A 57,671-nucleotide genomic window follows, 5' to 3' on the forward strand; every position below is an offset into this window, starting at 1 on the left:
AATTAAGATTAGAATTTATAACAGTAATTTGATTTTTAGTGGTGATTAACAGGTTTATGGTGTTAATTAAGATTTTGAGGTGATGATTTAAGTATATGGTGGGACTTGTTTGAATATTAGCTTGAACTGGTTTCAATATGGTCTTAATCATTGGAATGTAGGTTTTACTGGTTTGAATATGGTCTTAATCATGGAATGTAGGTTTGCACGGATTGGAGTTATAGTTTTCATTGATTGGGGTAATTGTAGGGAGTTGGGGAGCTTTACAAATCATGAAGGTTAACTTAAAGAAAACAGGTGGGGTGATCAGTATGGAAGTTTTCCAGACCATAAGTCAAAGAAGAAGTATCAGACGATTTAAAAAGGAAGATATTGATGAATCTTTAGTTGAGAAAATTATTCAAGCTGGTGTTTGGGCACCTTCAGCAGGGAACCTGCAGAGCTGGGAATTGATCCTGGTTAAAAACCGTCGTACCAAAGAAAAACTTTCTGAAGCAGCATATATGCGTGACTTCATAGCTAAAGCGTCTTTAATAATGATTCCATGTATTAACCAGCGTGTTTCTGGCACTGTTTATGGTAACAGGGGAGTGGAACTTTACTCCATACAGGATGTTTCTTGTGCTATAGAAAATATGCTCCTCATGGCCCATGCACTCGGTATCGGAGCCTGCTGGGTTGGAGCCTTTGATGAACAGCAGGTAACAGATTTAATAGGCACACCATCTTATGTGCGGCCAGTAGCACTGGTCCCCATGGGTTATCCTGATGAAAAACCATATCCTCCTCCCCGGCGTGATGTAGCTGATTTTTTGCATTTTGAAGAATATTAAATTCTTCTTTTTTATTCTTCACTTCCATCTAAACTTCAATCTAAATCTAAACTTCATTTAAATGCATTCTTCTTTTTTAAAATTCAAGCAATATCATCGACTGGGTCTTAAATTATAAATAGGGTTAAGGAATATATTGGTAGCATCAAACAATATTGTCATTTGTTTTTAAGGATACTGGGGGTTAATCCCTACACATTCAATTACAAAGCTGATTCATTTCAGTTTACAAGTGATTAAACTTTTGTGGAGTAATAGAAGGGTTTTATAAATTAGGGGAGTTATTGGTGCTACTTTAATTGGTAAATTTCAAAAACGTAATATTTATAAACATAAATAATAGTATTCTGGTAATATTGGTAATGTGGGAGTAGTTATGTCACAACAGTCCAAGATTTTGGTGGTGGAGGATGAAGCCCTCACTGGAATGGAACTTCAGAAAAAACTGATTTTATGGGGTTACGATGTGGTAGATATTGTTTCTTCAGGGGAAGATGCAGTTAAAAAAGCATTAGAGCTGGAACCCGACCTTATTTTAATGGATATTCTACTCAAGGGTTGTATGAATGGAATAGATGCTGCTAGGATTATCCAAAAAAATAAGGAAATCCCAATTATTTATCTGACTGCTTACTGCAATTCTGAAACTTTCCAGGGTGCCAAGGTCACCCAACCCCAGGCCTACCTCATCAAACCCTTTGATGAAAACGAGCTGAAATTTGCCATTGAAATGGCTTTCTATGGTCATCAATCCAGGTTAAACCTTAAAAAAAGTGAAGCACACTACCGGATTTTAACCGAAAGTTCTCAAGACATGATTTTCATCATAAATAAGGAATTACTGGTGGATTATGTTAATGAAGCTTCACTGAAACATTTGAAACTCACCAAAGATCAAATTATTGGCAAACCAGTACAAAATATTTTTTCAAAACAGGTTTTTGACATGCAAATGAAGTCATTGCAGGATATATTCCGCACTGGAAATTCCATACGTACTAAAAACCATTTCATCTTTCCTGACTGTGAATTATACTTAGATACCCGTTTAAAACCCTTAAAAACTGACAATGGTGAAATATATGCGGTTATGGGAGTTTCAAGGGAGCTATAAAAAAATCAGTTCTAAGAACGTCAGATTAAGTTCTGATTAAGGGAAATAACTAATATTTGAGGTTAAAGTAGGGATAAATCCTGTTTGGTTCTTCAATCTCAGAATGATAAAACTTTGTTACCACTTAACTTGCAATGATTTTTAGGTTTCCATACCTAATTTGTTGTTTTTAGTAAATTTCACATAATTCAAATTACATAACTTGGAAATACTAATAATGGAGGCTCTTAATTGAATTTAGATGAATTAGATATTCTTTTGGTGGAAGATAATCCCACTGATGCCGAACTGACCATGCGAGCTTTGAAGCGGAAAAATTTAGCGAACAAGCTGGTCTGGGTTAAAAATGGGGAAGAAGCCCTTAATTTCATTCACGCTCAAGGCCAGTATCAAGATAGGGATCCTGAAGACTTACCCCATTTGATACTCCTGGATTTGCGCATGCCCAAAGTGGACGGTCTAGAAGTCTTAAAAGAATTAAAGGCCAGTGAACATACTAAAAGAATACCAGTGGTGGTTTTGACCTCTTCACAGCAAGATAGGGATGTGGTGGAAAGTTACAAGTTAGGGGTCAATAGTTACGTGAGTAAACCAGTAGAATTTGATGAATTCATAGATGCAGTTTCAACCCTTGGATTGTACTGGATGTTGATAAATAAACATCCCTGATGTGAATAAGTAGTGAATGAATAATCAAGGGTAAACAGCGGGGATAATTCACTGGATGATCCCCTTATTTTTGTAAGCAGGTAAACTTTGGATTTGTAAGCAAGTAGACTTTGGAAATATTGCAGATTAATATTACAAATTAGACTTTCCTACTTTTTCATGTACTTGGCTGCTTAAGAATTCTTTTGTGAGGTATTTAGGGTACACTGGCAGCCTTTCTTCCAATTGAAATCCCAGTTCTTGTGTTAATTTCTTTAGCTCATCTAGCTCTGGCCATGGTGCTTCTGGATTCACGTAGTCCTTGGTGATGGGTGAAACTCCTCCCCAGTCATCTGCTCCTGCCAAAAGAAACATCCCAGCAGTATCCCGGTTGAGGTTAGGTGGGACCTGCACCCCACAATCTGGGAAAAGCAGGCTGGTAACTGCCACCATTCGTATCATGTCCAAGAGTGAAGGTTCACTTTCAAATTCCATTTCAATCCCTGGTTTGGGTTTGAAATTCTGGATAATGATCTCCTGAATATGACCATATTTATCCTGAATTCTCCTGATCTCCAGGAGCGAATCTACTCTTTCTTCCACAGTCTCTCCAATACCAATTAAAAGTCCGGTTGTAAATGGTATCTTCAATTTTCCCGCATTTTCAATGGTTTCAATTCTTAACTTGGGATCTTTACCAGGGCTCTTCCTGTGGGCAGGGCTTTCCATTAATCTACTGCTCGTAGTTTCCAGCATCAGCCCCATGGATGCGTTTACTTCCCTTAACATCTTAAGCTCATCTTTTTGGAGTATACCCGAGTTACTGTGGGGTAAAAGACTGGTTTCATTAAGCGTCCGCTCACAGAGGTGATATAAGTATTCCAACATCCCATCAAATCCCAGTTTTTCCAGAGCATCGTGGACCTGGGGTGTGGCATCGGCCTGTTCTCCAAAGGTGAAAAGAGCTTCCCTGCAACTGTACTGGTCTGCTTCATGAATGGTCTGCATGACCTTGTGGGGTGGTAGGATTAGGGTGGCGTCTGGATCTCCTGGTTCTCGGCGAAAAGTACAGTATCCACAATCATTTCGACAGATATTGGTTAATGGTAAAAAAACGTTCTTAGAATAAGTTATTTTGTCGTTCTGCCGGATTGAATTAGCCTGCATCATCAACTGCAGAACACCATCACCCTGTACTTTTAGTAAAGAAATCAGCTGGTCTCGGGATAACATTTTCATCTTCTTTGTTATCTATTCTGGGATTTGTCCCTTTATTTTTTAAATTCAGTTCAATAAAAGATTCTCAAAAAGAAATGGGTTTTTCCTTCAGGGTTTTTCCTTCAGGGTTTTTATCCTGAAGGTTTTATCCTTTTAAAGGGGTTACCCTTCCAGGGCTGAAACCACCAGTTCCACAAATAAGGGGCCTATACCACTTTTGTCTTTCCAAAGGACTATGAAGATGGCAATATCATCTGCAAGGCCCATACCATAATCTGCGTGGCAGTTCATGTTTTCAAAGGATTCTTTAAGACGATATATTCCGTATATATCGGTTTCTCCCTGGATCTGAACCTGGGAACGGATCTGTTCATCTATTATGGAGATGATATTTGCGGTTTCATCAGAGAACATATCCAGCTCTCGAGCTTCCATATCCTTTAGTATCTGGGAGATGGTGGAACCCAGTTCTTCAGGTTTGATCTTTTGGCGCGATTTTCCTCTGACTATCAATAATTCGGAGCTGTCCATGGCTGCTTTGGAGCCTTCAAATGCTTCTAGTTGGCCCATGATCTGTCCGGCAATGTTACGTGTGTTCAATTAGTTTCCTCCACCATTTTTAATTTCTGCTTTAAGTTCACCCATAGTGGCTACTTTTTCTGCGAATGCATTGTGACGGTGAATACTCTCCTCGTTAACCTGTTGAACAGTGATAAGAGTGTCATCGGGTAGGTGGGAGAATTCTTTCACTATCTTATGTATCATATGCCGTACGCAGTCTTCAACGAACATGGGATGTTCATGTGCATTAACCACTACTGCATGCTCATCGGGTCTTTTCAAGAGTTCACAGACATAGGAGCTCATGGAGTCTTCAATTATCTTGATAATATCTTCACCCCTGATTGTCTGCTGGGCGGGTACTTCAATCATGATACTTCCCCTACCCCTTTGATTGTGGGATGCGAAGGTGACAGTTTCCAGAACTTTTTCGGTGGTTTCTTCATCTAAAAATTTCAGGAGCTTCTGTTTAGAGCTTTCCTTCACAGTTTCCTGGGCGCAGGGACATACAGTCATCCCCACTACTTCTGCTCCGATCATCTTCCGAATGACCACTCCTTCCTCGGTGCGGTAACCAATGGCATCCGCCATTATATTAACCATTTCCTGGGTTTTGTGTTGGGTCACCGGTGACTTCTTCATGATCATGAAGTCACTCTTCATACTGACCTCGGCCCGTTTGGCGTATTTGTGCTTTTCAAGCAGTAAACTCACTATCTCAGCACATAACGACTCTACTTCCATTGCATTGTCTTCTACAGCTTCCTCTAAGACATGGCTAATGGCTTCTGGGTTGCGTGACATGTGGATGCCTCTTTGAGTACTGGGCAGATCCACAAAGGCATCGAAAGTTGGTAAAAGAACAATAGGCCTTTTACCATCCCTTTCGATCTTTAAGAGTTTTTTAACCCCTTTCACCCCTACTCTGGTGAGGTGTACGGGGATGGTAGGTAACTTTTCCTGGGTATCCGGTAAACACGGTGGTTCCAATTTTTTCACCCCTTGAGTTCTCAATTACTCATAAATTAACTAAAAAACATAAAAAGCAACTAAGTTGTTTCTCATTTTTTTGATGAATTAATTACATTGCTAGGTTTCATAGCACTGGTTTTTTATCCATTTAATATGGGAATTATTTTTTTAAGGAATTGGCTGGTTATTGAATTTTTTTTATTTAATTTTGATTGAATTTTTGTTATATAACTGAAAATTTTATTACAAATTATACTCAGTCTATTTCTGTTATAAATTAGGGGATATAAAAAGAGTTATGTTTTCTTGATTGTTTCATAAATTTTCGCAGTGTTGAAATGATTTTAGTTTCCAATATTTTTCCCATTTTATTTTTTCCCATTTTATTTTATTCTCCTTCAGTTTTCTCCATATAATCATTTTTTTGTACTCAATTTTCATAATTTCTCATTTATTCCAAAAATAGGATTACATGTTGGGATTAGAGGGGTTGGGATTACTGAGATTAAGATTACTAAAAAAAAGAGGGAATAAAAAATTGTTAATCATAGTTCTAGAGTCTTTTTGAATTCAATGGCATCTATGTCTTTTAAACTATCCCTCATCATGACCTTGGCACCATAAATATCTTCAGCTCTTTTTGCCAGGATTTCTCCGGGTTTGTCATTTTCAACCACCACCAGGATTTCCTGCACATTAAACTGTTCCATTTTACGGTTAATATCATTTTTTACATGGGATATTTTCTTTTTAATGGGTTCAAGTGCCGTTTCAGGAATTTTAGGATTGAGAATGCGCATATCATCAGCTTCCAAGGGCACTCCTGCCACAACAATCCGTAATGGTTCAACTCCCCATCTGGTTAATATTTTTTTGAAGTTTCCCTTACTGGTGAGGAGGATGAATCTTTCTGAAAGTCTTTTAACTTCTTCTTCCACATTTTCTTTTTCCAAGACACCGAAATCTGCCAAAATATCGTCAATTCTATTCCTGATGTTTATTAATTGGTTGCAGAATTCTTCAGCATCTTCCTGAAGTAGCCTGTGGCTGGGTCTGCTGGAGTAAATGAATTCTTCGGTTTTTATAATGTTATCTAAAATCTCAGCATAGGTAACTGAATCAACAATGCCCTCTTGGGGAGTTTTTAGTTTTTCAGTACTTTTTTGGGATTGGCCCGCTTCTTTTAGAAGTGTTTGGGCCTGTTTGAACCTGATTTTATCCATTGGTATCTCCTCAAAATGTGATTACATGATACTTATAAATTACAAAGTTAAGTTTGTTTGATTTAAATTTCTTTGAGTTAACTTCTGAGTTAGCTTCTTTTTGAGTTATTTTGCAGTGTTTTGTTTTAAAATTACATTTTATTGGGGTAAATCTTAAATTTGCAGGTTATGAGGGTTATTTAATTCGTAACTACATGGGGATGATTAATTTTTGATTGATTTAATTTTATGGTGATTTTAGAATGTGAAAAATGGTGAAAATGTATCTTGAATTCGTTTAAAAATTTTTTTGGTTTCATCTTTCACCACCAGTTTTCCAGACGGTCGCCACTGGTCTTCATGGGTACTCTTGTCCTTCAACACTTTTATCATTTTCAGGTTTGAACGGGCCATGGCATCTTGACTGTAACCCCCTTCCAGGATCAGCACCATCTTTGGAGTTATCTCCTGCATATGAGATGTAATCCATGGATAAAAATCATCATCCAACTGGAGACTGGAGAGAGGGTCGTCCTGGTGCCCGTCAAAACCAACATCCAGAAAGTAGAAGTCTGCCTGGAATTTCCTGCAAGCTGGTTCTAAGATTTTTTCTAAAATGTAAATATAATCAGAAGTTCCAGAACCAGGAGGTAGGGGGATGTTAAGATTAAAACCTTCCCCCATTCTGCTACCAGTTTCTTCAATAAATCCTTTTCCTGGGAAAATAGTGCGAGGGTCCTGGTGTATGGATATGTAGAGGACTTGGGGATCATTGTAGAATATTTCAGCTGTTCCATTCCCGTAATGAGCGTCAAAATCCACTATCACGAATTTTCGCAAGCCATGGGTTTTGCGCATGTACTCCAGGGCCACTGCAAGATTGTTTATTAGACAGAAACCCAGGGCACTATCTGCTGTGGCGTGGTGGCCAGGGGGTCGTGCCATGGAGTAAGCAAAATCAGACTGGTCGAAAACAAGTTGCGAAGCTGTAATTGCACCACCTGCTGCTAGTTTTGCAATTTGATAGCTTTCAGGGGAAGCGAAGGTGTCAAAGTCCAGGTAACCCCCACCACTTTTTGTAAATTTTTGCAAATGATTTAAATAGTGTTTAGTGTGCACCCGCAGGAGGTCCTCATCACTGGCAGGGACGGGCAGGTGGATATCTAATTTTTCCGCTTCGCCCTGTTCTATGAGATATTTCATCATAACTTCCAGTCTTTCCTGATTCTCAGGATGGTGTCCAGTTTGATGCCGTGCGTATTCTGGGGAGTAAACCAGGGAAATCACACAAAACGCCTCTAAGGAATTTTCCGGGGATGATTTTTACTGAATAATCATTTTTTGTATTTAATAATTAATTTTAGTGAATATAGATTTATTTAGTGAATATTCAATTTTAGTTATTTAGTGAATATTCAATTTTAGTTAACTTTTATCAAGTAATCAAGTATGACGCGAATATTCATTAAATGAAGTGAATATTCACGTGATTAATATCATCCCCTCAATGATTAAATTCCTGCATTTGCATTAGATTTATAATAATTAAAGGGATTAAACCTTCTGAATTAACCTAAGTGAGTGGGGGTAGTTAATTCATAAATTAAGAATATAATGGTTACAAATATGTTTTTATCTTTTTACAACATTTTACTTGAACTTAGGTCTTCTTTTACAATGTTAAGCACAGTTTGGGTGTAGGTCCTCTGCACATCTGGTTCCTTGAGTAAACCTTTTATAAATTGGTCTAGTTCACTGGTGTCCTTGAATCTGGCAACCAGTATGGCATCAAACTCTCCGGTAACATCATACATGCAGAGAACGTTTTTATGGTATGCGGTTTTGTCCTCCCAGTTTTCAAGTACTCCTCCTTTTACTCGTACTCCAATGATGGTGGTGAGGTTGTAACCCAGTTTGCTGTGATCAATCACCGGTGTGAATTTCTGGATAACTCCATTTTTAGTGAGTTTTTCCATGCGATTGTGGACAGTCCCTATGGAAACATCAAGACGCTTTGCTATTTTCCTGTAAGACATTCTTCCGTCGCTATTGAATAAATTGATGATTTCTCGGTCTACATCATCTATTTCCACAAGTTCATTTATTTTTTCATCTTCTTTCATCGTATTCACCGTTCATATGAACATTGTTTATATTTTTTTAATTTAATAGGTAGTTAATTACACATTTTTCATATATCAATGCAAATAATTTAAATACAAGTTTGTACAATTTATTATTAGGTGATCAAATGTCTTTGTCGGAAGAAACCATAAAAATGAGGTATATTGCACTGGTGAAGAAGGGAATGATTGATGATGAGGAATGCAGGTCTTATGCCAAAAAGATGGATTTTGAGCCTTGTATGGTGAAGAAGGTTCAAAAATTTGAAGACTATTTCGTGCCGGGCACTGTGCTTTTAAGTGATAAGGCAAGTTACAAGTTGAGAATTGAGTATCCAATGGAATAAAAATCAAATCATCTTTTTTGGTTAAGGACATGTTAACTCCACAATCATCTTAAACTTCGCTTAAAAATTAACCTTCACTGTTAAAATTATATTCTTCATTATATTTATTTTATTTTTATATTATTTTTTGTTGTTTTCCACTTTATTTAAATCATTGTTCAACCGAGTGGCTGATCAGTGATTGAAAGTACTATTCTAAACTAAATAAGTCCAATAAACTTCAAATTTCTATAAACTTCAACTTTAATCCCTTTATCATTGGGGTATAATGAAAATTCAGATTTTATAGTTTAGATATTATTGTTTATAATATAATTGGTGATTACATGTGTTGATAATGATGGAAAATATGATTTTAAGTCATTGCCAGCACCCCTGCATCAGTTATACCGTATTTTTCCATTGAATGAGATCTTTTAACCATTCCTGCTTCTATAAGTCCGTTAAGGTGTTTGTAAACCATTGCTCGAGATATTCCCACTTCTTTACCAATTTCCACAGCAGTAAAGTCGTTAAGGGTGAGCATTTTCATTATTTTAAGACGGGTCTTGGATATCTTCAGCTCGAAAGGTGGAAGCTGAACCACCTTCTCTCCAAAACAGGTGAAAATTCCAGCCACTTCCTCCTTATTTGCTGCAAAATTCAAAAGAGGACCTATATCTCCTGAACCATAGGCAACATAAACATCCCCATGTATTTTGGCCCCTCTAATAATCTCCATAATCCTATTCAATGCATCCTGGGGGTCTTCTGTATCTATTCGAATTTCACCCCCCTTTAGAAAAGAGTCCAATTCTGTTTTGCGATGTTTACCATAATGTAATACAATTAATCCGTCCGGTTGGGTTTTCATAGACACATTAAAAAGACACTGCCCTCTTAAATTGGTAACTAGGGTTTTCATTTAAATCACCTTCACTAAAATACTCACTTCACTAAAACCATTGTCTCATTTTATTATATAACAGTATACCTTGAAAGTTATACGAAGGGTAAAGTTTATAGTTCATCGTGATTTAGTACCCTCAAAGAGATTACATGGGGGAATTTGAACGAGTACAATGGATACTATAAAATCAGAAAACTATACCACCCGTCAGTTGAACACGGAGATTAAAAAGGCGATATCTGAGGATAAAAATAATTTGGTACTGGAAAATCCCGGTAAACTGGACTCTATTGCAGTGGGTCTGGGTTCCGGGGTAGAAGTCACCCTGAAGGGAAATGCTGGAGATTTTGTAGCAGCACTGAATAACGGGGCATCTATAGAAATACAGGGCAATGTTGGTCGCTACGTAGGAGATAACATGACCTCCGGTGAGATCATTGTACACGGTTCTGCTGAAGATGGGGTTGGATTCGGAACCTACAATGGTACCATAGTTGTTTATGGGGATGCTGGTGATGCAGTGGGTCAGCTTAACAAAGGAGGAATTCTGGTAATAAATGGTAATATGGGCAAACTCGCTGGACTTTACATGCTCAGTGGGGATATAATTGTTACTGGAGATGCGGGGGAAGACACTGGGGACTGGATGATAGGTGGAAACATATACGTGGCTGGAAAGTACCAAACCGGTACAAATGCAGCTGTCACTGAAATAACTGCCTCTGATAAGGATAAATTATCATCAATCTTCCAAAAGTACAATATAGATGCCCAGGCACAGGATTTCGTTAAGATTGGGCCTGAAGAGTTAAGACCATTTTATGGTAAAGAGGAGGTATCCCAATGAAACAGATACTCCTAACTGATCCTGAAAAGTGCGATGGATGTAATGACTGTATTGAAGCCTGTGTATCAGTAAATGATGAAAGTGGTATCTTCCTGCATAAAATGACTGAAGGTTACCAGACCATTGTCTGCCAGCAGTGCATAAACCCCTCCTGCCTCAAGGGTTGCTTTAGAGATGCAATCTACCGTGAAGGGGACGTGGTTAAAATCAACCAGGACCTCTGCGTGGGCTGCCGCCTGTGTATGCTGATGTGCCCCATTGGAAGTATCACCCACACCGATGATGAGATGCTCAAATGCGAACAACAGTGCATGCAGTCACCAGATGACGTACCCGCCTGTGTGAAAGCATGTAAAGAAGGCTGCCTGAGTGTAGTGGATATTAAGGAATTCGCCACCGGTCTGCAGCAGAACTTTGAAATGAATAACACCATGGGATCAAAATCAAAACGGCCTTTATCTCCATCAGGGGAACTGGCAGTGTCCACTGAAGGATTATGTGTCTTCTGCGGTACCTGTGAAATTGTCTGCCCCACCGATGCCATTGAAATCGTGGACAGTCACGCGGAAATAGATAAAAGTCGCTGTATAATGTGTGGATCCTGTACAGCAGCATGTCCAGTGTTGATACCAACTGGGGCCGGGAGTATATGGGACCCTAGAACCATCGCGGACATACGTTACACCTCCAAGGCAGGTAAATACGTTCTCAGGGGTTTTGGTACAGAAAGACAATTACCTAGCCTGGATGATATTATAATATTGCCTGGTCAGGCTTCAGTATCTCCAGTGGACAAGTACAGGGAAGCATGTAACACCAAGGTTGTCCTGGGAGCTAGACACGCTGAAAATCCGCTGCAACTGGAAACACCAGTTCTCATTGCAGGAATGTCATTCGGGGCCCTTTCAGAGGAATGTAAACTGGCAATGGCCAAAGGTACCTCCCTGGTAGGATCATGCGCTAACACCGGTGAGGGGGGAATGTTACCCTTAGAAAGGGAGTACGCAGATAAACTGATGGTACAGTACTCTTCTGGTCGTTTCGGGGTTTCTGCGTACTATCTCAATGTGGGGGATGCAATCGAGGTTAAAATTGGTCAGGGAGCAAAACCTGGAATGGGGGGACACCTTTTAGCCGAGAAAGTGAGCCCTAAAGTGGCTGAAATTAGGGGAATACCCTTAGGAACGGATGCACTCAGTCCAGCCCGATTCCTGGATGCTACCCAGCCAGGAGACCTGGATAAACACATAGAACTCATCCGTGAGGTCACTGACTGGCAGGTACCAATAGTGGTTAAATTGGGACCCGGAAGGGTGAAGGATGATGTCCAACTGGTGGCAGAAGCCGGTGCTGATGTGATATCTGTGGATGGGATGGAAGGAGGTACCGGTGCTGCACCAGAAGTGGTTATCGAACACACGGGAATCCCCACCCTGGCAGCACTCATGGAAGCAGTTAAAGGGCTGGAAGAAATTGGAATGAAGGACACTGTGGATCTCATCATCACCGGAGGAATCAGAAGCGGGGCAGACGTGGCCAAATCCATGGCCCTGGGTGCTGATGCAGTGTACATTGGAACCGGTGCCATGATCGCAATGGGATGCAGAGCCTGCCGTATGTGTTACACTGGTAAATGTCCGGTGGGGGTTGCCACACAAGATCCCTTACTACGCGAACGGCTGGATGTGGATCTGGCTGCCATGCGAGTGGCTAACTACATTAAATCCATGACTGAGGAAACTAAGATGCTGGCCCAGCTTGCTGGGCACGATGATATTCGCAAATTCTCACCAGATGACCTGCGAGCATTAAACAGTGACACTGCAAAGATAACTGGGCTACGGCTCACTGGATTGTGACTAGTCAAAATGAGTTCCCTTAAGATATGAACTATCTTTAAGGGATTTTTTTTTAATAATTCTCTTTGTTTTAATTTTATATTTTAAAAATAGTATATTCTTGACTAAAATTGGTCATATACTAAAATTGGTCATATAAATCTGCTTAATTTTAAAAATAAAAAAAAGAAATAAGGGATTTTTATTTATTCTACAGTTTCGCCTTCTAAACTGGATGCGACCATCAGTGCAATTGCTCTGTACATGAACATCATGATGTAAGGCATTATTACCAGTGGTAATAGTATGAATCCAATCAGGATGAAGAGGGTCAACCATCCTATGGCGTATCCTATTCCAGCTATTATCCAGATTACTATGAGGGTGATGATGTATTTGCCCCAGCCAATTCTGGATATATGTTCTAATATTTCGCTGAATCTGAATGCTGCTCCTAGGTCTCCATCGTAGTATGCCATGTTGGCGATGGCCATTAGTTCAAACAGTGAAATGATAAATCCTACTATTGCGATTACTATCCACAGTATAGCCATCATCCCGTAAGCTGCGCTTGAAACAGCAGCGAAATCTGTGTAACTGGCAGTAGTAACCATGCCCAGGGTTATGAAATACATAATTCCATAAATTATCAATAGGGGAATGGAATAAATAATACCTACAACAAAGATTTTTAGACCATCAACGAACATTTCCCCAATTTCATCGAATTCCGGGAGCTCGTCAATACCGGCTAAGGTTGCTTTTATTATTCTGAACAAATAGCCCATGACTAAAAATATAGGAACAATCAAAATCGAAGCAATGCATATTACACCCAATATCAGTACTTTTCCCCAGTTAGAGGAAGGATACTTAATTGAGTCGGATACAATTTCTCCTATGTCCATTTTTTTAACCTCCAATTAACTTTTTAACATTTTAATTTATGGAAGTCATTTTATAAAAAAGTTCATTTTTAAGAGGTATTTTGCTTGATTAATGGGTTTTTAAAAAAGATCAGTTCATTAAGATTAATTTAGAAATCATTTTTTTTTAAAAAATAAAATTTATGAAAAAAAATAAAAGAGGTTTATATTTTCAGGTTGTTTATTCAACAGATTCCATTTGCACACTGGAGCCGAAGAGTAAAGCCAGAGATCTTGCTGAAAACATATACAAGTATGGGGAAACAACTAAAAGGGCAATGATGGTTCCTAAGATTGGGATCACGTTCAGGATACCGGCAATGACTCCACCGATCATACCGATGATTATCATCACAATGTACCATACTATGTATTTGCCCCATCCGATCATGGCTATTTCCTCGAGGATTTCACTGAATCGGAATGCTGCTCCAAATTCACCATTATTTAGAGCCATGTTAGCAATGGCAATGGATGCAATTAATCCTAAGATTATTGCTAAGATAATTCCAATAATGGCTGTTCCGCCCAGGAGTCCAAAGACTAAACCTGGATTGGCAAGGTTGCCTGCGTCAGTTACAGCTATAGATGCGATTGAAGCCCATACTCCAATTAATATTATTATCGCTGGGATCAAGAAATATACAAACTGTACAACAAATATTTTCAAACCGTCTATTAACATCTCTCCCCATTCATCAAAGTCAGGGAGTTCGTCAAAACCTGCTATGGAACCTTTTAAAATTCTGAAAAAGTATCCCATTACCAGGAAGGCTGGAATTATTAAGAAACTTATAAGGAATAGAATTCCTAATATTAGTACTTTTTTCCAGTCCTGAGACGGGTAACTAAGGGAATCAGATATAATTTCTCCAATATCCATGTTTAATACCTCCATTTTTAGGTATTTATTATTTATATCTGTTTTCTTATAAAAAGATGATACGTTATTTTCACCATATAAGTAATAAAAATCCTAAAAAGTGAATAAATTATGGTGCACTTAAAAAGTGGTTAAACTTTTTCAATAAGTTTTCAACCTCAAAACGAAAGAAAATCGCTTCATTGAGTTTCCAGCCCAGAAACAAATAAAAGCCCCAGTGCTCTGGAGTACAGGAGGTAAAGGTAAGGGTAGATGATTAATATAATCAAAACCCATCCTAAAATCGGTATAAATCCAAGAACTCCTGCTATTGCACTCATTATCATTCCCAGTATGATCATCATTATGTACCAGATTATGTAGTCTACCCATCCAATGGCATTGATGGTGTACAGTATTTCCCTGAATCGGAATGCAGCCCTTATTTCACTGTTATAATAAGCCATATTTGCTATTCCAATTGTGAAAAATATTCCAAAGATAACAGCCAAAATCAATCCTAACACCAGCAATCCGCCCATTAAACCGAAGGCACTGAAAGCAGTGGCGGGCATTAAGTCATTTCCAGAAGCTCCTAAAGTTACCAATGAACCGATAGAAGCCCATATGCTCAGGAATATAAAGAGGAAGGGGATGATAAAGTAGGCCAGTTCCACCACAAAGATTTTAAGACCATCGGTGAACATTTCTCCCCATTCATCGAATTCAGGAAGCTGGTCAACCCCTGCAACCGACCACTTCAAAGCTCTGAAAACATATCCCATAGCTAAAAAAGCAGGAATAATTAAAAAACTGGTTAAAATTAATATTCCCAGTATTATGACCTTCTGCCAGTTCTGTATGGGATATTTCATTGCATCTGAAGTTAAATATCCTATATCCATACAATTTCCCCCTTACCATAATTCTGGAAAAATTGATTAAATATTATATTAATCAAGCTTTTTTCCACCATTTCATTCCATTACCGAGAGTGATATTATAATTAATGTTTTCAGGGACTAAAAATAGTTTATTATCAATAGTTTATTATCCTCTCACAAAATATCCAGGATTAGGAAAAATAATTAATGGGATTTGAGGGTAATTATCCTTATCCCATTTAAATGGTCTCTTTTGTGCTTGGAAGACTATTTTTAGAATGGCAAACAACAAATCTTTAAAGCTAATAATGATTATAACGATTAGAAAAATAGGGTAAACTCCTTTAACTTTACATTACAATATCCTTAATAACATTAGTATAGTCTTATCTACTATAGTCTCCTTAACTTACCGTGATTATAGAATTCAAGATTTAAAAAAATCTAATTAAGCCTTATCTTTGAATGACATAGATAAATGGAAATGTTATAATCAATGATACAATATACTATCTCTTGATAATTTATTTACCTGTAATGACTCTAGCTCAACGACATTTTATGGTGACGCAATGAAATGGCAAGTTATTCTCTTAATTGTTCTGACAATATTTGGAGGTTATCTTGTTATTTCGTCTATGATGGGTCCTTATGAGCCGGTGGGAAGATTGGGTTTTGTTAAACTGGCTAACCCTGACATGTATCCTGGTCATCCTCATTCTAAACTTTTAGCAGAATATGCAACTGAAAGAGGCTCTAAATGTGCCTTGGTTGTTCATTTTGCAGGGGATTCCAACTATCGCCACTATATGGAGGGTGATGTGTTGATAATAGAAATGGCCTTTATTGACACCAATGGTACTGGTGCTGAGGGGCCAACCAATTATATGGATTCACTTAAACTGGCCATCTTCGGAGTTCCGGATGGCAGATATAAATTCAAGGCTGATGGATTAACATTTAACAACTGGAATGATGCTAATAAATATATTCTGAAGTTAGCGGCTCAAAATGGGCAGAAAGGACCTATCCCCATGGTCTGGCATGGAACTGCAAGATCTGGCAATCCAATATTTTCGCAGGGGTGTGGTTTACCACTTTATTTCTACATCACTTGGAAAGAGTACGGTCAGTTCGCAGCTTACTACTATGTCTTAAAGGGAATGTTAACCCCCTATTTGAGTTTACCTTATCGGGCCTATGAACTCCAACACGCCTCTGAACTGCAGTATTACTATACTCATGACATGTTGAACTATCAATGAAATTAAAGGTTGATAATTCTAACATTAGGATTTATATCCTTAAAGCAGGGTTTTTATCGTTAAAGCAGGGTTTTTATCCTTAAAGCAGGGTTTTTATTCTTTAAAATAGAAATAAATTATTAAAAGGGAGATTTATCCTTAAAAAAGGGATTTTTAAAATGAGATTTTTATATTTTTTTGTTAATTAGGGATGATTGTAACTTATATCATTACACAATAAACTTCCTACTTCTGATTAATTTTTTAGATTATTGTTCAAAAAAAGTAGTTTAAGTTACTCCTATCACTGATTATTTAAGTTATTAATTCGATTATTTAGGTTATTAATGGCATTTTCGATTATAGATAAAGGAGCATTAGTTTTTAAACCATTGGGGTTGAAATGGGTTCTGGTAACCATGTAACCTTCTTCTTTAATGAGATTCATAACTCCTTCCATTGAGGGGGCACTAATCTTTAACTTTCGGCAAATAGCATGAACATCGTAGAACGTGGGGGGAGCACCTGACTCTGCGAGACATTTTTCCAGGAGTTTGGTAACTTCATTTTTTCGATTAATTTCCATATCCGGTACCATATCTAGCATTCGGCTTAAAAAGTCTGAATTTTGTATCTCTCCGCACCAGAGTGGACCGGCAACATTCCAAACCTCTCCACAATCTGGACAGTTTAAGGATATTCGGGGGGATATGCCCTTAAATACTTGTCTATTAAGGCATTTGGGGCAGTATGCTATGTGTCCTAGGTTTTCAAGGGATTCATCTGTATTTTTAGCTCCTTTACCCACCAGGGCGTACAGGCGCATGTAATGTTCGGTGCTGTGGGAGAACTGGAACTCCAGATACTTTTTATATTTGGAGAATGTGCGGGAGAGGAAACCTGCCAGGATCCTGAGACCTGTTTCATGGCAGTATTCATTTCTAAGAGGTTTAGCTCCATATTTGCGTATGCATGGTTTCCGGTAGGTGCCACAAAGAGCGGAAGTGTCGGTGGCAGTGATGCAGATCATCCCATCTGCCCTGATACTGGCAGCAGCTGACTCAACATAGGGTGCAGGAGTTCCAAATGGATCGATATCCACAACATCAAATCTGCCTTTACATTTGCGAAGAATTAGATTAGCATCCTCCCGGCAGGCTTTTACATTATTCAACCCATTATTTTTAATATTTTCATTGGCAAGTTCAACCGCCAGGGGGTTTAAATCATTCACCACTGCCAGAGAAACACCTTCTATTTCCTTAGCGTAGCGTATCCCCCTTATCCCACTACCTCCAAAGGCATCACAGATGGTGATATCCTCCTCTTTCTGCTTACGGTAAGTGGTTAAAGCGGTCACCGAAAGGTCCCGGTTAAGTTCCATAACTGGATTGAAAAAAACAGGTGCTTTAGCGGTTACTTTCTCAAACTGTGGGATTTTAATCCTTACCTGACCTTCCTGTACCTGTAAATATTCCATTTTGTAACCTCAAAATTGTAATCAGTTGTATTCATGAAGTTCTTAATTATTTTAAAATCTTAAAATATTTTAAATCCTAATATATTTTTTTAATTTTAGGGGTTTATTTTTAATCCTTATTTGATTTTTTTAATTTTTGGAGTGTATTTTTAATCCATACTTACAGTTATAATCTTAAATGTAGTTTTAAATCTTAAATCATTTTATAAATCGAAATATATCAAATCTAAATTATTTTTATAATGTTATCTATTATATTATTCCAGAGTTTATAGATGTATTATGGATTCAAATCATATTTCAAATCGTATATTAATTCATTAACTTTTAATAAGTATATGGGACTAGGTAATAGAATGAGATCATCTTATATAAGGAGTGTACCATGTCGTCAATACCATTTTTAGATAATGCTAATGAAGGTCAGAATAACTGGTGGAAATATTTATTAACTGTCATTATATCTCTGCTTGCAGGCAGTCTGGTAGCAGGAGTGATAGTTGTATTATTCTTGGTGGTGTATGCTTTTGTTTTATCTGCCAGTGGTAACGTGACTAACATCCTCGAAATTATTCAGGGAACCCTTCAAAGCCCATTTGTTCTCATTGTTCTCATTGGAGTTAGCTATGCAGTTTCATTTTTCCTTTTCTACATTTGCCTGCGTTTTTTACACCATAAACGATTGTTATCAGTTATAAACACGGTTTCCAGTTTACGCTGGAAAATGTTACTCAAAGGACTGATATTATGGATTGCAGTGCTGGCGATTTTCAATTTACCTGATCTGATTTTCAATTCCCAGAATTACCAGAAAAACCTCGATCTTGGTAGTTTTGCCATTCTCCTGGTTTTATGTCTCCTTGTTTTCCCGATGCAGGCCTCATTCGAGGAAATTTTGTTCAGAGGATACCTTATGCAGGGGGTTAATCTATTACCAAATGCGTTATCTAAGAGATTTGGGAATTTGGCAAGAAGATTCAGCAGTTTATCTTCATTATTCAACACTTTATCCAGAATATTCGCTCGTTTAGCAAAGCCATGGTTCCCTATTCTAATCACGGCCATAATTTTTGGATCAGTACATGTTTTCAATGGAACTGACCTGTATATGGATCTGTCCATTGTAGCTTCCACATTCATAATGGGTATTATGCTGGGTGTAATAGCACTGGGGGATAATGGAATAGAGACAGCAATGGGGATCCATATAGCCAACAATCTTTATATTGCCCTGTTTTTCAACTCCGCAGATTCTGGACTTGGTGAACTTCCTTCCCTGGTCACAGCCCCTGCATCTGACCCATTTTCAGGCATACCCTTCATGATACTGGCTGCCTTAATAGTGCTTACAATTCTGTTCTGGAATCGTAAGGAAGATTTAGTGAAAATATTCCGTTAAAAGAAATTTCCAGACCTTAAAATTTGGAATTTCAGATATACATATATTTTTTAATGGGATTTTTTTTTAATGGAATTTCTCCCCTTATTTTTTACAAGAGGATATATTATTTAAGAGATTAAAACCAATGAAAAATTGTTAACAAAAGTACATAAAATGTTTTTGATTATAAAATAAAGTAATTTGATGTACGTATTTGTCCTACTTTATTTATTTAAATATTGAAGTGACAATTTAAGTACTTAGGTGAATTCATGATACCAGTTGCCAAACCCCTCATCGGTGAAGAAGAAATAGAAGAAGTGGAAAAAGTATTAAGGTCCGGGTTCATAGCCCAGGGCCCACGAGTGGCAGAATTTGAGGAAAAATTTGCCAGCTACGTTGGAACAAAACACGCAGTTGCTGTAAGTTCAGGAACCACAGCATTACACCTATCCCTACTAGCTCTTGGTGTTGGTAATGGTGACGAGGTTATAACCACTCCCTTTAGCTTTGCAGCCACTGGTAACTGCGCACTATATGTTGGGGCCAGACCAGTCTTTGTTGATATTGATCCCAAGACCTTTAACCTGGACCCTAACCAGATTGAAGCAGCCATAACCGAAAAAACCAGGGCCATACTCCCGGTACACCTCTACGGTCAACCAGCCAAGATGGACCAGATTAAAAAAATAGCTGAAAAACATGACATTCCAGTTGTGGAGGATGCTGCCCAGGCACATGGGGCAATGTTCCAGGATGAGATGGTAGGATCCATTGGTGACATGGCCTGTTTCAGTTTTTATCCCACCAAGAACATGACCACCAGTGAAGGTGGGATGGTAACCACCAATAACACTGAACTTTCGGATATGGTCAGGATACTACGGGCTCACGGGGAAAAGGAAAGATATCATCATTCTGTTCTGGGATACAATTTCAGGATGACTGACATAGCTGCTGCCATTGGTTTGGTTCAACTGAAGAAACTGGATGGCTTTAATCAGAAGAGAATAGAAAATGCAGAATACCTTACCGAGCATTTAAAGGGAATTTCGTGCATTGAACCTCCATTTGTTTCCCCACAGGTGAAACACGTATTCCACCAGTACACGGTGAGGGTTAAAGATGGAAAAAGGAACGATGTGATGAACTTCCTCAACCAGGAAGGAATTGGAACCGGAATACACTATCCAGTCCCTATTTACAAACAGGAACTCTACCAGAACATGGGATACAATGATAAATGTCTTGAAACTGAAAAAGCAACCTCTGAGGTATTATCCCTACCAGTGCATCCTTCTTTATCAGTAGAAGAATTGGAAACAGTAGTGATTTCACTAGAAGCAGCTTCAGACAAGTTTTTCTAGGGTTCAAAACAATTATTTTTCAATTCTTTTTTAATCCTTTTTCAATTTAAGTCAATTAATTCCAGTAATTTATTTAATTTTCAATTATTTAATTCAATTTCCACTTATTTTAAACCAAATTTTCTCTAGTTTCGATTAAATTAGGAATTTTTCCATAGTTACAACTATCTAATCATAAACCGTAAGCAAGTTAAATTATTCATTTATCCCAGTTTTTTCTCTACTGAGTGTACTTTGTCTGCCATTGTTCGTTGCCGATCCCTGCGGTCATCGATCTTAACACTGGTTACCACACGTTGGGAACCTGCCTTAAAAACTGCTTCATGGGCAATTTTAATTGCACAAAAAAGTTCATCTGGATTTTCAGCTTCCAAAAGGGTTCCCATGCCACTTAACTGATATTTTATCTCAGCTTCATCCAGTGCAGCCAGAGCAGCGGCCACATACTTGCTGAGACTGGACCCAGGGGTGCCTATAGGGATTACGGTCAGTTCTGCAGATATCATATTGATTTTTATGTTCTGGCAGTCATATATTTTTTATGAAACACCGGGATTACCAGAACTTCAATCAAGAACTTGAAAATAAGGTTAAAAAGGTAATAATGGATTATAACCTGATCGATGAAGGGGATAAAGTAGCAGTTGCCCTTTCAGGTGGTAAAGATAGTGTTTTAACCCTGCATATTCTGGATAAACTTTTATGTGAAAATGAGTTTGATTTTGAACTTCTGGCCATTGCCATTGATGAAGGGATATCTGGTTATCGTGAAGATGGAACAGAATCTGCCCGGAATAATGCCTCTGAACTGGGAGTGGAGTACCATGAAGTGTCCCTGGAAAGTGAGATGGGGTTCTCCCTGGATCAGGCAGCCCAATTTTTCCAGACTGCCTGTGTTCCCTGTGGTGTTTTCAGGCGTTACCTATTAAACCGAACAGCTCACCAGCTGGGGGCTGATAAACTGGCTACTGGTCACAACCTGGATGATGAAGTTCAGTCTTTTCTAATGAGTTTTGCCCGGGCGGATGTTAGGCGTTTTGCCAAGTTCGGACCGAAACAGGAGCGTATCCATCCTAAGATGGTTCCACGTATCAAGCCACTGTGGCTGGTGCCAGAAAAGGAGGTGGGAATGTGGGCGGTTATGAATGAAGTGGACGTGCACCTGGCAGAATGCCCATATGCTTACCAATCCCTCCGTTCCCGACTGAAAAATTACCTTAACCATCTGGAGGAGAACCGGCCTGGTAACAAACTGAATTTACTTCAATTTTTCCAGAAAAACCTGCATATAGATAAGAAAAAGGTTAAAATTAATGAGTGCCAGATATGCGGTGAACCATCATCTGCTTCCATCTGTAAGGCCTGTGAAATGCAGGAATTTATAAAAAATGAGTTAAGATGAAAAAAAGTATTATAATTAGAAGATGTTGCTAATTTAGAAGAAATTTATTAGAAACACATTCTTAACTTAAATGTGTTGATAATCGGCATTTTTAATTGTTTTTTTATGTATCAACTAACCTATGTATATCAACTAACTAAACGGGTTACTGTACCCACACCTTTACTCTTTCCTTCCCTGAAAATTAATCGTTGACCTTCACGGATTGCGTAAGGTCTGTATTTAAATCTCATTCTTATTGATCCGGTGTCTCCTGCAGATAGATATTCCAGGTTAAGTGGCTTGAAGCAGGTGGTTTCGGCTATGGTCTCGATGTGGGTTATGCACTCATAACCCTCTTTAATGGTGGTAGGGTGCACCAGTATGGCCACATCTGCATCAAATTCTCTCACGGCACGTGGATTGTAATCAGGGTGGCATATGATCATTCCTCTCCTGATTTCATCCATTTCTACCCCTGCGATGGAAATTCCAACCACTTCGCCAACAGCGGCACTTTCTTTTCGGTAATGGTGCATTTCAATGGTCTTAACATTCACCGGAAGGAAATCCCCGGAACTTGAAGGTCCTAAAATAAGTTTTTCACCCTTTTTGACTTTTCCCTGTCTGATAGTACCGCTCACCACAGTTCCCACACCTAAAACTGAGTAGATCTTATCAATGTACATCATAAATGGTTTCTGGGAATCTTCATCATGGGATGGCATTTCAAGGCCAGAAAAAAGTTGATCTAACAGTTCAAGTCCCTCACCAGTAACTGAAGATGCTTTAATAACTGGTACCAGGTGTTGATTCATGTTTTTTGTTAAAAAATTTGCATCTTCCTTGGTTTTAACCATATAGGGTATTCTTCCCACCAGTTTTAACAGGTCGAAGATCTCCTGGCGAGTATTCTTAATTTTTTCCTCATTTACCATGTCAATTTTAGTCATTACGACTATAACCGGTAATTCCATGGCTAAAATTATCCCTAAGTGTTCTCTGGTAATATGGGTTGGTCCCTGGTCAGCTGCAACCACCAGCAGGCCGTGGCTCAGTTTTTGACCTACAATGCCGCGGATGGTGGTGCGGAGCCATGGTTCATGGCCAACAGTGTCCACGAAGGAGATCAGTTTATCGCACTTTTCCACCATGAGTGCTTTATCCCTTTTGTTAAGGGGATTCTTAATACGTACTGGTTCTCCATTTTTGAACCCGTAAACAGCGAAGGATAGATCAGCAGATAAACCACGTTCTATTTCATGTTTTTGAACATCCAGGAATATGCGGGTGCTTCCTGAACCAGTGTCCATTGTTCCAGTGGTTAAAGTTCCCACCAGGGTGCTTTTCCCATGGTCCACGTGCCCGGCAACTCCAATAAGTAGATGGTCGCTTTTACTGTTCTCTTGGCGGCTGATAATTACCTTAGCCACTTCTCCCTTACCTGCAGTTTGCTTTTCTACATCGGTGATTCTGGCATTAATTTCACGGGCCAGTTCACCCAGTACGTAAAGGGATTCATCCATTGCGGATTTTTCCAGCCCCACCAGCAGACCGTCATCATCCACTCCAATAAAATAAATAGCCTCGCCATGACCCCTTTCCAGACGGTACTTCATCTGGGATGCCAGGTGCTTTTCACGCTCAGTAAAAAGGTGAGTATTAGAATTAAGACTTTCTTTGAATTCTATGTTTTTTCTTTCACCTTTTCGGGTAAGGTGGTAGATACTTTCTTTCATAAAATAGTCCATTTAGGATTTATTTATTATTTTAGGATTTTTTTTTATGGGAGATTATTTTTGAAAGACTTAAGAATTAATATGATACCTTATATTTATAGAGTTTAGTTTATGCAATTTTTTAATTAAATTTAGGATGAATTTAGATTAAGTTTTAGGATTAACTCTGGATTGATTACATGAATGGATGATGTAATTCATAGTTTATCGGCAGTAGTAAAGTAGGCTCCACCATATTTTTCTTCCTGAAGTTCCTGCACCTTTTCAGAGGCTGTTTGATTGTCTTCGGTTTTGGCTATAATTCTCCTTTCGGCAACCTTCAAACTCTTCCCACAGACACATTTTTTCCGTGCCACGCCTTCCTTGGCATAAACTGCCCGTCCACAGTCACATCTGAATATTAAATACATTTAACCAACTCTTTTAAAGATTCTTTGAAGATTAAGTGAGAATTAGAAGATTAAAACTTAGAAGATTAAATGAAATCATCATTTTATTGTATATTTTCCTTCTTTATTTTGGTATCTATATTATATTTTTTATACAGGATTTATAGATTTTACAGGAGAATTTATTGAAGATATAAAATATTGTGAATTTTTAAAAAAAGAAATGAATTTTAATCAAGTTCATTTAATAAATACTGTGAACTATAATTTATATTCCAGTTGGACTTCACATACCCATTAATTTGTTGATCAAAGGCATGAGAACGTTAGGTATAGATAAGAATACTCCGATCATGGTACCAATATTGGCTCCTACCACCACCAGCAGTATCCTAAACAATCTATTATCCCACATATCACGCAGGCTTTCACTCTTGGGTAAGTTTTCCAGATCTTCAATGGACACTCCTCTAAGTTTGGCCTCTACTATTCCTGCAAACCAGCCTGCAGCCAGAAGGGGGTGTATTGCGGTGAATGGGGCTACTATAAATGCAGTGATGGCCGATGGGATTTTGGATCCAGCTAGAAGTGACCCTGCACAGGCCAGCCCCCCAGTTAGAAGGACGAACTCCAGAATTCCGGATTGGATGTTAATCCCCTTCAGGAATGCAAATACGAATATTAATATGAATATCACTGGAATTGCGAATAAAATAATTTTACTGGCACTGATCCTTGGTTCTTTTAATTCCACCAGCTGGTAAAGTGGGGGTATATCCTGGGGATTTTCCATGTTCTTCTGGATACCCTTTTTATGACCTGCCCCTACCACAGCTACCACGTTTCCCTCAAGATCAAGGAGCCTTTGGGCCATATATGCATCTCTTTCAGCTACCAGAACTTCATAGGCACGGGGGGACATCTCCTGGAAGTATCCCATTACTTCCTCCAGGGCGTCGCCCTGTTTTATATCTTCAATATCTTCAATGGCCTCATCTTTACTGAAAAATGATGCTATGATGCTGTAAATGAATTTAGCCTTTTCCCAGAAGCTCATACGATTCAAGGCCCGTTTTAGGGTGATTTGGATGTCCCGGTCAATAAGGGCTATTTTGGCCCCAGCTTCAGTGGCAGCTTCTGCAGCAGCCATCATCTCTGAGCCAGGTTTAACTCCCACTTCTTCTCCAATTTTTTTCTGGAAGTAACTTAAGAATCCGCTCACCAGGAACATGGTGAAATTGTTATTCTTTAAAATTTCCCGTATCTTTATCTCTTTATCCTCTTGAACACCGTTTTTTTCATTGAGGAGGTTCTGGTAACGGGCCGCGTCAAGTTCCACTGCAACGATATCTGGTTCACACTCTATGATGGTATTTTTTACTTCTTCCACACTCTTTTCTGATACGTGAGCTGTACCAATGATTGTTAAATTGTCTGGTGCCATTAAATCACTCAAATTCAACTAAAAAGTTTTAATTATGTTTAATTGATAAAATGAATTTTTTTTAATAATTTTCCTTTTTATTTATTATTATTTCCTAGTTTTTTCAGTTATAATAATGAGCCTATAAATATGATGTAGCCCTATAAAAAGCTTGTCCTTTCCAGATTTTATCATTCATTATTCCAGATTTTAATCTGTTGATTATTCTAAAATTCTGATTAATCCATCTTTAAATTCAGGAACTATTTTTAATTTATCTCTCTGTAGGCAGAAATCCACATCTTCTTCAAATCCTAGTTTATTAAGATTCTTTGCTGATCTGGAGTTTTTAACCGCATGATCAACCATTTCATGGTTTCCAATCGCCATACATGCTGCCTGTGCCATTTCATCCAGTTCCTGATCCTGCAGGTGGGAAATTATTTCACCGGCACCCAGGAAATCTTCTATGGCAAACTGTCCTCTTACTCCAGCCATAACCACTTCAATATGATCCACTGCAATTTCCCGGGCTTTTTTTGCCACGGCCTTGGCATTTATAAAAGAACCTACCAGTGCACGACCACTGATACCTTCTAAAATTCGGGTTCCATTGCTGGTGGTGATGATAAGGGTTTCACCACATAAGTTCTGGATTTCAATGGGTGAATTTCCAACATCGAATCCTTCAATGGTTGCTCCTCCCCTTTCACCCGCAAGGAAAGCTTGATGCTTTGGTGCCAGTGCAAGAGCTTCTTCTATTTCCAGGGTGGGGATTATATTGGGGATTTTTTCCAGAGCCACACTGATGGTGGTGCTGGCACGAAGTACATCGACCATAATGGCCACATCTTTAGATAATGATCTCTCAAAACTCAGGGAAACCTGCATAATAACACCAAAAATAGATAGTAAAGGGGGAAAAAATAAAGATTTTAGTATTCCTTTTATTCTGGAACCTTCTCGGCAAAGGCGAATCTTCTCCGCACCGAGGTTATTCGAACCTTGATCTCTTCACCCACCTCTGTTTCAGGCACAAAGACCACGAAACCTTCAATTCTTGTGATTCCATCGCCTTCCTTACCTAAATCTTCAATTTTAACCTCATATTCCTCCCCTTCTTTTATTGGGGCCGTTTTTGGGGGTTCATCTGCTCCAAACAATTTATTCACATCCCGAGACCTGTATAAAAAGGTCTTGTTATGTTATTTTTTTGTTTTATTTATTATTTAAATTCTTTGGTAGCTTAATTCTAATGATTACACTGTTAAATAATGGAAATTCAATGGATTTTAACTGATTTTTTTAAGTGAGTCTATTCTAATATTTCAACTACTTATTCTAATGTTACCAGAAGAATCTAATGTTCCAGAAAGAAATTATTTAGATGATCTATTATAATGTAGTAACTGAAGGATCAGTGAATAATAAAATGATCAGGGATTAGTAAATCGAGGTTTCCATGAAAATTTATACCACCCCCATGTGTCAGGAAGCAGTAAGACTGGCTGGTGTTTTAGAGTACATTGTAAAACAGGACAACAATTTTGAGGGTGCAGACTTGGCTATTGTACTATCTGAGACCAAAACCCAAGTTCCTAACCTTAAAATAAAGTTGAATACTTTTAAACAAATTTATGAAAGTATTGATATTATTTCAAACACTTTAAAAACGGAAAAACTGGACCTGGGTGAATGGGAAGATTCTGTTTATGTTTCCAGGGAAATGGAAACAATGGATGAAAGGAAAAAAATAAAAGTTAAGGTGTACTCTAATTTTATCACAGACATAGTAGCTGACATGGGATTTGCCCTGGTTAAAGAAAAACCAGACTTTTTAGTTTTCCCTGACTACCTGAAAGAGGGCAGGAATAAGGATATCTTGAGAGAAATAAAGCTTATGGGTGATAGGGCAGTGGAAATTCCTTCCCATAAAAATGCCTCCTTAAATCCCCTTGAAAGAGCACAAATGAGATATAATATTCTGGAGAGTAGATTATGTACGAAACCTTAACCTATACTGGCGGAGTTCACAAACACGAAGAGATTACTGAGCTTATCGAGGATCTGGGAGGTTTCGTTTTGCAGGAAACCACCAGTCAGATGGATCTGGTCCTCACCCTGGCGGTGCCAGTGGAAGATGTGGAGAAGGTCGAAGAAAAATCCAGTGAACTTCTGGGGAAAATTAAAAGAGCTCCAATGGCAGGAACAGAAATTGCCATTGTATCCCCCACACTGGCCCGACAGCACCTACCACACTCTGCCTGTGATATCTCCGAGTACCTCCGACGTTACGGGGCTAAGGATAACATGATAGGCCTATCCCGAGGGGCAGGTAAGGGAATATCACGCATTTCAGAGGATGAGAAGAGACTCATTGAAGAACATGATCTGGCTGTTTTTGCCCTGGGAAGCTTCAGGGAATGTCTCATGAACAAAACTCACCTTTTCGCAGATATTGACATTCCAGTGGTGGTTACCGGTGCTCCGGAGATGAATGTGGAAGACATACCCGGGGCCACAGCTTATGTTAGTGGATTGGGCAGGATCCCCCGTCGTTTAAAAAGAGGGGAAAACATTCGGGCCCTTAGGAACCTGGTAGATGTTGTTGAGGATATCCTGGATAATCGGCGTAAAGAGATGATGGATGATCCGCCTATAGTCCCGTCTATACTGGTGAAAACAGAAATTGAAAACCAGGTTGAAGCAGTAAAGGAAATTTATTCCCCTGCACCAATAGTCAGCCAGCTGGATGGAGTGAGGGTTAAACTGAACTATGACCAGTACAAGGACCAGATTGCCGAGGTTAAAGTGGATGATTACCGTCTGGGTGATGTCTCTGAGATTAAAAAATCTTTGATGTACGATTACATTCTGGTGAAATTACTGCCTGAAACTTCCATAATCTAAAATTGTGATAATTTAAAATTGTGATAATCTAAACTGAAATCTAAACTGAAATCTAAACTGAAATCTAAACTGAAATCTAAACTAATAATCTAAAAAGATAATCATAAATTTATAAAAATAAGTTATAGCGCATTAATCCATTTTTTAAGATAAATTATTGTTAATAAAGGCTAAATATTTTAAATTAAGCTAAATATTGTTAAATTAAAGTATTTTCTGAAGAATATATATCTAAATGTAATGAAATTGATCCAATTATGAAATTTGATTCAACTGTATTGAATGTGGTTTGCAATAGAAAAAAATGAGAATTAATCAATCAATGGTTCTGTTGGCAGTTATGATGTATTCCGGTTTTGAATGAATTAGGGTGGTTTAAAAATGAGAAGAATCCTGCAGTACACCATGTTCATATCCCTATTTTTTGTGGGATTTCTAATCCTGAACTACTATGTTTTTATGGGAATGTCATTTCTCTTGGATTTGCCAATGGATACTGGATTTTACATAGTAATGATAATTGCCGCAATTTCCTATCCTGTTGCCACTCTGATTGAACGCACAGTTTCCAACAACATAACTCGAGTATTCTACACTGCAGCATCAGCATGGATGGGAATATCATTCTATCTTTTGTTCTTACTAATCATCTACCTGATACTCTCCTGGTTTATTCCAGTTCCCCGTGAAAGTGCCGGTATTTTAATAGCAATACTGGTAACGGTTATCAGTGCATATTCCATTTATAATAGTTACACTTTGAAACTTACAAAACTGGAAATACCATTAAAAGGTTTGAATGAAGATATCAGGGCGGTTCACCTATCAGACATCCATATTGGTTCTGTTAGAAATTCAGGTTACATGGATAGGATTGTCAATGAAACCAACAAACTAAACCCTGATGTGGTTTTTATAACTGGAGACATGGTTGATGGCAGTGCCAGATTGCATAAACATACATTTAAAGCAATAGATGATCTAAAAATGCCAGTATTTTTTGTTACAGGTAATCATGAAACTTACGAAGGATTGGATGAAGTTTTCCGGGTTCTAAAAGACACCAAGCTGAGGATGCTTCAGGGAGAACTGGTTGACTTTAAAGGAATACAGGTAATTGGTGTTGGATATCATTATGGGAAGAAACACCTTAAAAACACACTTTCAAAGCTGGAAATTGACAGTGAAAAACCATCAGTTCTGCTTTACCACCTTCCACAGGAGCTGGAGAATGCCCATGATGCAGGTATTGATCTGCAGCTTTCTGGCCACACTCACAATGGGCAGATGATACCATTTAATTTCATGGTCAGGCTGATGTTCCCTTACATGCAGGGCTTTTATGATTACAAAGGAACTAAATTATACGTATCCCAGGGTACTGGTACATGGGGGCCTCCCATGAGGTTGGGTTCAAGGTGTGAGATGATTCTAATCTCCTTAAAACCAGAAACCAGTTAATTGTTTTTTTAGTTTTGGGCATGTTTTAGTGATCTGTATTTAATGAATATATATTCTAAGATAATTTCATAATTATTTTTAAATTTCTTAATTCTTTTTATCCGCAGTTAATTATATGGTTAAATGAATTTTTAAATTGTTTTGATGGGTTTTTTAAATGGTCTATTTTCATAGGAATGGTAATGTTTATATGGGGTTTTGAATATATATTCATAATACCTGTCTGGCACTGATCAGTAAGTTCATGTAACTTACTTAAGATTCAGAAAATAGGTGTCTTGATTGTAAATTAATCCAAATGGGTGGAAAATAATCTGAAATAGATTGGAAAATCATCCAAATAGGAGGAGATTAAGTTATGGATAAAAAAGAGTATCACTGTAAAATTTGTGGCCTGCAATGGCACACTGTAAAGGACTTTGATGAATGTCCAGATTGCCATTCTAAAGAGATAGAATTGATAACTTTTGAAGGTGAACAGCTAACAAAACCAACCGGACAAACAGAATCTGGAAGAAACCAACAAATGGGTAGAAGGATGGGAGGTGGACCTCCAAGGGTATGTAAATGTCATAAATGCGGATATGAATCTCCTAAGACTCCGGGAGTGCCATGCCGTCAAACAAAATGTCCAGAATGTGGATTTCCACTATGCGGATCTGATTGATAAAATGGAGGAGAACTAAAATGAGTTTAATATGTGTTCCCAGTCTTAGCAATGAAGGCTTACAGGCAGAAGTGTCCCAACATCTAGGTAAAACACCTTACTTTGTGTTAATCAAATGGGAAAATGACCAAATAGAAAAATTCCAGGTATTGGAAAGCGGATCAAAACACTTGGGGGGAAGGATGACTCCGGGTGAATTTATCGCAGGTTCTGGAGCTAACATACTCTTGTGTGGAAATCTAGGCCAAAAAGCAGTGCAAATGATTGAAAAAGCGGGCATTGAGGTTTATGTCGGTGCATCAGGAACAGTAATGGAAGCACTACAAAGCTGGGTAGACAGTAAATTAAAACCAGCCACTATGGATACAGTATGTGCTGATGGCCATTAGTTTAATCACTTCGTTATCTGAATGAAGTGATTTAGGTGAGCTTTGAAAAATAATTGGCAGTGTTGGTGAGACATTCTAAATTTAAATCCTTAAATAAAGGTTCAAAAAAGCGATTTAAAAAATTAATGAAAACTAAAATCCTTAAATAAAGGTGTATTCGTACATTATTAAGAATAATGGGATGGTTATTTGAAAACAGATACTGAAATGGATATAGATTCAGAAGAAGATCAGAAAAAACTCTTAATGCAGCAAGAAATCACTATAGTAAAACGTATGAGTCATATCAGTCATAAAATAGCAGTTATGAGTGGTAAAGGGGGTGTGGGGAAGTCAACTGTATCAGTTAACTTGGCAGCAGCTTTTGCTTTAGAAAATTACCAGACTGGTATCATTGATGTGGACCTGCATGGTCCTGATGTTCCACATATGTTGGGGGTGGAAAATGCAATTTTAAAACAGTCACCTCAGGGAATATTACCGGTTAAAGCCATGGAAAACCTGGAAGTTTTATCAATTGAGTTCATGCTACCGGTCAAGGGTGCTCCTATTATTTGGAGGGGACCTAAAAAGACAGGAGCTATAAGACAGTTTTTATCCGATGTTACCTGGGGAAACCTGGATGTTCTGGTAATTGATAATCCACCTGGAACTGGTGATGAACCGTTAACTGTCCTTCAATCCATCAGTCCTCTGGATGGGGTGGTCATGGTCACCACTCCTCAGGCAGTTGCGGGTGAAGATGTCCGTAAATGTGTTAACATGGTTAAAGGATTGAATATTCCTATCCTGGGAATCATAGAGAACATGTCTGGGTTTACCTGTCCTCATTGCCATGAAGAAATCAATATTCTTGGTAAGGGTGGGGGAAAACAACTGGCAGAAGAATTGGATGTACCATACTTGGGAAGTTTACCCATAGAGACCGGGGTAGGGAAAACTCAAGACCAGGGGAAACCATTCATTCTGGAGAATCCTGATTCTGAAATATCTAAAAAATTCATTAAAATAGTTTCCAAGATTGAAAATAAAGTATTTAATTCAAAAAAGTAATTAGAAGGGGATTAGATGAAAATCGCAATTGCATCAAACGGAGTGAATCTGGATTCACAGGCTAGTCCTGTTTTGGGAAGGTGCTCCCACTTGATAATGGTGGATGGGGAGGATAGAGACTTCAAAGAAATTAAAGTCATACCTAACCCTGCAGTAAATGAAGGAGGAGGTGCTGGAATTAAAACCGCCCGAATTATGGGGAATGAAAAGGTGGATGTAATTATATCTGGATCAGTAGGTCCTAATGCATTTGAAGTTTTGAAACAACTTGAAATAACCATGTATAAAATGGTTCCAGGTACTGTTGAGGAAAATTTAACATTAATGCTTCAGGATAAACTGGAAAAGTTAAATCCTTCTGCTCCTAGGGGTCGTGGAATGGGAAACGGAAAATTTAGGGGAAGATAACTTGGGCAGTTATTTTCAATCCATGGAATGATGTAAAAGAGGATATTATGAACAATAATGTCATTAAAATAGCCATTACTGGTGGAAAAGGTGGTACTGGAAAGTCAACAGTGTCTACTTCACTTGCCATGGAACTTTCCCGTAAAAACAGAGTCATCTTGGTTGATGCTGATGTTGAATGTCCTGATGACCGCATAATCTTATCAACCACCCAAGAAAAGGTTGAGGATGTTGAGTCATTACTCCCCTTTTTTAATCAGGACAAATGTTCAAAATGCGGGGCATGTTCAGAAGTTTGCAGAGAAAATGCACTTATATTTGTCAAAGATAAATTTCCATTCATATCCGGGCAATGCAATGGTTGTGGAGCTTGTTTATTGGTTTGTCCATTTGATGCTATTCAGGAAGGAAAACAGATTATCGGGGCAATATATCAGGGTAAATATCAGCGAAACAATGATTTGAATTTGCTTCTGGTATGGGGTGAGATTGAAGTTGGTTGTGAGAATACATCACTGCTGGTAAAAGCTACCCGTGATTATGCTCTTGATTTAGTTTCTGGGGAATTTAATTCATCTGAGGAATCAATTTCTGATTCTGGAGAAGTAATTTCTGATTCTGGAGAAGTAATTTCTGATTCTGGAGAAGTGATTTCTAATTCATCTAGGGAATCCATTTCTAATTCAAATATCAATCAAAATTCGAATGTCCCGTATGGTGAGGATAAACTACCCAATAATGGGTATGAATATGTTATAATAGATACTGCTGCCGGGACCCACTGCAATGTAATAAACGCCTTAATGGGGGTGGACCTGGCTCTGGCAGTCACTGAACCAACTCCACTGGGAAAACATGATCTGGAGTTAATCTTAAGTTTACTGGAAATAATGGAGACACCAGTCCAGATAGTGGTTAACAAATCTGATATGGGTGATCTCAACCTTATTAAAATAGTATCACAAGACTTCAACATTCCTTTAATTCAGGAAATCCCTTATGAAAAAGATATATTGAAAAAACACGCCAGAAATCAGCCAGTAACCCATGAAAACATCAAAAAATTAGCAGATTCAATATTAAACCTCTCTATTAAAACCAGCAGTGCAGATGGAGTGTTACCTCAATGAAAACCATTACAATTCTATCTGGGAAAGGAGGTGCTGGTAAAAGTACTTTAACTGCTTCAATAGCAGTAATGCTTGCAGAAAATAATAAAATTGTAGCTGTTGATTGTGATGCTGATGCACCAAATTTAGCTCTGGTACTGGGTCTTAATGAAGAAGAATTTGACAGATGGGAACCATTAAATACTGGCCAAAAAGCTCAAATATCACTAAATAAATGCCAGTCCTTAAAATTCTGTCCAAAATGTCAAGTTAATAAGTACTGCCTTGATACCTGTAATTATTCAGCTATAACATGGAATATGCATGAGGAAATACCTGAAATCAATGAGATGTTGTGCACGGGTTGCGGGGCCTGCCTGATAACCTGTCCCACTAAATCCATTGAAATGAAAGAAGTTGAAAATGCCAGTATCGGTGTTGGAAAAACTCATTACGGGTTCCCAATAGTTTCAGGACAGTTGAAGGTAGGTGAATCAGGTTCAGGTAAAGTGGTTAACACTCTAAAAGCTAGAGCCGCAGAAATTGCAGATAAAATAAGTGCGGATTATATGGTCATAGATGCAGCAGCAGGGATTGGATGCCCTGTCATTGCCTCTGTAAGGGGAAGTGATTATGTAATTCTGGTGACTGAACCAACTACTGTAGCTTTCCTTGATTTTAAAAGGGCCATTGAATTGATTGATCATTTCAACATTCCCTGTGGGGTAGTTATCAATAAATGGGGAATTAACCGGGACTTCTCTTACCAGTTACAGAATTATTTTCAGAACAACCAGATACCCTTACTGGGAATGATACCCTATGATATGAGGTTTGTAGAAGCTTTAATTAATTTAAAACCAGCAGTTGTTTATGAACCAAACTTCAGGAATGTTTTCACTGAAATAATGAATAACTGCTTGTTTGAAATGGATAAAATCTAAAATTTAAGGGTAATAATAATTAAGGATACTAAAAATGGACATAACAGATAAAAACCAGTTAAAAAAGGACAGGTTAATAAAAGGGCAAAGGGCAGCAAAGTATTCCACTTTAACTAACCTTTGCCTGAGTATTATTAAAGGATTTTTTGGGTTAATGTCTGGAAGTGTAGCCCTTATTGCAGATTCAATTCATTCATTTTCTGATATATTCGCTTCTTTGGCTGTTTACATTGGTTTAAAGCTTTCCCAGAAAAAACCGGATGAAAAATTTCCATACGGGTACTATAAAACAGAAACAATGGCTTCTCTTATAGTGGCGGTGATTATTCTTTTCGGTGGCCTGGAAATAGCATTACAGTCATTGAATGGAATATTTGATCCCCAACCATTGAAGTTACCTTTAATTGCCATTTTAGTCGCTGTTGTATCAGTCGCTGCATCCCTCCTTTTAACCCGTTATGAACATAAGATAGGGAATGAAATTAAATCCCCGGCACTTATGAGTGATGCTAAACACAGTCTCATTGATGTTTTTTCATCGTTACTGGTTTTTACAGGGGTATTAACATCTTATATGGGCTATTTGATCTTTCAGGGTGTTGCTGGACTCATGGTAGCTCTTCTTATTCTATGGATGGGTTGGAAGATTGGTAAAGATGCAGTTCTGGTACTGATGGATGCATCAATTGATCCAAAGCTTATACAGCAAATAAAAGGTGTTGCTTTAGCTGTGGAGGGGGTTGAAGGAGTTAATGGTGTTAAAGTGAGAAGTTCTGGCCCATATCTGTTTGGAGAACTTCATCTGGAGACTAAAAAAAATTTATCAGTGGAAAAAGCTCATGAAATATCGGATAAAGTGGATGAAATGGTTCGAAAAGATGTTGAAAAGCTGGAAACATTACTGGTACAAGTGGAACCTGTTAAAAAAGATTTTATCCGGTTTGCTCTTCCCCTTGAAAATAAGGATGGTTTGAACTCGGTTCCCTCATCTCACTTTGGTAAAGTGCCCTACTTTCTTATCTGGGAGGTTCATGATGGTGAAATAAAAAACTACCAGATTAAGGATAATCCTGCCCATTATCTGGAAAAAAAGAAAGGAATAAAAACTGCAGAATTTCTGGTTAAAGAAAAGGTGAATGTGCTTTTAGGAGAAGAACTGGGTGAAGGTCCCAGATATGTACTTTCTGGAGAGATTATTCATTGTATCCGTCCTGAGGGTAGTACAACCAAAGAGATCATGGTAAATACCAAGAATATTGTCCTTTGAGTTCTTACTTCCTTATTCTTAGAGTTCTATACTTCCTCATTCTTTGAGTTCTATTATTTCCGTATTAAGTCTATACTATTACAGTAGAAGTTAGATAATCCCTAGCACAAATCTAGATATCTCTACCGTATATGTCTGTCCAGACATCTCTATTTCTTTATAATTTTGTTTTGTGAAGTTTTATAAAATATTTTTTAAGTTAAGTATCAATGATTTTTCAGTAGAGGAATAATACTTTTAATATGTTCTCCCTGGGATTTAACTTCATTTTCAAGGTCTTTCATGAGTTTTTGTGACATTGCAGTTGGAAAACTTCTAAATATATAGGAATCCATCATAAAATCCAGGGCACGCTCTTCAGCTATACTCAAACCATGTCTTTTATATTTCAAGCTATCCTGAAATAGTAAGTTATCTTCCATAGATAATTTGGATATTTCATCTCCGAGTTGGGTTCCAGGGATTGGTTCGGCGATGCTCACGAAATAATCATCCAGCATTAACTCATCAGCAAGATCTATGGTATCCTGGTAGTCTTCCTCTTCTTCCCCGGGATATGCCACTATGAATGAACCTCCAATCTTCACACCATGTTTACGGGCCATCTCTACAGCTTCATGGACTTGATCCACACTTATTCCCTTTTTCATATGGCGAAGAACACGGTCACTACCTGATTCGATTCCGAAAAATACCCATCCTCTACTGTACTTTTTCACGGCTTCCATAATTTCGTCACTGATTAAATCCGCCCGAATATCAGGTATTATAAGGTTTCTAGGGCCTGTAAGTTTAGATATTTCACGTAAAAGTTCAACGAAAGATTCTTCATCCACACTTTTGAACTTTTTACTGCCGTAAAGAGAGCCAGTACCTCCACTTATGGCTATACGTTGAGCTCCCTTGCTCAACATGTATTTAACTTCAGTCAGTATATCCTCAAGTGGGCGACTTCTCACCTTTCTGCCGAATAAACAGGGCACTCCACAGAAACCACAGTTTCCAGGACATCCACGATGAGTTTCCAGATAAACATTAGCTCCCCTAATGTTTTCACGGGCTATTTCAGATGGAATAAAAGGTAATGGTCTTTTAAGACAACATGGATTGCTTTTTTCAGTGATAACAGTCTGGTTGTCTGCTTTAAATGCAACACCGGGAATATCCTTAAAATCAGATATTTGGTATGAGGGATTGGTTTTTAAAAATTTTAATATATTATATACAGTATCCTCACCTTCCCCAACTACCACCAGATCCACCTGTAGATGTTCCAGGATCAGTTCAGGGGTGAGAGTTACTGGACCTCCCACTATTTTAAAAGCATTTATTGATGATATTTCCTGTTGATATTTTATTAGGTGGATGGTGGATTGAAGACTTATGAAAACAATATCGTCATCAATTACTTTCCCAAAACCTTTTTGCAGTTTAACAGAGTATCCCTGCTCTTTAAGTATTCCTGCTATTAAAAGAGCCCCATAACTGTAGAATTCTGGCGTTAAAACGGTTATTTTTAAATTTTTAGTCATCATATCACAATCAAGATTCATAAACACTACAAAACTAGGAATACATTCAATCTAAGAATACATTCAATTAAACTTAAATTAATAAAATATAAGTGTAGGGTATGATTTTTTAATTAACACGCACCCCAAAGAAATTTATAGCTTCAATTAACTCTTCAAATGCTATTAATTCTGTTTTAAGTACATCATTCTGGCTCAAGGTACCACTCATTTCCCCGTCAACACTGAGTTTATCCGGGCCTCGGGCAACAATGCGTTCGTTACCATCTCTACTGAGGATTTCAGTTGCTGTTTTATCATGGACAAAAGCCCTTCCCGGGATTAACACAGTATCTTTCACATCAGCCAGGTCTAAATCCTCAAGATCTCGCTGGGTAATCAGACATGCAATATCCTGGTTAGCAGCCACCACATTTACCAGGTCTGAAGCCCCAATGGCATTGAAAACGCGTTCAATGAAGGGTTTAGCAATTTTACTGGTTAATATGGTTGCTTCGGAGGTTACAGTGGACAATATTTCCAGGTAATGTAGGTTTTTCTTCTGAGTCAGGGCAAATGGTGAGTCATTTTCAGGATCACAGACTGGTGTACCAGTTACTCTAAGGTTGAATTCCTGATTTATGCTGCGCACCAGTTCTTCAAACTCCTGCAAGTTATGTGGTTCAACCCCTTCTATTATGGGTTCATTCCCCAGTATGAGTCCCTGGTTGCGGTAGTTGGCAAATCTCATGAGGATGAATGCCTTGGTACCCCATTTTTCCAGATCAGTACATGTCTGGCGCAATGCTTCCCCATCATTAACACCCGGAACGATTACTGCAGCTGCGTGTACCTCACAACCTTCAGAAAATCTCTTTAAAGCATCAAGAGATGCCTGGGGATTTTTATCACCCATCCAAGTTTTCCGAAGTTGGGGGTTGGTTGAAAAAACAGTGAATGTAACCTCTTCTACTCCCTGGGATATGAGATCATCCGCCATTTGAGGTTTGTCAATACCTTTTCCACTGGTGTAACCTAGGTGGATCGGAATTTCCCACTGGGAAAATGCAGAGGTAATATCCAGGAGGTGAGGATAACAACTCACATCTCCTCCCCCACTGATATTTATTTTAAGGTCATCGTCACGAAAATTTCCCATCATTAAAGATGTTTTAACAGAGTTAATAACCATAAATGGGGGAATAAATTCGTTTTTTGTTTCTCTCACTCCTGAAGTGCACTGCTCGCAACCAAAAGTACCGGGAGGGCATGATTTGCATCCTAAAGGATCTTCTCCTTTAACCTTCCTAAAATAACAGTATTTGCAGAAGCCTCTGCAGTCTTTTCCAGGGATTCCACCCACATCTGCGATTATTTGCATAATATCAACGTTTTATACGTTATAATATGTTAAAATAAGATATTTTTGGATATTTTCTAATTCCAACGTTATGTTGGAACCATTATATACACCGAGATAAGTTTACGAAATTGTCACTTATAAGTCTTTCTATTTGATTCAAGAAGAAAGTTTAATACATACCAAATAGTAAACGGAGACTCGTATATCAAATTGTACCATGGGAACTTTGAACCCCAACTCAACAGAATTATTTTCTGTTTAAATTTGATTTGGTGCAAGGAATTGGTATGCAAGAATCTGTAGGAGGGAAAAAATGGCAAAGTTTGAAGATAAGGTCGACTTGTACGACGACAGAGGCAATCTTGTCGAAGCAGAAGTCCCCATAGAAGCCCTGAGTCCATTAAGGAACCCTGCAATCAAAGCGATTGTACAAGGTATCAAAAGGACTGTAGCAGTTAACCTCGAAGGTACAGAAAATGCTTTGAAAGCCGCAAAAGTCGGTGGACCAGCATGTAAAATACTGGGACGGGAACTGGATCTAGACATAGTGGGAAATGCTGAAGCTATTGCAGCTAAAGCAAAAGAAATGATACAGGTCGAAGAAGGCGACAACACCACAGTCGAACTACTGGGTGGAGGAAAAAGGGCATTAGTCCAGCTTCCAACCGCTCGGTTTGATGCAGCCGCTGAATATTCAGCTACCTCACTGGTAACTGCCAATGCATTCATTCAGGCTATAATAGATGTGTGCGACGTCAACATGTACGACGCTAACATGGTTAAAGCAGCCATACTGGGAAGATATCCACAGTCAGTAGAATATATGGGTGGAAACTTAGCAACCATGCTAGATATACCACAGAAACTGGAAGGCCCAGGTTACGCCCTGCGTAACATCATGGTTAACCACGTGGTAGCAACAACCCTGAAAAACACCATGCAAGCATCAGCTTTATCCAGTCTTCTGGAACAATCAGCTATGTTTGAAATGGGTGATGCAGTAGGAGCATTTGAAAGGATGCACTTATTAGGACTGGCTTACCAAGGAATGAACGCCGATAATGTGGTGTTTGACCTGGTAAAAGAAAACGGTGCCGAAGGTACTGTTGGATCAGTCATAGAATCCATGATTGGAAGGGCAAAAGCTGATGGTGTTATCGGTGTAGAAAAAGACCTGAATGGTTTCAGTGTCTACGGAACCGATGACGTAGCTAAGTGGAACGCATACGCCGCTGCAGGACAATTAGCAGCCACCATGGTAAACCAAGGTGCTGCACGTGCTGCGCAAGGTGTTTCATCAACCATTCTATACTACAACGACATTCTGGAATTCGAAACTGGATTACCAAGCGTAGACTTCGGTCGAGCTGAAGGTGTAGCAGTAGGATTCTCCTTCTTCAGCCACTCTATATACGGTGGTGGAGGTCCTGGTATCTTTAATGGTAACCACATCGTGACTCGACACAGTAAAGGTTTCGCCATACCATGTGTGGCAGCAGCCATGGCTTTAGACGCAGGTACACAGTTGTTCTCACCTGAATCAACCTCCGGACTAATCAAAGAAGTGTTCAGTCAAGTCGACGCGTTCCGAGAACCACTGAAATACGTGAACGAAGCAGCAGCGGAGATTAAAAACCAAGTCTAAAAAGGAAATCCAAATTGGGGGTAAATAACTAAATGGACATCGAAATCTTTCCACACAGACTTTTAAGCGCAGACACTACTGAAAAGTTGTTAAACAACTTGGAAGAACTGGACGGCGTAAAACGAATGGTAATACAGGGTCAAAGACTTCCTCAAGATAAAAAAAACCCGGACCGAAGAGTCATCACTATTCTAGGTGAAGAAGTTGACTTACAGGTAAAAACAGGGCGAGTATTTATGGAAATTGAGGAAGAAGACGTCATTGAACAAGTTAAAGCTATTTGTGAAGACAATTTACCTTTTGGGTACAACATACATGTTGGAACTTTTATCAGGAAGCAAAAAACCGTCACTGACGGCTTAAAATATGGAGAAGCAACTGATGAAATACCCGAAGAACTGGTAGGTTTGACTGATCAAAATGCACAGCTCAGTGAAAGAGCCACTATTATCAGGAAGAAGGATTAAAAATGATAGGCAAATGCACCCACGTAGTCGATTGTAGAGAAACAATGGGAATGGGCGAAGGAGGCGGAATAGCCCAACGAGGGACATTTGCAGAATGTGGAAATGAAGTACTGGCCATAGCAATGTCTCCAGGAAGGAGACACATAACTAAACCAGTATGCGAAATAACCTTTGCCCTGCGAGAAGCAAATATTTTGACCAGTACACTGGTTTTAAACGCAGGTGCAGGAGTACCTCAGGACGCACCCAGTGCAGGTTCAGGAAGCCTTTTTGGTCTGACTCCCAAGGAGAAAGAGCAGATAGGAAGATTTAAACTTGTGGTAGTGCACCTGGGAGGGGTTCGACATCATATTGTATACAAGGCCCGCCTGATTTTACGTCACGTAAATCGGCCATGTATTGTCATATGCGAATACCCCGTGGACTTTGAGGATTTCGCTAAGATCGGTGTAAAAACCAGAGCAGTTATGCCCGAAGAACCTAAAACTAAAGGTGAAATCGTGGATATAATCAGCGGAGTTATAAGAGGAGAAACCTGTCCCCAAGAGAAATTGGATGAAATTATTAGAAAGGTGAGATTAGCATTAGGAGGTGCATGAATATGGCACAATACTACCCAGGAACCAGTAAGGTAGCAGAAAACCGGAGAAAATTCTGCGACCCAGAAATAGGACTAGAAAAATTGAGGGAGATCTCCGACGAAGATATAGTTAAAATATTAGGTCACAGAGCTCCTGGTGAAGAATACCCCAGCGTACACCCACCTCTAGAAGAGATGGATGAACCTGACGACGCCATCCGTGAAATGGTTGAACCATTAGACGGTGCAAAAGCCGGTGACCGAGTACGATACATACAGTTTACAGACTCCATGTACTTTGCTCCAGCCCAGCCATTCTTAAGGTCAAGGGCTTACCTATGTAGATACAGAGGAGCCGACGCCGGTACCCTATCAGGACGTCAAATTATCGAAACCCGTGAAAGAGACTTGGAAAAAGTATCCAAGGAACTTCTGGAAACTGAATTCTTTGACCCAGCCCGATCCGGTATCAGAGGAAAATCTGTACACGGACACTCCCTGAGACTTGACGAAGACGGTATGATGTTTGACATGTTACGACGTCTAGTCTTCAACAAATCCACTGGAAAAGTAGACGCAGTTAAAAACCAGATTGGTGACGAACTCGACGAACCAGTGGACTTAGGAGAACCATTAGATGAAGCCACTCTCAAGGAAAAAACCACTATCTACCGTAAAGATGGTGAAGCTTACCGAGACGACGCTGACGCAGTTGAAATACTGCACAGAATACACGTGAGCCGATCTAAAGGTGGGTACAAACCTGAATAAGGAGTTGGAAAAATGGCTGAAAAAATGTTCATAAACGCTTTGAAAAAGGCCTTCAAAGAAGACCCTAGTGACAAAACCACCGAATACTTCAAATTCGGAGGATGGAAACAGTCTGAAAGGAAAAGGGAATTCGTGGAAGCTGGTAAAGAAGTAGCAGCTAAACGTGGAATTCCTCAGTACGACCCTGATGTGGGTACTCCTTTAGGACAGAGGGTTTTAATGCCCTACCAGGTTTCTACAACTGACACCTTTGTTGAAGGTGACGACCTACACTTCGTAAACAATGCCGCCATGCAGCAGTTCTGGGATGATATTCGAAGAACTGTTGTTGTGGGATTAAACACAGCACACACTGTTATAGAAAAAAGGTTAGGTAAAGAAGTAACCCCTGAAACCATAACCCACTACCTGGAAACTGTAAACCACGCTATGCCTGGTGCAGCAGTTGTTCAGGAACACATGGTGGAAACCCACCCTCTACTAACTGCCGACAGTTACGTTAAAGTGTTCACTGGTAACGACGAAATTGCTGATGAAATCGACCAGAGATACGTCCTTAACATCAACAAAGAGTTCCCAGAACACCAAGCTGATGTCCTCAAAGCAGAAGTAGGGGACGGAATGTGGACTATTGTACGGATACCAACCATTGTATCCCGTACCTGTGATGGTGGTACCACCTCACGATGGTCTGCAATGCAAGTGGGTATGTCAATGATTTCTGCATACAAACAGGCTGCAGGAGAAGCCGCTACCGGTGACTTCGCATACGCAGCTAAACACGCAGAAGTTATACACATGGGTACTTACCTGCCTGTAAGAAGAGCTCGAGGGGAAAACGAACCTGGAGGAATCGCCTTCGGTTACCTAGCAGACATCTGTCAGTCCTCACGTGTTAACTGGGAAGACCCTGTACGGGTTACCCTGGACGTGGTGGCTTCCGGAGCTATGCTATACGACCAGATTTGGCTAGGTTCCTACATGTCCGGTGGTGTAGGATTCACTCAGTACGCTACCGCAGCATACACTGACGATATTCTAGATGACTTTACCTACTTCGGTAAAGAATACGTGGAAGATAAATACGGAATGTGCGAAGCACCTAACAACATGGACACCGTCCTTGATGTAGCTTCCGAAGTTACATTCTACGCTCTAGAACAGTTCGAAGACTACCCAGCATTACTGGAAACCATCTTTGGTGGATCTCAGAGAGCATCCATTGTTGCAGCCGCAGCAGGATGTTCAACTGCATTCGCCACTGCTAATGCTCAGACCGGTCTAAGTGGATGGTACTTATCCATGTACTTACACAAAGAACAGCACAGCAGACTTGGTTTCTATGGTTACGACCTGCAGGACCAGTGTGGTGCATCCAACGTGTTCTCAATTAGGAACGACGAAGGATTACCAACTGAACTGAGAGGAGCTAACTACCCCAACTACGCCATGAACGTGGGTCACCAGGGAGAATACGCTGGTATTTCACAGGCTGCACACGCTGCCCGTGGAGACGCATTCGTCCTGAACCCACTGGTAAAAATAGCCTTTGCTGACCCTAACCTGACCTTTGACTTTACTCAGGTCAGAGCAGAGTTTGCTAAAGGTGCACTAAGAGAATTCGAACCTGCCGGAGAAAGAGCTCTAATTTCCCCAGCCAAATAAATAGGTGTTTTAACACCTATTTTTTATTTATTTAAAAAAAAGGAGGAGTAAAATATGGACCCTACGAGTATGATCGCAGGATTAGGTGTTGTTGCTCTAATGGGTGCTGCTGCAACCATTGCTGGTGCCGCAGAGGATTTAGAGTCCGATGTCGGATCCATGAGTAACCCTAACTCTCAGGTACAACTGGCACCCCAGATGGGCAACCTTCACAGAATGATGAACAAGGCCATATCTGGTGAACCAGTACAGATGGGTACCTTAGCAGGTATTGCCGGTTCTGTAGCTTTTGTTCTGATGGGATCACTGCAACTACCAGTTATAATGTCAATAGCTGGAGGAGCAGCCATAGCAGCTTTGGTTCACGCCGCATTCGCCACAACATCTCATTTAGGAAGGATCGTAAGCCAATCCCAATTTAATCAACCATTATTCCTGGATGTAATAACCCAGCACTTAGGACCAATAACTGGTCACGGATTTATAGTAACCTTTTGTATAGTAGGATTATCATACCTGATGACTTTAAGCTTACCAGGCTTCGCCCACCCATTTGCACTGCCATTCTTAGCAGTATTGTGGGGAATAACCATCGGTGCCATAGGTTCATCAACAGGAGATGTTCACTATGGTGCTGAAAGGGAATACCAACAGTACCCATTCGGTGGAGGTATCCCAGTCGCAATTCACGGTGACATAACCAGAAATGCAGAACTCGGTGCCAGGAACTCCATAGATGTAGTTTACTTCTGTGCCAAATTCGGTGGACCTGTTACAGGATTTGCCTTTGGACTCATAGTATTCTTAAGCTTCTGGACCACAATAGTATTCGGAGCTGCTGGAGGAGTAATTGCCGGTATCGTAATAGTCTTACTCTTAATATACATCAACAACCGAATCGAAGTATTTGCCAGAAACAAATACGGACCATACAAGGAATAAGGAGGTTTTATGATGGACCCATTATTAATGATCGGTGCTGTAACTGCAGCAGGAATCCTCATTGGTGGAGGTGTACACTTCATACCAGTGGGTGGTGCTCCAGCAGCTATAGCAACAGCAACAGGTGTGGGAACAGGTACTGCTATGTTAGCAGCAGGTTCAGGAATGACTGGACTAATTACCGCAGCTGCCATGACCGGACAGCCACTCTGGCTCATTCTGGCATCAGGTGCAGTTGGTTCCATGCTAATGATAGGTATCACCATGCTGGTAGGTAACTGGGTATACGTATGGGGTGTAGGAACTGTACCCGCATCAGCAAAAGTAGATACCGACCCAATAACCAAATATAATCAAGAAAAATACGTAACTCCAGGTACAGAAGGACACGGAATACCAACCGTATGTTTCGTTAGTGGAATAATCGGAGGACTACTAGGTGGAATTGGTGGTGGACTTGCTTACTGGGCAGTCTATGAATCACTGGTAACCTTACCTGCATATGCTCCATTAGTAGCCGGAAACACATCCATTGCCGCAGCAATGGTAGCAGGAATATTTGCTTTAGGTCTGTTCTTCATAAACGCAGTAGTTGCGTCTTACAACATTGGAGGAACAATCGAAGGATTCCACGACCCAAAATTCAAAAGAATTCCTAAAGGAATCGTGGCCTGTCTTTTAGCATCCTTAGTAACTGGACTCATTGGAGTATTATTACTTAAAGGAGGTGTGTTCTAATGTCAGTAGCAGGAGGTGGCGGTGGTGAATCTTCCGTTGACCCAAAAATGACCGCTGGTATTGGAATAATAGGTGGACTAGTAGGTATTTATTTAACACCAATTAACCCTGTACTTGGGCCCTTACTTGCAGCATTAGGTGCTGTTTGTGCTATAGTATGGGGTGCTGACGCTATTGCCCGAGTAGCTAGCTACGGTTTAGGTACTGGTGTGCCTTCCATAGGATACATGTCACTATCTGTGGGTATCATAGGTGCCCTAGCTGGGATTGCCGGAGGTATCATGCTGGGCTCAGCTTACACCATAATAGCCCCATTACTGGGAGTAGTTCTGGCTGTTATTTTAGGCGGAGTAATTGCCTTAATAGCTAAAAAGATAGTAGGAATGAAAATACCAGTTCTGGTAACTGGTACCATGGAACTTACTGGTGCAGCTGCCATATCCGTCCTCGGATTCTCAGCAGCAATTGCCGGAAGTTACGCAATGGCTCCAATATTAAAATCAGTGGTTGTCACTGGTTTCATTGGATTACTCTTTATCTTAAATACAATGGCTATTCAGCACCCATTCAACGCATGTTTAGGACCACAGGAAGACAGAGCTCGAACCTTAAAACTGGCAGGAGCCACAGGTTTCATATCCATGGCCCTTGTAGGCCTGTTAGGAATAGGTACTTCTAAAGCATGGTGGGTTATTGCCATCATCGGAGCTTTAGCCTGGTTCATATGCATGAGAATGTTCATGCAGGCATCCAAAGAAGATGCAGCATCTGTGGCATGGTCTGGAATGTGGCCTAAAGAGGAGGAACACTAGGAGGAATAAAAATGGAAATGTTACCACTCATCAAAGTAGTTCCTGAAATGAACCTAACTCTGGATCCCACCACTGGTATGATCGGTGCGGCTTTAGGCCGTGATGTTGTCATCGTATCCATGGATGGAGTAAACGAACAATTAAACGAATTAGAGGTTGCAGTAGAAGACTTATACACAGCCCTAGATCCAACTACCACATCAGAAGGTTCCTACCCTGGAAGGGAAGGAACATACATGATGGCCGGTACTTTAACCAACATGGTTTATGGATTTATAGTCGGACTTGTACTACTGCTGGCCCTATTGTTATAGGAGGTGTTAAAGTTGGCTGAAAAGAAATCACCAGCAGAAGGATGGCCTGTAATAAACGGGGACTACGTAGTAGGAGACCCAGAAAGTCCTGTTGCAGCCACAACACTGGCTTCCCACATTGAACAGATAGCAGTTGATGCCGGTGCAGCAATATCCGGACCCTGCAAAACTGAAAACCTAGGGATTGAAAAGGTTGTTGCAAACATCATCTCAAACCCTAACATACGCTTTTTGATCTTAACTGGATCAGAAGTGCAGGGACACATCACTGGTCAGAGTATTGAAGCTCTCCATGCTAACGGTGTAGACCCTGAAAAGAGGAAGATAGTCGGTGCAACCGGGGCCATTCCTTTCGTAGAAAATATACCAGATGAAGGAATCGAAAGATTCCAACAGCAACTGGAAATTGTAAGCATAATTGACGTAGAGGACGCTGCTACCATACAGTCCAAAGTCAAAGAATGTATTGACAAAGATCCAGGAGCTTTTGAAGAAGAAGCAATGGTTATTAAGGTAGAAGAAGGTGACGGCGATGAAGAAGAAGGTGAAGAAGTACCACCAGTCGCTCCAGAAACTGCTTTAATTGAAGCACGAATGCGTAACATCCAGACCCAGGTGAAATCCGTCGGTGGTCTAAACAGGATGGCCGCAGGAATGTATGCCGGTAAAGTTCAGGGAATAATGATAGGCCTAGTCTTCATCCTGACCATTGGAACCATACTGCTCTTGAAATAATGGGGGTTTATAGATGTTAATATCAAACAAACCTAATGTTCGAGGCATAAAAAAAGTAGCAGCAGATGTAAAATATCGAACCCAACTAATTGGAAGAGATCAGAGGCTGTTCTCAGGACTCATAGCCACCAGAATTTATGGTATGGCACTGGGTTTCCTATTGGCAGTTCTCCTAGTGGGTCTCCCAGTAGTATGGGTATTAATGACCAGTACGGGGGCATAATAAATGGCAGATGAAGAAAAAAATGTTATACCTCGCGTTATTGTCCCTGCAGATGAATACAACAAAGCTAATGAAAGATTAGACGAGATGGATGAAAAGGTTGAATTCACCTGGGGTGAAATCAACCAGAGAGTTGGTCATCAAGTTGGCAGGGATATTGGTATTTTATACGGAATAATAATAGGACTAATAATCCTGTTCGTGGCATTCAAAGTAGTGAAAGTAGGAGCGATCCTATCCACCTTTGGAGGAGTCTAATTCAAGGAGGTTTACTTATGATAAGGTTTGACAAGGAACAAGTGGTTATAGATGTAGCTGGTGTCAAAGTTGGTGGACAGCCAGGCGAGTACCCCACCGTTTTAGCTGGAACCATATTTTATGGTGGACACAACATCATAAGCGATGAGAAAGCAGGTGTCTTTGATAAAGACGCAGCAGAAGAAAGAATAAAAACTATGGAAGAAATGCAGGACATCACTGGAAACCCATGTATTGTCCAGACTTTCGGTGCAACACCAGAAGCAATTGTTAAATACCTGGAATTTGTGGGAGAAGTCACCGATGCACCATTCATGATTGACTCAACTTCAGCAGAAGCTAAAGTTCAGGGTGCAAAATTTGTGGATGAAACTGGTTTATCAGAAAGAGCCATCTACAACTCCATCAACATGTCTTCTGAAGCTGATGAACTGCAAGCTGTTGCTGACACTGATATCTCTGCATCCATCGTTCTGGGATTCAACCCCATGGAAGCAGGTGTAGAAGGTAAAATCAACATCTGGGAAGATGGTGGAAGTGTTCTGGACAAAGGTCTACTGGAAATGTCTGAAGAGTGTGGAATCACCAAACCATTTATGGATGTAGCAATTACTCCATTAGGTCAGGGTGCAGGACCTGCCTGCCGAACTTCTTTTGCTGTTAAAAGCAAATGGGGATACCCTGTAGGTAGTGGTATTCACAACGTGCCATCTGCATGGGACTGGCTACGAACTTACAAAAAACCAGTGGAAAAAGGTGGAATGGGACATTCTGAAGCATGGCCTGTTTGTGACGTAGGTTCCAACATAGTCCAGCAAATGGCTGGTGGAGACTTCGTACTTTTCGGCCCAATCGAAAACGCTCGAATGGCTTTCCCTGCCTGTGCTATGGCTGACATCTTCATTGCTGAAGCAGCTAAAGACATAGGAACCGAACCAATCGAAGAACACCCAATAAACAAACTGATATAGGCGTACTGCGCCTATAACTTTCTATTTTTTTTATTTTTAACAAGAAATCATATTTTACTATTAGAATTCAGCTAATTTTATCTTAAATAAGATTATTTTAAAAATGAAGATTACTTGAAATATTTTCAAAGAAATTAAAATAATAAAAACTTTTATATATCTCAGGCGCTTATTGGATAAAGTATTCATATATTTGTTTATGTGTAATCTAATACAAAATTCAATTACAAAATTATAAATAATGGAAAGCGGAAACCTTATGCCGGTGATATCTTGTTAATGGTAATTGCACTTATAGGAGTTTTAATAATTGCTTTAGTTATAGTAATAAAATCAGCTGATATTTTTGTGGACAATATAGTAGAGATAGGGGGAGCTTTGGGTATATCCCAAATCATTTTGGGAGTAACTGCTTCTGCCATTGGTACATCTCTTCCTGAGTTTGGATCAGCAGTAGTTGCATCATTAACTGGCAGTACTGATTTAGGTGTAGGAACTGTAATTGGTTCAAACATCTGGAACATAGCTGGTATTTTAGGAATATCTGCTGCTGTAGCTGGAATGATTCAAACAAATAAATCAGGATTACATCGGGATTGGCTGATGACTCTTATCACTGGTTTAATTCTTCTGTTTTTCATGTTATTTGGGGATATAAGTTGGCCTGCAGCGGTAGTGATGATTGTTGCGTACTGTTTCTACTTATGGATTTTAATTAAAGCACAGAAGAAACACAGTGATGAAACTAATCATCAGGATGAATACCAAGAAAAACAACTTAAAGAAAACAATAACTTAGAAGAATCCATTGAGGAAAAATCTGAAGAGAAGGTTGGGAAGAATGTTACTAAAAAAACATACCTGTATGTCCTTGGTGGTATAGCAGGATTAATTATTGGTTGCAGACTCCTGGTCTACAGTGCTGATGAACTGGGCAGTATGTTTGGTATATCTGATATGGTAATGGGGCTATTTGTCCTGGCTGTTGGTACCAGTATACCTGAACTGGTGGTAACCTTAAGCTCGGCCATGAAAGGACTCCACGATCTTTCACTGGGTACTGTACTTGGAAGTAACACCTTCAATATTCTTATTGGAATTGGAGTTCCTGCCTTGCTGTTGAATGTCCCGGTGGATAGAATTTCATTAACCTTTGATGCACCGGTCATGATCTTTGTAACAGTTCTGTTAATGGTTCTTATAAAGATGGGTAAAGGTAAATTAAATAGATGGGGCGGCATAGTATTAATGATAACTTACATTGCTTATGCCCTAATCAGAATATTCATACTGGCTTAATAGGTGATAAAATGTACGAAAAAATACTGGTAGCCACCATGGGCGAATACATGGATCCCATAATTGAGCATACTTTAGACATTATTCAGGAACGAGAAACCGAAGTAATAGGTATATACGTTGTGGAAACTTCTGTACCATTTTTAACACCAAAAAAAGTTAAGGAAATGATGGTTACCGAGTTAACGGCTAAGGGTAAAGAAATTCTGGATAGTATGAAACAGGAATTCCAATCACCAACACATTACATGGTTAAATTCAGAGGAATAATGCGTGAGGGCAGCCCTGCTGATGAAATTGTAAAGGTTGCCGAAGATGAAGGTGTTGACCTGATAGTCTTGGGAACCGGTAAAAATATTGTGGACAAACGCCTGCTGGGTAGTGTTTCAGAAAAAGTGGTGCACTCGGCTCCCTGTACAGTACTCCTGGTGAGAACCAGTTAAAAAAGATCCTAAACCAATTTAATGAGGAGAGATTCTTTATTATCCTTCTCCTTTTCACATTTTTTTACTCTTTTAATTGCTATTCTCATTTAGTAAAGTTCACTTTCAATCCTTCCATTACTGAGCAGATTTTTAGACTCACCTATTTTATTACTATAAAAAGTTTGTTTTAACAATCAATTCACAATGTTTATATTCATTTTCGATAAACTTAACTTGTATTAATATTATTAAATTGGGGGTATTAAGTTGTCATTTATCAAAAAACTATTAGGTTTAGGCCCAAAGCCAGTTATTGCAAAAAGCAGGTACATTACCATTGAAGAAGCTAAAATGGCGCCGTTTACCAAGAAAACCAGAGGACAGGGATACGGTACCCTCATGCGCCCGGATGTTTATTACATTGTGGCATCGGTGGAACTGGGAAACACCACCACCAAATGCATCCTCACTGCCACCAACCTCAACACCAGTCGTACCTATCTACTGGATAAGACTGTTAAAATGACCAGGGACATCAGACCCCCCAAAAAGGGGGAAAAAGTCTTTGGAGAAACAGTATGGCATGTTGAATTAACTCAGGAATCAGTTTCTGAAATGGTTAAGGACACCATTTTAGAATCTGTGGAACGTTCCCAGATAAGCATCGAAGACGACCTTGATTTTGTTGTACGTTCAACAGGGGTTACTGCAGGGTTTGCCTCACCAAAAGAGGTGGGAGAACTCATAATTGCTCTGGCCAATGGTTGCCTGGAGGCAGGTATACCTCCAAGTAAAATGTCCCCTTCCATATCCAAGGACAGTTTACCTAAAAAATTACAGGACTTTACCCTCCTGGACAAGGTCATGTTTGACGGTGCAGTGGTAAGTGTAGTACCACCCACAGGTAGGGCAGTGGTAGCTAATGAAATGGAAGGAGAACTGGTAACTGCAGGTATAAAAGCAGGTTCCAAGTGGACGGATCTAGATTATCGTAATCCCTGTATCTCAATGGATTTTGGGACCACACTGGCTGGTAGAATAGTTAACAATGACGAACCCTATGCTAAAACTGTTGGAAACTTCTGTGGTCTGGCAGGGGCCATATCCGATGCCATTATAAGGGGAACTGAAAAGGTAGATAAACGTGGCGGTGCTGCTTTAGACCTGTACAATAAGGATATACTCAAAAAGGCAGATTGGAAAGCCGCTGAAGAGTTTGCTATGCGTGCCCATGAACACGTGGACATACGAAAAGTTCCAGAAGGCAGGGAACGTTTCGGAACAGTCCCAGTGGATCCTCATGCTGCCTACGATGCTGGAACCACCCTTATTGGTTGTGATGTGGGTAAAGATGGGGATGAAATACCAGAACTCACCAAACTGGGTCATGAAATTATTGAAACAACTGACATGCACACCCTGTTTGCCACACTGGACCATGTAAGTGCCAACGTGGTTAAACGGTTAATTGTTGAGGCTGATGATGAAGGGGTTATCCAGGAAGGGTCACTCCTGGGGGTCACTGGCAGGGCAGGAATCACCGGACGCAAACCAGAACTGGTACTGGAATTTGCCAAGGACTACTTTGAAAATGTTATATTTGTTTCTGATGCCCTTGCCCTAGGATCAGCAGTGATGGCCAGATGTATGAATTCAATGGGAACACCACATACACCATTGGGTGGTAAACAGGGAGGACCCTGTATACTGGGACAAAGAAGGAAATTACAGATGAAATAAATCATAAACAATACTATAAAGTGGAATATGGTTTTGGTGTTTATAATTCCAACTTATAACGCAGGAACCACATTCCAACACCTTAATTTTTTTATAAATATTATTTTGGCTAAAAAATCATGGATTATATTAAGAATAAATCTATTTAAATTAACTAAACAATTTTAAGAAAATAAACTATTTTAGGAACTAGGATCATATCTGATTTATCCAAGTTTGATCTTTTGGATTTAGTGATTGTCATGAAAAGAGTTTTATGGTATTTGATTGCTGGTAGTAAAGGGGGGGTCAACAGAGCCAGAATAATCAAAACCCTGCATGATAGGCCATATAATGTCAATCAACTTTCTAAAGAACTTGATCTTGATTATAAAACCATTAAACATCATATGAAAGTCTTGGAAGAACATGATATTATTTTTAACTCCACCGGTGAGAAAAAATATGGGGCAATGTACTTTTTATCAAATCGTATGGAAGAAAATTATTCTACCTTCTTAGACATTCTGAGTAAAATGAAAACCTAAAAAATTAAGTAGATAATTAAATCATTATGGAAAACAATGGGATTATTATCCTTTAAATCAGTATAGAGGTGATGTGATGCAAGTAGGAGGACCTGAAGTGCCCAAAGGGCCTGGATATCATGGAGGAAATGGAACCGAAACGGGTGGGGGAAATGGTACTGGGATGGGACCGATAAACTTTGATAACTCTCAACTCATTACCATTGATGTTGTGCTGGGAATTGCCAATATATGTCTTTTACTGATTTTACTGTACATGTACATAGGCAGTTACCGGAAATTCAAATCTCAATTCACCTTTGGCCTAGTTGCATTTGCCATGTTACTCCTCCTACAAAATGCACTATTCACCGGATTTTTAATACTAAATGAAGGTTTCAAAGGTCCAGGAATGGGTAGCCCAATTTTCTTCTTAAATGTAATAGAATTTTTTGCCCTTTCTGTACTCATTGGAGTAACCAGAGAATAAGTTAAAATGGGGTATTATGAATGAATCTGGATAATCTTACATCCGGGAATCTTCATTTATTACCCGTTCCTTCATTTTTTTTATCATTAACTTCTTTTTATTAACTTTTTTAATTCCCTTTCTGATTTCTTAAATTTATCTATTTTCATTTAATAGGGTTTATTCTAAAAATCTATTGATATGGTAAAGATTTGGGTGTAAACTTGGAATAAGTATTTTTAAATAAATCCTTAATTTAGTAACAGAGCTAAAATAAAGTCTTAAAATACGTACTGTTCGTATGGATGCTAATTTTCAAATCAAAAAATTAGAGAATTTAGACATTTTCTGTTGAAAAGTATTTACCCAAAAGAAGATGCCAACAGAATATTTTGTAAAAAAATTAATTGAGAATTAAAAAAATAGAGGATTTTTCATGATTTATGACATGATTATACCCACATTACCTTTTATAATGGGTTATTTATTCACGTACAGCCTGTACAAGGTAAATTTAATAAAAAAAGCAATTCACATTAATGTATGGAACCTGATTATTCTGGTGGCTTTCATTGTCTCTGGAGGAGCAGGTTTCATTTTGATTATCTTACTTGAATTAGGGGTTTCAATCCCAATAAGTCCGGATTTACTCTATTGGCATGTGGAACTGGGATTAACTTTAGCTCTGGTAACAATTTTCCATTTGCATACTTACTGGAAGTCTTCAAGGGCCCTGTTTATCCCAGCTAAAAGGAGGTCAAGCCAATGAAACTGAAGAAAAAACTGATCACTGTCATTTCATCAGTTCCTTGGGTTGCGGCTGCTACCATGTCCACAGTCTGCGCTGCTGGCTGTCCCTATGGACGTACCTGTGCTTATCCTGGGCATTGTTCACGCTTCACGGATTCTGGTGGAGATGGAATATGTGATTTATCAGCGTCAGTTACCAGTAGCAATGTAAACACCGAAACAGCTTCCTCTTCAAGTTCTGGGGATACCAGTTCTTCAACAAGCACTGGTAGCTCTCCATCATCAACTTCAACTAATGGCCAATCTAGTAATGCTGCCGATACATATTCTGGAAATTCCAGTCCTGATGCAAACACCAACGCCAGCCCAGCAACTGATCCCGGAACTGGTCTGGACACAGGCAGTGTTCAAGGAGATCATGTAAATTACTTCCTTTTTCCAGTGAGCATTCTCCTGGTTCTGGCCTATCTGTTTACCCATTACCTTTTCAGTAAGGGCATCTTAAAACAGGGTACCCACCGGAGAATTTGGAACTTACTCCTGACTGCAGGATACCTGGGAACTGGAATTACCGGGGTAATACTGGTATTACTAATAAATATGGGTATTAGGACTGCATTAAATCAATCCATAACCTTTTGGCATGTGGAATTAGCTATTCTCATGTTTGTGGGGACCCTAATACATATTCATCTTTACAGGAAACCTTTCAAGAATATTTTCAAAGTTCTTTTGAGATTTAATACCTGGAAAAAAGCAGTATAACAGTTAAATGAGTGGGATTTTCAATAAATAATCCCTTATTCATCATGTTATTTTTTTTTACCTTTAGATAATGACCTTTTTTACAGTGTTGCCCTTTTCAAATATAGCATATTATTTTTTACTGAATATCCATACAATAATATAGAATGTTCCGGCTAAACATGAACAGTAATAGAATAGAAGGTTAAAAAAAATCTTCACTGAAAGGAAATTATAAAAAACTCAAATCGCAGGGTTAAAAATGGTCATAGCTCTTTTAATGGCAGGTGGAAAGGGAACCAGGATGAATATGGATCTGGAAAAGCCGATGGTGCCTGTTGAGGGGAAGCCCCTAATTGAACATGTGCTTAGTGCACTGCAGGATTCATCAGAGGTGGATGAAATAATAGTAGCCACCAGCCATCACACTCCAAATACCACATTATATGCTGAAAATCTTGGCTTTAAGGTTTTAAAAACTCAGGGGAATGGATATGTGGAAGATCTTTCATTTATTCTTTCTCAGGATGTTTTCAAGGATAAGGTAATTCTCACCATAACCTCAGATCTCCCACTAATCACTGCCATGATCATTGACCTGGTACTGGGGGAGTATCACAAGTCATCCAAACCAGCCATGTCAGTGATGGTGCCAGTGGAAATATTCCGTGAACATGGTCTTAAGCCCAGTTTGGTGCTGGAAAATCTGGTTCCCTCTGGATTAAATATATTAAGGGGGAATGATACAGAACAAGATGAAGAAGTTCTGGTCCTCGATAAAATTGAACTGGCATTAAATATTAATAGCCCCGAGGACATAATATGCCTAAAGAAACTATGGGGAAACTCCAGAAGGTGAGGTAATGGTTGAGAAAGAAGAAAGGAAACTCATAAAAGGGGAAGAAAAGGTTTGGAGTGAAATCAAGGGCTATCAGGTGGCTACAAATAATGCTCGAATCCTGGGAGAGCTCGAAGAACTCATTATCAATGACAGAACCGGTAAAATAACTGACGTAGTCATTAAGGTTGACAAAGGAAGGAACGTCACAGTTAAAGGTTCTAAACAGAAAGGAGATACTTTACTGGTGCCATTTGGTAAAGTGGAAAAAGTGGGTGAATTCATTATTATCTCTGAATAAAATCCCATTACATCCTTACATTTTATCATTTTGAGTGTTCCATCCACTTATTTTGGATTCTCGTTTTAAATTTAAACCTATTTAGGCCTATTTAAACTTATAAACCTATTTTAATACTAAACTTATATTTAAACCTCTATTTTAACTATTAAGTCTATTAATACTGCATTTTAACTAAAACTCATTAAAATTTCAGCAATAATATAATTGATCTTTAATGCATAGTTTAGGTTCCATTTGGCCAAATATTAGTTCGTTCAGAATTAATTCATTTCAGATTTTTCATAACTTCATTTTCATCCATTTCATAGTTTCGTTTTTTCAAATAACTCATCTGTAACGTTTCATTTGCGTTTTGTCAACTCAAAAATTGGAATAAAACAGAAAAATGATTATAAAATGAAAAATACCAGATTGAAAACATTCATAAAATAAAAAATAAGTATGGATGGATAAAAAAGAGGTGGGAGGGGGAATCCTTAACTTATGCCTTTCTTTATTAAGTTAAGACCTTTTCCTTAAGTTAAGGCACTCTTCTTAAGTTAAGGCCCTTAAAGAGATACCCTCAACTACATTCCTTTTAAACTTTGATCCATCATTCTTTTGGTTTCAGCTGCCAGTTCTGGTGGAAGGCCAGCTATATCAATGCTCAGGAATCCCCTGACAATCATGGATGCTGCTTCTTCCTCACTTAAACCGCGGGACATAAGATAAAGCACTTCTGCTTCGTCAATCTTACCTACTGCTGCTTCGTGGGATAGTTCCAGTTCTGTGGATGCACCTTCCAGTTCTGGTACAGCATATATCATTGAATCATCTGATAAAACCAGCCCGTGACATTCGAGGTGACCTTTAACATTTTTGGCCCTTCCTGCCAGGTGTCCTCGAGCATAAATCTGGGATTGGTCCTTGGAAACAGATCGGGAGATCATTTCAGTACTGCAACCTTCACCTTCTAGGATTACCCGTGAACCCATATCCAGAACTGATTCCTTCTGTCCTCCCAGTATAGACTGGAAAACAACCTTAGAATTGTTACCAGTACAATATGCAGTTGGATACGATTGTATGCTCCTGACTGGGCTGGTGAGAATGTAATTACTGATATAAGTAGATTCATCTCCTACCATTACACCGGTTCGAGGGCGCACATCCACCTGTTCTGCCCAGTTGTGCACCATGGTGAAGGTGATTTTAGCCCCTTTTTTGAGATAGAATTCGGAAACTCCCACGTGTAAAGCAGAAGTAACATCTTCTCCTGTTGCACATCCAGTAATAATATGTAGTTCAGAGTTTTCTTCAGCAATGATAACGTTGTGGGCAGTTTGCATGACATTCTCATCACCGATGAACATACATGCTTGGAGAGGGAATACTTCTTTAGAACCCGGTAGGGATCTTATAAAGTATCCTCCACTACCTCCTTCTTCTCTTTCGCGTAAGGCTGTTTGAGCGGTGTATTTATCACTATCAACAGCTACTGCCTTCCACATGTAATCTTTTAACCAGCCGTATTTATCAAGGGCCACGTTCATACCCATGATTTCCACAGACTCAGAGCCGCAGGTGGTACAAACTCCACTCTGGTCTACTTGGACGAAGGTACCTGATCTTTCTTCTTCATTGGGATCTACTCCCACTTTTAAGAGGGTTTCCTGCACCTTTTTGGGAACTTCATTTGCTCTGGAAACCTTTTCATGTTCACCTGCTTCTTCTTTGATGAACTTT

General features: G+C 39.3%; 63 protein-coding genes (2 of these 63 running past the window's edge). 43 read left to right on the forward strand and 20 right to left on the reverse strand.

Annotated elements, in window-relative coordinates; translation table 11 throughout:
• The 4 genes from A994_RS09215 to A994_RS09230 form a co-directional block, all read left to right on the forward strand.
• Positions 1–6, forward strand: the 3' portion of a protein-coding gene (locus A994_RS09215) for a class I SAM-dependent methyltransferase (RefSeq protein WP_004031211.1). It extends 729 nt beyond the left edge of the window; the window shows 6 of its 735 coding nt (coding positions 730–735); its start codon lies off the left edge, out of view; it ends in the stop codon at positions 4–6.
• Between the two features lie 266 nt (positions 7–272).
• Positions 273–833, forward strand: coding sequence for a nitroreductase family protein (locus tag A994_RS09220; protein WP_004031216.1), 561 nt, complete (start codon positions 273–275; stop codon positions 831–833).
• Positions 834–1,209: 376 nt separating this feature from the next.
• Positions 1,210–1,947 (forward strand): response regulator, encoded by a 738-nt coding sequence (locus A994_RS09225; protein ID WP_004031218.1) that lies wholly within the window; start codon positions 1,210–1,212, stop codon positions 1,945–1,947.
• Positions 1,948–2,178: 231 nt separating this feature from the next.
• Entirely contained in the window at positions 2,179–2,616 is a 438-nt protein-coding gene (locus A994_RS09230) for a response regulator (protein WP_004031219.1), read from the forward strand.
• A 132-nt stretch (positions 2,617–2,748) separates the two neighbouring features.
• On the opposite strand, the gene cofG is transcribed toward A994_RS09230, so the two are convergent.
• From cofG to A994_RS09260, 6 genes are all read right to left on the reverse strand, one after another.
• Entirely contained in the window at positions 2,749–3,828 is a 1,080-nt protein-coding gene (cofG, locus tag A994_RS09235) for a 7,8-didemethyl-8-hydroxy-5-deazariboflavin synthase subunit CofG (protein ID WP_004031220.1), read from the reverse strand.
• A 147-nt stretch (positions 3,829–3,975) separates the two neighbouring features.
• Positions 3,976–4,413, reverse strand: a complete 438-nt coding sequence (locus A994_RS09240; protein ID WP_004031221.1) for a DUF2120 domain-containing protein — start codon at positions 4,411–4,413, stop codon at positions 3,976–3,978.
• Positions 4,414–5,364 (reverse strand): GTP cyclohydrolase MptA, encoded by a 951-nt coding sequence (gene mptA / locus A994_RS09245; RefSeq protein WP_004031222.1) that lies wholly within the window; start codon positions 5,362–5,364, stop codon positions 4,414–4,416.
• Between the two features lie 527 nt (positions 5,365–5,891).
• Entirely contained in the window at positions 5,892–6,569 is a 678-nt protein-coding gene (locus tag A994_RS09250) for a SepCysE family protein (RefSeq protein WP_004031224.1), read from the reverse strand.
• A gap of 237 nt (positions 6,570–6,806) precedes the next feature.
• Complete coding sequence (locus A994_RS09255; RefSeq protein ID WP_004031225.1) at positions 6,807–7,835, reverse strand: histone deacetylase family protein; 1,029 nt, start codon at positions 7,833–7,835, stop codon at positions 6,807–6,809.
• 353 nt (positions 7,836–8,188) lie between these two features.
• Positions 8,189–8,671: an Lrp/AsnC family transcriptional regulator gene (locus A994_RS09260; RefSeq protein ID WP_004031226.1), complete on the reverse strand. Its 483-nt coding sequence runs from the start codon at positions 8,669–8,671 to the stop codon at positions 8,189–8,191.
• Between the two features lie 128 nt (positions 8,672–8,799).
• Between A994_RS09260 and A994_RS09265 the strand changes: the two genes are divergently transcribed.
• On the forward strand, positions 8,800–9,018 hold the full coding sequence (locus A994_RS09265) for a hypothetical protein (protein ID WP_048204187.1): 219 nt from the start codon (positions 8,800–8,802) through the stop codon (positions 9,016–9,018).
• 355 nt (positions 9,019–9,373) lie between these two features.
• Here A994_RS09265 and A994_RS09270 read toward each other — a convergent pair whose 3' ends face one another.
• Positions 9,374–9,922 (reverse strand): helix-turn-helix domain-containing protein, encoded by a 549-nt coding sequence (locus A994_RS09270; protein WP_004031228.1) that lies wholly within the window; start codon positions 9,920–9,922, stop codon positions 9,374–9,376.
• Positions 9,923–10,079: 157 nt separating this feature from the next.
• Between A994_RS09270 and A994_RS09275 the strand changes: the two genes are divergently transcribed.
• Positions 10,080–10,754, forward strand: a complete 675-nt coding sequence (locus A994_RS09275) for a GltB/FmdC/FwdC-like GXGXG domain-containing protein (RefSeq protein WP_004031229.1) — start codon at positions 10,080–10,082, stop codon at positions 10,752–10,754.
• Entirely contained in the window at positions 10,751–12,613 is a 1,863-nt protein-coding gene (locus A994_RS09280; protein WP_004031230.1) for a glutamate synthase-related protein, read from the forward strand. The genes A994_RS09275 and A994_RS09280 overlap by 4 nt, the downstream gene beginning before the upstream one ends.
• Positions 12,614–12,798: 185 nt before the next feature.
• Here A994_RS09280 and A994_RS09285 read toward each other — a convergent pair whose 3' ends face one another.
• From A994_RS09285 to A994_RS09295, 3 genes are all read right to left on the reverse strand, one after another.
• Positions 12,799–13,500 carry a DUF4013 domain-containing protein gene (locus A994_RS09285; RefSeq protein ID WP_004031231.1) on the reverse strand — a complete coding sequence of 234 codons (702 nt, stop codon included), beginning with the start codon at positions 13,498–13,500 and terminating at the stop codon, positions 12,799–12,801.
• Between the two features lie 199 nt (positions 13,501–13,699).
• The gene (locus A994_RS09290; protein WP_004031233.1) at positions 13,700–14,401 is read right to left on the reverse strand and encodes a DUF4013 domain-containing protein; all 702 of its coding nucleotides are present in this window, start codon (positions 14,399–14,401) and stop codon (positions 13,700–13,702) included.
• Positions 14,402–14,580: 179 nt separating this feature from the next.
• The gene (locus A994_RS09295) at positions 14,581–15,285 is read right to left on the reverse strand and encodes a DUF4013 domain-containing protein (protein ID WP_004031238.1); all 705 of its coding nucleotides are present in this window, start codon (positions 15,283–15,285) and stop codon (positions 14,581–14,583) included.
• A 551-nt stretch (positions 15,286–15,836) separates the two neighbouring features.
• On the opposite strand from A994_RS09295, the gene A994_RS09300 reads away from it, so the two are divergent.
• Entirely contained in the window at positions 15,837–16,529 is a 693-nt protein-coding gene (locus tag A994_RS09300; RefSeq protein ID WP_048204188.1) for a hypothetical protein, read from the forward strand.
• A 283-nt stretch (positions 16,530–16,812) separates the two neighbouring features.
• Here the strand turns inward: A994_RS09300 and A994_RS09305 are convergent, their stop codons facing one another.
• On the reverse strand, positions 16,813–17,988 hold the full coding sequence (locus A994_RS09305) for a tRNA (guanine(10)-N(2))-dimethyltransferase (protein ID WP_004031240.1): 1,176 nt from the start codon (positions 17,986–17,988) through the stop codon (positions 16,813–16,815).
• A gap of 385 nt (positions 17,989–18,373) precedes the next feature.
• On the opposite strand from A994_RS09305, the gene A994_RS09310 reads away from it, so the two are divergent.
• On the forward strand, positions 18,374–19,387 hold the full coding sequence (locus tag A994_RS09310) for a CPBP family intramembrane glutamic endopeptidase (RefSeq protein ID WP_004031241.1): 1,014 nt from the start codon (positions 18,374–18,376) through the stop codon (positions 19,385–19,387).
• 254 nt (positions 19,388–19,641) lie between these two features.
• Positions 19,642–20,736 (forward strand): DegT/DnrJ/EryC1/StrS family aminotransferase, encoded by a 1,095-nt coding sequence (locus A994_RS09315; RefSeq protein ID WP_004031242.1) that lies wholly within the window; start codon positions 19,642–19,644, stop codon positions 20,734–20,736.
• Between the two features lie 203 nt (positions 20,737–20,939).
• Here A994_RS09315 and A994_RS09320 read toward each other — a convergent pair whose 3' ends face one another.
• Positions 20,940–21,242 (reverse strand): MTH1187 family thiamine-binding protein, encoded by a 303-nt coding sequence (locus A994_RS09320; protein ID WP_004031243.1) that lies wholly within the window; start codon positions 21,240–21,242, stop codon positions 20,940–20,942.
• A gap of 35 nt (positions 21,243–21,277) precedes the next feature.
• Here A994_RS09320 and A994_RS09325 point away from each other — a divergent pair, with 35 nt between their 5' ends.
• On the forward strand, positions 21,278–22,138 hold the full coding sequence (locus A994_RS09325; protein ID WP_004031244.1) for a TIGR00269 family protein: 861 nt from the start codon (positions 21,278–21,280) through the stop codon (positions 22,136–22,138).
• 128 nt (positions 22,139–22,266) lie between these two features.
• Here A994_RS09325 and A994_RS09330 read toward each other — a convergent pair whose 3' ends face one another.
• From A994_RS09330 to A994_RS09350, 5 genes are all read right to left on the reverse strand, one after another.
• A complete protein-coding gene (locus tag A994_RS09330; protein WP_004031245.1) occupies positions 22,267–23,856 on the reverse strand; it encodes a GTPBP1 family GTP-binding protein in 1,590 nt (529 codons plus the stop codon).
• 197 nt (positions 23,857–24,053) lie between these two features.
• A complete protein-coding gene (locus A994_RS09335) occupies positions 24,054–24,266 on the reverse strand; it encodes a DUF1922 domain-containing protein (protein WP_004031246.1) in 213 nt (70 codons plus the stop codon).
• Positions 24,267–24,531: 265 nt separating this feature from the next.
• Positions 24,532–25,689, reverse strand: a complete 1,158-nt coding sequence (locus A994_RS09340) for a TraB/GumN family protein (RefSeq protein WP_004031247.1) — start codon at positions 25,687–25,689, stop codon at positions 24,532–24,534.
• Between the two features lie 201 nt (positions 25,690–25,890).
• On the reverse strand, positions 25,891–26,559 hold the full coding sequence (gene comB / locus A994_RS09345) for a 2-phosphosulfolactate phosphatase (protein WP_004031249.1): 669 nt from the start codon (positions 26,557–26,559) through the stop codon (positions 25,891–25,893).
• A 56-nt stretch (positions 26,560–26,615) separates the two neighbouring features.
• Entirely contained in the window at positions 26,616–26,831 is a 216-nt protein-coding gene (locus A994_RS09350; RefSeq protein ID WP_004031251.1) for a TRAM domain-containing protein, read from the reverse strand.
• 299 nt (positions 26,832–27,130) lie between these two features.
• Between A994_RS09350 and A994_RS09355 the strand changes: the two genes are divergently transcribed.
• The 10 genes from A994_RS09355 (at position 27,131) to A994_RS09400 (ending at position 35,876) form a co-directional block, all read left to right on the forward strand.
• Positions 27,131–27,682, forward strand: a complete 552-nt coding sequence (locus A994_RS09355; protein WP_004031253.1) for a hypothetical protein — start codon at positions 27,131–27,133, stop codon at positions 27,680–27,682.
• On the forward strand, positions 27,667–28,578 hold the full coding sequence (locus A994_RS09360; protein ID WP_004031254.1) for a methanogenesis marker 7 protein: 912 nt from the start codon (positions 27,667–27,669) through the stop codon (positions 28,576–28,578). The genes A994_RS09355 and A994_RS09360 overlap by 16 nt, the downstream gene beginning before the upstream one ends.
• 381 nt (positions 28,579–28,959) lie before the next feature.
• Positions 28,960–30,039 carry a metallophosphoesterase gene (locus A994_RS09365; protein ID WP_004031256.1) on the forward strand — a complete coding sequence of 360 codons (1,080 nt, stop codon included), beginning with the start codon at positions 28,960–28,962 and terminating at the stop codon, positions 30,037–30,039.
• 358 nt (positions 30,040–30,397) lie between these two features.
• Positions 30,398–30,706 carry a hypothetical protein gene (locus A994_RS09370; protein ID WP_004031257.1) on the forward strand — a complete coding sequence of 103 codons (309 nt, stop codon included), beginning with the start codon at positions 30,398–30,400 and terminating at the stop codon, positions 30,704–30,706.
• Positions 30,707–30,726: 20 nt separating this feature from the next.
• A complete protein-coding gene (locus tag A994_RS09375; RefSeq protein ID WP_004031258.1) occupies positions 30,727–31,095 on the forward strand; it encodes a NifB/NifX family molybdenum-iron cluster-binding protein in 369 nt (122 codons plus the stop codon).
• 207 nt (positions 31,096–31,302) lie between these two features.
• Positions 31,303–32,148, forward strand: a complete 846-nt coding sequence (locus A994_RS09380; RefSeq protein WP_048204197.1) for an Mrp/NBP35 family ATP-binding protein — start codon at positions 31,303–31,305, stop codon at positions 32,146–32,148.
• A 15-nt stretch (positions 32,149–32,163) separates the two neighbouring features.
• Positions 32,164–32,556: a NifB/NifX family molybdenum-iron cluster-binding protein gene (locus A994_RS09385; protein WP_004031260.1), complete on the forward strand. Its 393-nt coding sequence runs from the start codon at positions 32,164–32,166 to the stop codon at positions 32,554–32,556.
• 47 nt (positions 32,557–32,603) lie between these two features.
• The gene (locus A994_RS09390) at positions 32,604–33,686 is read left to right on the forward strand and encodes a nucleotide-binding protein (protein WP_004031261.1); all 1,083 of its coding nucleotides are present in this window, start codon (positions 32,604–32,606) and stop codon (positions 33,684–33,686) included.
• Positions 33,683–34,609 (forward strand): nucleotide-binding protein, encoded by a 927-nt coding sequence (locus A994_RS09395; protein ID WP_004031263.1) that lies wholly within the window; start codon positions 33,683–33,685, stop codon positions 34,607–34,609. Before A994_RS09390 ends, A994_RS09395 begins: the two co-directional genes overlap by 4 nt.
• 34 nt (positions 34,610–34,643) lie before the next feature.
• The gene (locus tag A994_RS09400; protein ID WP_004031270.1) at positions 34,644–35,876 is read left to right on the forward strand and encodes a cation diffusion facilitator family transporter; all 1,233 of its coding nucleotides are present in this window, start codon (positions 34,644–34,646) and stop codon (positions 35,874–35,876) included.
• A gap of 206 nt (positions 35,877–36,082) precedes the next feature.
• Here the strand turns inward: A994_RS09400 and A994_RS09405 are convergent, their stop codons facing one another.
• A complete protein-coding gene (locus A994_RS09405) occupies positions 36,083–37,429 on the reverse strand; it encodes a methyl-coenzyme M reductase glutamine C-methyltransferase (RefSeq protein WP_237739725.1) in 1,347 nt (448 codons plus the stop codon).
• A gap of 88 nt (positions 37,430–37,517) precedes the next feature.
• A complete protein-coding gene (gene mmp10, locus A994_RS09410; RefSeq protein WP_004031272.1) occupies positions 37,518–38,768 on the reverse strand; it encodes a methyl coenzyme M reductase-arginine methyltransferase Mmp10 in 1,251 nt (416 codons plus the stop codon).
• Positions 38,769–39,063: 295 nt separating this feature from the next.
• On the opposite strand from mmp10, the gene mcrB reads away from it, so the two are divergent.
• The 22 genes from mcrB (at position 39,064) to A994_RS09520 (ending at position 55,943) form a co-directional block, all read left to right on the forward strand.
• Entirely contained in the window at positions 39,064–40,395 is a 1,332-nt protein-coding gene (gene mcrB / locus A994_RS09415; RefSeq protein ID WP_004031273.1) for a coenzyme-B sulfoethylthiotransferase subunit beta, read from the forward strand.
• A gap of 32 nt (positions 40,396–40,427) precedes the next feature.
• Positions 40,428–40,862 carry a methyl-coenzyme M reductase operon protein D gene (gene mcrD, locus A994_RS09420; RefSeq protein WP_004031274.1) on the forward strand — a complete coding sequence of 145 codons (435 nt, stop codon included), beginning with the start codon at positions 40,428–40,430 and terminating at the stop codon, positions 40,860–40,862.
• Between the two features lie 2 nt (positions 40,863–40,864).
• Entirely contained in the window at positions 40,865–41,461 is a 597-nt protein-coding gene (mcrC, locus tag A994_RS09425) for a methyl-coenzyme M reductase I operon protein C (RefSeq protein ID WP_048204189.1), read from the forward strand.
• 2 nt (positions 41,462–41,463) lie between these two features.
• Complete coding sequence (mcrG, locus tag A994_RS09430) at positions 41,464–42,213, forward strand: coenzyme-B sulfoethylthiotransferase subunit gamma (RefSeq protein WP_004031276.1); 750 nt, start codon at positions 41,464–41,466, stop codon at positions 42,211–42,213.
• Positions 42,214–42,225: 12 nt separating this feature from the next.
• A complete protein-coding gene (gene mcrA / locus A994_RS09435; protein ID WP_004031277.1) occupies positions 42,226–43,878 on the forward strand; it encodes a coenzyme-B sulfoethylthiotransferase subunit alpha in 1,653 nt (550 codons plus the stop codon).
• A 54-nt stretch (positions 43,879–43,932) separates the two neighbouring features.
• A complete protein-coding gene (mtrE, locus tag A994_RS09440) occupies positions 43,933–44,820 on the forward strand; it encodes a tetrahydromethanopterin S-methyltransferase subunit E (RefSeq protein ID WP_004031278.1) in 888 nt (295 codons plus the stop codon).
• 12 nt (positions 44,821–44,832) lie between these two features.
• A complete protein-coding gene (mtrD, locus tag A994_RS09445; RefSeq protein ID WP_004031280.1) occupies positions 44,833–45,558 on the forward strand; it encodes a tetrahydromethanopterin S-methyltransferase subunit D in 726 nt (241 codons plus the stop codon).
• Positions 45,558–46,370 carry a tetrahydromethanopterin S-methyltransferase subunit MtrC gene (gene mtrC, locus A994_RS09450; RefSeq protein WP_004031284.1) on the forward strand — a complete coding sequence of 271 codons (813 nt, stop codon included), beginning with the start codon at positions 45,558–45,560 and terminating at the stop codon, positions 46,368–46,370. Before mtrD ends, mtrC begins: the two co-directional genes overlap by 1 nt.
• An 11-nt stretch (positions 46,371–46,381) precedes the next feature.
• Positions 46,382–46,684: a tetrahydromethanopterin S-methyltransferase subunit B gene (locus A994_RS09455; protein ID WP_004031285.1), complete on the forward strand. Its 303-nt coding sequence runs from the start codon at positions 46,382–46,384 to the stop codon at positions 46,682–46,684.
• A 12-nt stretch (positions 46,685–46,696) separates the two neighbouring features.
• Complete coding sequence (gene mtrA, locus A994_RS09460; protein WP_004031286.1) at positions 46,697–47,419, forward strand: tetrahydromethanopterin S-methyltransferase subunit A; 723 nt, start codon at positions 46,697–46,699, stop codon at positions 47,417–47,419.
• A gap of 13 nt (positions 47,420–47,432) precedes the next feature.
• A complete protein-coding gene (gene mtrF / locus A994_RS09465; protein ID WP_004031288.1) occupies positions 47,433–47,642 on the forward strand; it encodes a tetrahydromethanopterin S-methyltransferase subunit F in 210 nt (69 codons plus the stop codon).
• A gap of 3 nt (positions 47,643–47,645) precedes the next feature.
• Positions 47,646–47,900: a tetrahydromethanopterin S-methyltransferase subunit MtrG gene (gene mtrG, locus A994_RS09470; protein WP_004031290.1), complete on the forward strand. Its 255-nt coding sequence runs from the start codon at positions 47,646–47,648 to the stop codon at positions 47,898–47,900.
• A 17-nt stretch (positions 47,901–47,917) separates the two neighbouring features.
• On the forward strand, positions 47,918–48,871 hold the full coding sequence (gene mtrH / locus A994_RS09475) for a tetrahydromethanopterin S-methyltransferase subunit H (protein ID WP_004031291.1): 954 nt from the start codon (positions 47,918–47,920) through the stop codon (positions 48,869–48,871).
• A 279-nt stretch (positions 48,872–49,150) separates the two neighbouring features.
• A complete protein-coding gene (locus tag A994_RS09480) occupies positions 49,151–50,170 on the forward strand; it encodes a calcium/sodium antiporter (RefSeq protein ID WP_004031293.1) in 1,020 nt (339 codons plus the stop codon).
• Between the two features lie 11 nt (positions 50,171–50,181).
• On the forward strand, positions 50,182–50,613 hold the full coding sequence (locus A994_RS09485) for a universal stress protein (protein ID WP_004031294.1): 432 nt from the start codon (positions 50,182–50,184) through the stop codon (positions 50,611–50,613).
• A gap of 249 nt (positions 50,614–50,862) precedes the next feature.
• A complete protein-coding gene (locus tag A994_RS09490) occupies positions 50,863–52,335 on the forward strand; it encodes a methanogenesis marker 14 protein (RefSeq protein WP_004031295.1) in 1,473 nt (490 codons plus the stop codon).
• 242 nt (positions 52,336–52,577) lie between these two features.
• Positions 52,578–52,862: an ArsR/SmtB family transcription factor gene (locus A994_RS09495; RefSeq protein ID WP_004031297.1), complete on the forward strand. Its 285-nt coding sequence runs from the start codon at positions 52,578–52,580 to the stop codon at positions 52,860–52,862.
• Positions 52,863–52,938: 76 nt separating this feature from the next.
• Positions 52,939–53,331 carry a hypothetical protein gene (locus A994_RS09500; protein WP_004031298.1) on the forward strand — a complete coding sequence of 131 codons (393 nt, stop codon included), beginning with the start codon at positions 52,939–52,941 and terminating at the stop codon, positions 53,329–53,331.
• A gap of 415 nt (positions 53,332–53,746) precedes the next feature.
• Entirely contained in the window at positions 53,747–54,079 is a 333-nt protein-coding gene (locus A994_RS09505) for a hypothetical protein (RefSeq protein ID WP_004031299.1), read from the forward strand.
• Positions 54,076–54,825 carry a hypothetical protein gene (locus A994_RS09510; RefSeq protein ID WP_004031300.1) on the forward strand — a complete coding sequence of 250 codons (750 nt, stop codon included), beginning with the start codon at positions 54,076–54,078 and terminating at the stop codon, positions 54,823–54,825. The genes A994_RS09505 and A994_RS09510 overlap by 4 nt, the downstream gene beginning before the upstream one ends.
• A 241-nt stretch (positions 54,826–55,066) precedes the next feature.
• On the forward strand, positions 55,067–55,663 hold the full coding sequence (locus A994_RS09515) for an NTP transferase domain-containing protein (protein ID WP_004031301.1): 597 nt from the start codon (positions 55,067–55,069) through the stop codon (positions 55,661–55,663).
• 4 nt (positions 55,664–55,667) lie between these two features.
• The gene (locus A994_RS09520; RefSeq protein WP_004031302.1) at positions 55,668–55,943 is read left to right on the forward strand and encodes a PRC-barrel domain-containing protein; all 276 of its coding nucleotides are present in this window, start codon (positions 55,668–55,670) and stop codon (positions 55,941–55,943) included.
• A 569-nt stretch (positions 55,944–56,512) separates the two neighbouring features.
• On the opposite strand, the gene A994_RS09525 is transcribed toward A994_RS09520, so the two are convergent.
• Positions 56,513–57,671: the 3' portion of a SufB/SufD family protein gene (locus A994_RS09525; protein ID WP_004031303.1), read on the reverse strand. It continues 77 nt past the right edge of the window; the window shows 1,159 of its 1,236 coding nt (coding positions 78–1,236); its start codon lies beyond the right edge, outside the window; it ends in the stop codon at positions 56,513–56,515.

The organism is Methanobacterium formicicum DSM 3637 (genome assembly GCF_000302455.1).
Classification (GTDB): Archaea; Methanobacteriota; Methanobacteria; order Methanobacteriales; family Methanobacteriaceae; genus Methanobacterium; species Methanobacterium formicicum_A.

Bases quoted from the DNA above. Each gene is read 5' to 3' on its own strand.
- A994_RS09220 (WP_004031216.1), top strand. From the start codon at position 273: ATGAAGGTTAACTTAAAGAAAACAGGTGGGGTGATCAGTATGGAAGTT.
- A994_RS09225 (WP_004031218.1), top strand. From the start codon at position 1,210: ATGTCACAACAGTCCAAGATTTTGGTGGTGGAGGATGAAGCCCTCACT.
- cofG (WP_004031220.1), bottom strand. From the start codon at position 3,828: ATGTTATCCCGAGACCAGCTGATTTCTTTACTAAAAGTACAGGGTGAT.
- A994_RS09250 (WP_004031224.1), bottom strand. From the start codon at position 6,569: ATGGATAAAATCAGGTTCAAACAGGCCCAAACACTTCTAAAAGAAGCG.
- A994_RS09260 (WP_004031226.1), bottom strand. From the start codon at position 8,671: ATGAAAGAAGATGAAAAAATAAATGAACTTGTGGAAATAGATGATGTA.
- A994_RS09265 (WP_048204187.1), top strand. From the start codon at position 8,800: ATGTCTTTGTCGGAAGAAACCATAAAAATGAGGTATATTGCACTGGTG.
- A994_RS09270 (WP_004031228.1), bottom strand. From the start codon at position 9,922: ATGAAAACCCTAGTTACCAATTTAAGAGGGCAGTGTCTTTTTAATGTG.
- A994_RS09275 (WP_004031229.1), top strand. From the start codon at position 10,080: ATGGATACTATAAAATCAGAAAACTATACCACCCGTCAGTTGAACACG.
- A994_RS09280 (WP_004031230.1), top strand. From the start codon at position 10,751: ATGAAACAGATACTCCTAACTGATCCTGAAAAGTGCGATGGATGTAAT.
- A994_RS09285 (WP_004031231.1), bottom strand. From the start codon at position 13,500: ATGGACATAGGAGAAATTGTATCCGACTCAATTAAGTATCCTTCCTCT.
- A994_RS09290 (WP_004031233.1), bottom strand. From the start codon at position 14,401: ATGGATATTGGAGAAATTATATCTGATTCCCTTAGTTACCCGTCTCAG.
- A994_RS09295 (WP_004031238.1), bottom strand. From the start codon at position 15,285: ATGGATATAGGATATTTAACTTCAGATGCAATGAAATATCCCATACAG.
- A994_RS09300 (WP_048204188.1), top strand. From the start codon at position 15,837: ATGAAATGGCAAGTTATTCTCTTAATTGTTCTGACAATATTTGGAGGT.
- A994_RS09305 (WP_004031240.1), bottom strand. From the start codon at position 17,988: ATGGAATATTTACAGGTACAGGAAGGTCAGGTAAGGATTAAAATCCCA.
- A994_RS09310 (WP_004031241.1), top strand. From the start codon at position 18,374: ATGTCGTCAATACCATTTTTAGATAATGCTAATGAAGGTCAGAATAAC.
- A994_RS09315 (WP_004031242.1), top strand. From the start codon at position 19,642: ATGATACCAGTTGCCAAACCCCTCATCGGTGAAGAAGAAATAGAAGAA.
- A994_RS09320 (WP_004031243.1), bottom strand. From the start codon at position 21,242: ATGATATCTGCAGAACTGACCGTAATCCCTATAGGCACCCCTGGGTCC.
- A994_RS09325 (WP_004031244.1), top strand. From the start codon at position 21,278: ATGAAACACCGGGATTACCAGAACTTCAATCAAGAACTTGAAAATAAG.
- A994_RS09330 (WP_004031245.1), bottom strand. From the start codon at position 23,856: ATGAAAGAAAGTATCTACCACCTTACCCGAAAAGGTGAAAGAAAAAAC.
- A994_RS09335 (WP_004031246.1), bottom strand. From the start codon at position 24,266: ATGTATTTAATATTCAGATGTGACTGTGGACGGGCAGTTTATGCCAAG.
- A994_RS09340 (WP_004031247.1), bottom strand. From the start codon at position 25,689: ATGGCACCAGACAATTTAACAATCATTGGTACAGCTCACGTATCAGAA.
- comB (WP_004031249.1), bottom strand. From the start codon at position 26,559: ATGCAGGTTTCCCTGAGTTTTGAGAGATCATTATCTAAAGATGTGGCC.
- A994_RS09355 (WP_004031253.1), top strand. From the start codon at position 27,131: ATGAAAATTTATACCACCCCCATGTGTCAGGAAGCAGTAAGACTGGCT.
- A994_RS09360 (WP_004031254.1), top strand. From the start codon at position 27,667: ATGTACGAAACCTTAACCTATACTGGCGGAGTTCACAAACACGAAGAG.
- A994_RS09365 (WP_004031256.1), top strand. From the start codon at position 28,960: ATGAGAAGAATCCTGCAGTACACCATGTTCATATCCCTATTTTTTGTG.
- A994_RS09370 (WP_004031257.1), top strand. From the start codon at position 30,398: ATGGATAAAAAAGAGTATCACTGTAAAATTTGTGGCCTGCAATGGCAC.
- A994_RS09375 (WP_004031258.1), top strand. From the start codon at position 30,727: ATGAGTTTAATATGTGTTCCCAGTCTTAGCAATGAAGGCTTACAGGCA.
- A994_RS09380 (WP_048204197.1), top strand. From the start codon at position 31,303: ATGGATATAGATTCAGAAGAAGATCAGAAAAAACTCTTAATGCAGCAA.
- A994_RS09385 (WP_004031260.1), top strand. From the start codon at position 32,164: ATGAAAATCGCAATTGCATCAAACGGAGTGAATCTGGATTCACAGGCT.
- A994_RS09390 (WP_004031261.1), top strand. From the start codon at position 32,604: ATGAACAATAATGTCATTAAAATAGCCATTACTGGTGGAAAAGGTGGT.
- A994_RS09395 (WP_004031263.1), top strand. From the start codon at position 33,683: ATGAAAACCATTACAATTCTATCTGGGAAAGGAGGTGCTGGTAAAAGT.
- A994_RS09400 (WP_004031270.1), top strand. From the start codon at position 34,644: ATGGACATAACAGATAAAAACCAGTTAAAAAAGGACAGGTTAATAAAA.
- A994_RS09405 (WP_237739725.1), bottom strand. From the start codon at position 37,429: ATGAATCTTGATTGTGATATGATGACTAAAAATTTAAAAATAACCGTT.
- mmp10 (WP_004031272.1), bottom strand. From the start codon at position 38,768: ATGCAAATAATCGCAGATGTGGGTGGAATCCCTGGAAAAGACTGCAGA.
- mcrB (WP_004031273.1), top strand. From the start codon at position 39,064: ATGGCAAAGTTTGAAGATAAGGTCGACTTGTACGACGACAGAGGCAAT.
- mcrD (WP_004031274.1), top strand. From the start codon at position 40,428: ATGGACATCGAAATCTTTCCACACAGACTTTTAAGCGCAGACACTACT.
- mcrC (WP_048204189.1), top strand. From the start codon at position 40,865: ATGATAGGCAAATGCACCCACGTAGTCGATTGTAGAGAAACAATGGGA.
- mcrG (WP_004031276.1), top strand. From the start codon at position 41,464: ATGGCACAATACTACCCAGGAACCAGTAAGGTAGCAGAAAACCGGAGA.
- mcrA (WP_004031277.1), top strand. From the start codon at position 42,226: ATGGCTGAAAAAATGTTCATAAACGCTTTGAAAAAGGCCTTCAAAGAA.
- mtrE (WP_004031278.1), top strand. From the start codon at position 43,933: ATGGACCCTACGAGTATGATCGCAGGATTAGGTGTTGTTGCTCTAATG.
- mtrD (WP_004031280.1), top strand. From the start codon at position 44,833: ATGGACCCATTATTAATGATCGGTGCTGTAACTGCAGCAGGAATCCTC.
- mtrC (WP_004031284.1), top strand. From the start codon at position 45,558: ATGTCAGTAGCAGGAGGTGGCGGTGGTGAATCTTCCGTTGACCCAAAA.
- A994_RS09455 (WP_004031285.1), top strand. From the start codon at position 46,382: ATGGAAATGTTACCACTCATCAAAGTAGTTCCTGAAATGAACCTAACT.
- mtrF (WP_004031288.1), top strand. From the start codon at position 47,433: ATGTTAATATCAAACAAACCTAATGTTCGAGGCATAAAAAAAGTAGCA.
- mtrG (WP_004031290.1), top strand. From the start codon at position 47,646: ATGGCAGATGAAGAAAAAAATGTTATACCTCGCGTTATTGTCCCTGCA.
- mtrH (WP_004031291.1), top strand. From the start codon at position 47,918: ATGATAAGGTTTGACAAGGAACAAGTGGTTATAGATGTAGCTGGTGTC.
- A994_RS09480 (WP_004031293.1), top strand. From the start codon at position 49,151: ATGGTAATTGCACTTATAGGAGTTTTAATAATTGCTTTAGTTATAGTA.
- A994_RS09485 (WP_004031294.1), top strand. From the start codon at position 50,182: ATGTACGAAAAAATACTGGTAGCCACCATGGGCGAATACATGGATCCC.
- A994_RS09495 (WP_004031297.1), top strand. From the start codon at position 52,578: ATGAAAAGAGTTTTATGGTATTTGATTGCTGGTAGTAAAGGGGGGGTC.
- A994_RS09500 (WP_004031298.1), top strand. From the start codon at position 52,939: ATGCAAGTAGGAGGACCTGAAGTGCCCAAAGGGCCTGGATATCATGGA.
- A994_RS09505 (WP_004031299.1), top strand. From the start codon at position 53,747: ATGATTTATGACATGATTATACCCACATTACCTTTTATAATGGGTTAT.
- A994_RS09510 (WP_004031300.1), top strand. From the start codon at position 54,076: ATGAAACTGAAGAAAAAACTGATCACTGTCATTTCATCAGTTCCTTGG.
- A994_RS09515 (WP_004031301.1), top strand. From the start codon at position 55,067: ATGGTCATAGCTCTTTTAATGGCAGGTGGAAAGGGAACCAGGATGAAT.
- A994_RS09520 (WP_004031302.1), top strand. From the start codon at position 55,668: ATGGTTGAGAAAGAAGAAAGGAAACTCATAAAAGGGGAAGAAAAGGTT.